Raw genomic sequence first — 56,066 nt, 5'->3', positions numbered from 1 at the left:
GCTTTACCTGGTCACCGGTTCGCTGGCCGTGACCGCGGTCGGAGCGGTCGTAGCGCTCGTCCTGGTGGCCATGCAAGTGCGCCAAGGAAGCTAACCGAGTGAGCCGCAACCGGTCAGTGCTCGTGTGAGCGCCGTGCAGTTCGAGATCGTCCTGGCCTTGAGGGTGGCGCCGGCTGACTCGATCAGCTGCCGGGCCCGTTCGGAGCAGGGACTGCCCGGGCGCGGGGTGCGGTCGCGGGATGGCGGCCGCACTCACTCCGTCAGGCCAGTTGCTGCCGCACCGCCGAAGCGAACCGCATCGCCGCGCTCGGGTCCGTGTGGCGGAAGCCCAGGGTCGGCTCCGTCAGCTCCAGCTCCAGCAGCAACGGCTTGCCGTCCGCCCCGCGCACCACGTCCACCCGCGCGTACAGCAGCTCGGCCCGCAGGATCCCCAGCAAAGCCGATGCCGCGTCCAGGACGTCCTCCGCCAAGGCCACCGCGTCGGAGGGCGGCTCGGCCTTGGCCAGCGTTTCGGCGAGGTACAGCCCGGCGGAGTCCATTGTGGATCCCAGCATCGCGCCCTTCGCGAACGTGTGCGAGTACAGCCCGCCCAGGTACACCAGCGCCAGCTCGCCCTCGGCGTCCACACTGGACTGGTAAGGCTGGATCAGTGCCGTGTGGCCTTCCGCATGCAAGGCGGCCACGTGCGAAGTAGCGTCCGCCCCGGCCGCGAACCGGGCCACGCCCCGGGAACCCGCGCCCACCGACGGCTTCACCACGAAGTCCGCCGAAGGGAACCGGGCCGCGTCGCCGGGCGAGACCAGCGAGGTGGGCACCACCGCCAGACCCGCGTCGAGCAGCTCCACCAGGTACGACTTGTCCGAATTCCACCGGACCACCTCGGCCGGGTTGAACAGCGCGGGTACCGACTCGCACCAGTCCAGGAACTCCGCCCGGCGATCCGGGTAGTCCCAGGTCGCGCGCAGGATCACTGCGTCCGCCGCGGAAAAGTCGAACCCCGAGTCCCACGGCGCCCACGACACCGAAAACCCCAGTGCCGACAAAGCCGGCACCACGGCGTCGTCGTCGCCGTCACCCGAAGGGAGCTCCGCGCAGCTGACCAGGACCGCGGCGGGGCTCACCGGCCCGCCATCTTGCGGCGGTGCTCCGGGCCGATCTTCGTCTGGTTGACCGTCTCCGCGTCCCACGTCGCCGCTTCGAGGTCCTCGACGGCCTCGATCAGGGCCTCGCCGGTCGCCACCGAAGGCACCACGACGTCACCCAGGGCGCCGTCGGCCCCGACGAGCACGACGCGGGCGCCCGCCCGGCCGATGTTCTCCACCACCGCGCGGGACGGCTTGCCGTGCGCCTTCACGAACTTGCGCGCCGCTCCAAGCTGCGCGCCGGACGGCGGAACGACCTTCTCTTCCGAATCCGAATCAGCCACGCCCGAACCATAGCCAACAACCCGCCGGAACGCGGAACAGCGTGGCCTCGGCCATAGTTGCACCCGGGAGAACCCGACCCGAGGAGGACCCATGCCCACCGCAGTGCAGGTGACGAAGACCGGTGGCCCGGAAGTGCTCGAACCGGCCGAAGTGGACGTCCGCGCCCCGCAGGCCGGCGAACTGCTGGTCGACGTCGCCGCGGCCGGCGTCAACTACATCGACACCTACCAGCGGCAGGGCCTCTACCCGATGGAGCTGCCGGTCGTGCTCGGCCTCGAAGGCGCCGGCACGGTCGTGGAGGCGGGGGCGGAGACCGGCTTCGCGCCCGGTGACCGCGTCGCCTGGCAGGGGTCGATCGGCAGCTACGCGGACCGCAAGCTCGTCCCGGCGTCGGTCGCGGTGCGAGTCCCCGAAGGCGTCTCCCTGGAGACCGCGGCCGCGACCATGCTGCAGGGCATCACCGCGCACTACCTGGTCGCCTCCACCTTCGAGGTCAAGCCGGGGCACGCCGTGCTGGTGCACGCGGCCGCCGGCGGTGTCGGCCTGCTTCTCGTGCAGCTGGCGAAGGCGCGCGGAGCCCGCGTCATCGGCACTGTGTCGACCGAGGAGAAGGAGAAGCTCGCCCGCGAAGCCGGTGCCGACGAGGTGATCCGCTACGACCGCGAAGACTTCGCGAAGATCACCCGCGAACTGACCGGCGGCGAGGGTGCCGACGTCGTCTACGACGGCGTCGGCAAGGACACCGTCGACGGCAGCCTGGCCAGCCTGAAGGTCCGCGGTCTGCTCGCGCTGTTCGGCGCCTCCAGCGGCCCGGTGCCGCCGCTGGACCCGCAACGCCTCAACTCCGGCGGCTCGCTGTACCTGACCCGCCCGACGTCCGTGCACTACACGCGCACGCGCGAGGAGATCGACTGGCGGTCGAAGGAGCTGTTCGACGCCATCCTCGCCGGTCAGCTGAACGTCCGCATCGGCGGCAAGTACCCCCTGGCCGACGCCCGCAAGGCTCACGAGGACCTGCAGGCCCGCCGCACCACCGGCAAGCTCCTGCTCATCCCCTGACAGCCGGAGGCCGCCGCGGGGGTTCCCCGCGGCGGCCTTCACCCACGTCAGGCGGCGGAAACGGAAACCGCGTCGGTGACGAACACGAGCGTCTCGTTCGGCTTGATGCCGGTGCCGCCCTCGCCGTAGGCCAGGTCCGGCGGGATGATCAGCAGCCGGCGGCCGCCCTGCTTGATGCCCACCAGGCCCTGGTCCCAGCCCGGGATGACCTTGCCGGCGCCGAGGGCGAGGGCGAACGGCTTCTGGCCGAACGAGCTGTCGAGCACCTGCTTGTCCGACCACGTCACCAGGTGGTAGTTCATTTGGAGCTGCTGCCCGGCCTTCGCGCCCTCGCCGGTGCCCTCGGACAGGTCCTTGGTGATCAGCTTCTTCGGCGGGTCGCAGTCGTCCGGGATGGTGATTTCCGGCTTTTCGCCGAACTTCCCCGTCGTCTTGATGTCGTCGGCGGTGCACTCGCGGCCCTTGCTCTGGGTCGCCGGCGCGGCGCTGGACGGCGGTGCGGCCGGCCCCGGCGGGGCCGCCGTCTCGGCCTTGGGGGCCTGGCCGCACGCGGCCAGCGACAGCGCCGCCGCGGCGACGACCACGATCTTCCCGATGTTCTGCATGCCGGGCACCCTAGCCAAGCACGGAGAGTGCCGGCACCTCGTCACCGGTGGAAACCACGCCGAGCCGCCGGGTCGCCCGCGTCAGGGCCACGTACAGGTCGTTGAGCCCCCGCGGCGAACCCGCGACGACCTCGTCCGGTGCGACCAGCACCACGGAGTCGAACTCCAGGCCCTTCGAGCGCTCCACCGTCAGCACGCTCAGCCGTTCGTCGTGCGAGCCGAGCAGTGCGGAGACCGCGGAAAACCGGCTCGCGGGCACCAGGACCGCCACCGTGCCACCATCCACTTCGGACAGCTCACGCGCCACCAGCTCCGGCAGCGAAGCACGGAGGTCGGCCGAGCGCACCGACCAGGGCGGGACACCGGTCTCCCGCACCGAAGACGGCACCGACAGGCCGGGAGAAACCTCCGCGAGCACCCGCGCCGCGACCGCCATGATCTCGGCGGGCGTGCGGTAGTTCACGGTCAGCTCTTCGAGGCGCCACCGATCCTCCACGTATGGCGAGAGCACCTCGCCCCACGACCGCGCGCCGCCGGCCGCGCCGGTCTGGGCCACGTCCCCGACCAGCGTCATCGAGCGGTTCGGCGACCGCCGCATCAGCAGCCGCCAGTCCATCGCCGACAGCTCCTGGGCCTCGTCGACGATCACGTGCCCGAACGTCCAGGTCCGGTCCTGCGCGGCCCGCTGGGCGGCGGTCAGCTCGCTGCGCGCCTGCTGGCGTTCGGCGAACAGCTCGGCGTCGAGGACGTCGGAGACGCGCAGCAGCTCCTCGTCGATGATCTCCTCGTCCTGTTCGAGGATGTCGAGCACGCCCTCGGCGTACGCGCGCTGCTCGCGCTCACGGCGTTTGCGCTCGACGCGGGCCTCGGTGTCGTCGACGCCGATCAGCTCGGCCAGCTCGTCGAGCAGCGGCACGTCGGCCGGCGTCCACTTCGCGTCGCGGCCGCTCTCCAGCAACCCGCGGTCCTCCTCCGTCAGCAGCTTCCCGGCCGCGCGGGAGAGGCGTTCGCGGTCGGCGAACAGGTCGTCGAGGACGCCTTCCGGGGTCAGTACCGGCCAGAGTTCGTCGAGGGCCGCGGCGACGTTTTCGTCCGCGGCCAGCTCGGCGCGGATGTCCGCCAGGTCCTGGCCGTCGAGGAGGTCGTCCCCCAGCTTCCGCGCGGCCTGGCGGGTCAGCGCGTCGAGGACGTCGGAGACGAACAGGCGCCGGGCCGGGTTGTGCGGCCGCCGCGAGCGGCGGGCCCGGGTGCGGGCGTCGGTGCACGTCTTGCGGTCGAGCTTGAGGACGTCGTGCTCGTACTCGATCTCCAGCACCGGCTCGGGCACGCGCTGGCGGTCGCGGACGGCGTTGGCGAGCACCTCGGCCAGCACGAGCCGCCCCTTGACCTCGGTCGTTTCGCGCGGCTCGGCACCGTCGGCGGTCAGGCCCGGGTAGAGCTGGCCGATGGTGGCGAGGAGCACGCCGGTCTCGCCCAGCGACGGCAGCACCTGGCCGATGTAGCGCAGGAACGTGCTGTTCGGGCCCACGACGAGCACGCCGCGGGTGGTGAGCTGCTGGCGGTGCGTGTAGAGCAGGTAGGCCGCGCGGTGCAGCGCGACGGCGGTCTTGCCGGTGCCCGGGCCGCCCTGGACGACCATGACGCCGCCCAGCGGGGCGCGGATGATGCGGTCCTGCTCGGCCTGGATGGTCGCGACGATGTCGCTCATCTCGCCCGTGCGGCGTTGCTCCAGCGCGGCCAGCAGCGCGGCTTCGCCGGCCAGCCCGAGGTCCTGGCCCTGGTCGGCGGCGGTGAGGTCGAGGATCTCGTCGTCGAGGCCGGTGACCTTGCGGCTCAGCGAGCGCAGGTGCCGTCGCCGGCGCACCCCTTCGGGTGACGCGGCGGTGGCCAGGTAGAACGGCCGTGCGACGGGCGCGCGCCAGTCGACGAGCAGCGGCCGGTAGTCGTCGTCCTCGTCGAACAGCCCGAGCCTGCCGATGTAGGTCGTCTCTTCGGCGCTCTCGGGGACGAAGTCGAGCCGCCCGAAGGCCAGCCCCTGCTCGACGGAACCGAGCTGGGCGAGCCGGTCGGTGTAGAGGGTCGTGGCGACGTCGCGCTCGGTGCGGGCCTGCGGGGTGCCGCCGGTCTGCCGCAGCGTCTCGTCGAGACGGCGCTGGGCTTCGAGGCGCTCGGCGTCGAGCTTCGTGTAGAGGGTGGTGACGTACGCCTGCTCGCGGGCGAGCTCGGCGGAGAAGTCGTCCGGGGAGACGGACAAGAGCATCCTGCTTTCGCCTCAAGGAAAAGGGCCGGACAAGTCTAACGGCGACCGCCGCGGGATCATTCCGCGCCGAGAGCGCAGTACGGGGACACCTCGGCGGGCGGGACGACCGCGGGCACCTCCCGCTCCCCCGGTTCGCACGACACGCTCGCCGGGGACAGCTGCTCGCCACCGGTGATCCGGCCGACGGCGTCGCGGAAGATCGCCGCGGCTCCGCGGCTGGTCAGCGCCCAGCAGTTCGCCGAACGGTAACGCACCCCACCGGGTACGACGGTGGCGGTCACGGGGGTGTAGCCGCCCAGGCTCTCCGGCACGAGCCAGCTGACCGGGCCGAGCGTGGGCCGGTCGAGGACGACCCCGATCCGCTGTCCCGGCGTGAGCAGCGGCACCTCGACGGTCCGGGAGCCGGCCGTCACGGGGATGCGGTAGGCGGCCAGGGTGCTGGTGTTCTCCAGCACGGCGGCGCCCGGTCCCTGTTCGGCGACGCGGACGGCGCCGCCGTCGGGGGCCGGCCCCGGCAGGGCCGTGATCCGGGCCGGGATGGCGCAGCCGCCGGTGAGCAGGCTCTCGTCGAGGGCCGGCAGCTTCCCGCGGCCGAGGAGGACCAGCAGGCCGAGGACGACGACCGCGGCGACCGCGGTCCCGATCCGTCTCAGAACGGCAGGCCGAGGGTCGGCAGGCCGATCGCCGAGTCGACGGCCAGTGCCACGAACACGATCATCAGGTACGTGTTCGACCGGTGGAACAGCGCCATCGGCTTGGTCTCTTCACCCCGCCGCACCGCCGCCTGCAGGCTGTGCGCGTAGAAGAGGAACCAGCCGCCCGCCAGGATGGCGAACGTGCCGTACAGCCAGGACGTCACCGGGAGCAGCAGCAGCGTCCACGCCACCATCACCCACGAGTAGATGACGATCTGGCGGGCGACGTGCTGGGCGGTGGCGACCACCGGCAGCATCGGGACACCCGCGCGCTCGTAGTCGTCGCGGTACTTCATACCCAGCGCCCACGTGTGCGGCGGGGTCCAGAAGAAGATCACGCCGAACATCACGAACGCCGGCCACTGCACCGTGCCGGTGACGGCGGCCCAGCCGATCACGACCGGCATGCAGCCCGCCGCGCCGCCCCAGACCACGTTCTGTGACGTGCGCCGCTTGAGGCCGAGCGTGTAGACGAAGATGTAGAAGAGGATCGTCGCGATCGCCAGGATCGCCGAGAGCAGGTTCACCGTGAGGTAGAGCACGACGGCCGAGGCGACGCCCATCACGAGACCGAAGATCAGCGCGCCCCGGCGGGGTACCGAGTCCTTCACCAGGGGGCGGCGCTTGGTGCGGTTCATCACCTTGTCGATGTCCGCGTCGATCACGCAGTTGAGCGCGTTCGCGCTGCCCGCGGCCATCGTCCCGCCGACCAGCGTGGCCAGGACCAGCCACGGCGAGGGGATCTGACGGCCGGCGAGGAACATCGCCGGGATGGTGGTCACCAGCAGGAGCTCGATCACCCGCGGCTTCGCCAGCGCGGCGTAGGCGCCGACGAGTCGACGCAGGCTTCGCCGGTCACCCTGCGGTCGTTCACCGGTCGGGTGCACGGCGCTGGTGTCGTCACTGCGTCCGTGCGCAGCGTTCACCAACGACATTTCACTCCCTGCGTCAGGTTCGGGCGGGCAAGTCCGGGTAGGCAGTGGTGGTGCCGCGCAAACCTGCCGAACTGAACCCTCGAACGATGTTAGACGTGGTGAATCCCGTGGGTGATCGCGGGTCCTCGACCGGCCCAAGCACTAGGCTGGCCGCCACGGACCGCGATTGCCCCTGCGCATGGCCGCGAGCAGGAATATCGTCCCTTCGGGATCGATTGAGATAAGTAAGCGCGCGCATGGGTAACCGGAACGAGGAAGACCAGCCGCAACCATCATGACCGGGAGTTGGAGTTCAGTGTCCGAAACCGCCACTACCAGCGAGAACAACCCACTCCTCCGGCGCAACACGCCCGCCGACTGGACCGACACCGACACCCGCGCCGTGGACACCGTCCGGGTGCTCGCCGCGGACGCGGTCGAAAACTGTGGCAGCGGCCACCCCGGCACCGCGATGAGCCTGGCGCCGCTGGCCTACACGCTGTTCCAGCGCACCATGCGGCACGACCCGAACGACCAGCACTGGCCGGCCCGCGACCGCTTCATCCTGTCGGCGGGTCACTCCAGCCTGACCCTCTACATCCAGCTGTTCCTCGCCGGCTACGGCCTCGAGCTCGAGGACCTCAAGCAGCTGCGCAAGTGGGGCTCGAAGACCCCCGGCCACCCCGAGTACCGCCACACCGACGGTGTCGAGACCACGACCGGCCCGCTGGGGCAGGGCCTGGCGAACGGCGTGGGCATGGCGATGGCCGCCCGCCGCGAGCGCGGCCTGCTCGACCCGGACGCGGCGCCCGGCGAGAGCATCTTCGACCACCACATCTACGTGATCGCCTCCGACGGCGACATCGAAGAAGGCGTCACCTCGGAGGCCTCGTCCATCGCGGGCCGCCAGGAGCTCGGGAACCTGATCGTCTTCTACGACGACAACAAGATCTCGATCGAGGACGACACCAACATCGCGCTGTCCGAGGACACCGTGAAGCGCTACGAGGCCTACGGGTGGCACACCCAGGTCGTCGAGGGCGGCGAGGACGTCGTCGCGATCGAGGAGGCCATCGAGGCCGCCAAGGCCGAGACGCAGCGGCCGTCGTTCATCGCGCTGCGGACCGTGATCGGCTACCCGGCGCCCAAGAAGATGGGCACCGGCAAGGCGCACGGCGCCGCGCTGGGCGGCGAAGAGGTCGCCGCGGTGAAGAAGATCCTCGGCTTCGACCCGGAGCAGTCGTTCCAGGTCGAGGACGACGTGCTCAAGCACACCCGCCAGGCCGCCGAGCGCGGCCGGGTGGCGCACGCCGAATGGACCGAGAAGTACGACGCGTGGGCCCAGGCCAACCCGGAGCGCAAGAAGCTGGGCGACCGGATGGCCACCCGCACCCTGCCCGAGGGCTTCGCCGACAACCTGCCGAAGTGGGAGCCGGACGCCAAGGGCATCGCCACCCGCAAGGCCTCCGGTGAGGTGCTGAACGCCCTCGCCGAGCCGCTGCCGGAGCTGTGGGGCGGGTCGGCCGACCTGGCCGAGAGCAACAACACGACGATGAAGGGCGCCGACTCGTTCGGGCCCGAGAAGGCCGCCACGGACATGTGGCAGGCCACGCCCTACGGCCGGACGCTGCACTTCGGCGTCCGCGAGCACGCCATGGGCTCGATCCTCAACGGGATCGCGCTGCACGGCGGCACCCGTCCGTACGGCGCGACGTTCCTCATCTTCTCCGACTACATGCGCCCGCCGGTCCGGCTGGCCGCGCTGATGAAGGCGCCGGTCACCTACGTGTGGACGCACGACTCGATCGGTCTCGGCGAGGACGGCCCGACGCACCAGCCGATCGAGCAGCTCTCCGCGCTGCGCGCGATCCCGGGTCTCAACGTCGTCCGCCCGGCGGACGCCAACGAGACCGCGTACGCGTGGAAGGCCGTCCTGGAGGACATCCACCACCCGTCCGGCCTGGCGCTGACCCGCCAGAACGTGCCGGTGCTCGAGGGCACCAGCGCCGAAGGCGTCGCGAAGGGCGGGTACGTCCTGGCCGACGTGGATGACGCTGTCGGCACCCCGGACGTGATCCTGATGGCCACCGGCTCCGAGGTGCAGCTCGCCGTCGAGGCGAAGAAGACCCTCGAGGCCGACGGCGTCAAGGCGCGCGTCGTCTCGATGCCGTGCGTCGAGTGGTTCGACGCGCAGGACGCGGCCTACCGCGAATCCGTCATCCCGGCCGCCGTGAAGGCCCGCGTGTCCGTCGAAGCGGGCGTCGCGCAGTCGTGGCACCGCTTCACCGGTGACGCCGGGGTGAACGTTTCGATCGAGCACTTCGGCGCCTCCGCCGATGCCGCCACACTGTTCCGTGAGTTCGGGTTCACCGCGGAAGCAGTCGTCGAGGCCGCCCGTCGCTCGATCCAGAACACCAAGAATTCCTGAAGGGGATGACAGTAATGAGCAACGACAAGCTCGCGGCACTGTCCGAGGCCGGTGTATCGATCTGGCTGGACGACCTCTCGCGTGAACGCCTGAACACCGGCAACCTGGCGGACCTGATCCGCGACAAGCACGTCGTCGGCGTGACGACGAACCCGACGATCTTCGCGAACGCGATGTCGAAGGGTGACGCCTACGACGAGCGCACCCGGGAGCTCGCGGCCCAGGGCGCCGACGTCGAGGCGACGATCCGGGACCTGACGACGACCGACGTGCGCAACGCCGCAGACCTGTTCCGCGACGTCTACACCGCCACGAACGGCGTCGACGGCCGGGTCTCGATCGAGGTCGACCCGCGCCTGGCCAAGGACTCCGACAAGACGGTGGTCGAGGCGCAGGACCTGTGGAAGACCGTGGACCGGCCGAACGTGCTGATCAAGATCCCGGCCACGGAAGAGGGCCTGCCGGCGATCACGAAGACCCTGGCCGAGGGCATCAGCGTCAACGTCACGCTGATCTTCTCCGTCGAGCGCTACAAGAAGGTCATCGAGGCCTACTTCGCGGGCCTGGAGCAGGCGAAGGCCAACGGCCACGACCTGCGCGGCATCCACTCCGTCGCGTCGTTCTTCGTCTCCCGCGTGGACACCGAGATCGACAAGCGGCTCGAAGCGATCGGCACCGACGAGGCCAAGGCGCTTCGCGGCAAGGCCGCCGTCGCCAACGCCCGCCTCGCCTACGTGGCCTTCGAGGAGCTGTTCGCTTCGGACCGCTGGAAGGCCCTCGCGGCCGACGGCGCGAACGCGCAGCGGCCCCTGTGGGCCTCGACCGGCGTGAAGAACCCGGACTACTCCCCCACGCTCTACGTCGACGACCTCGTGGTGAAGAACACCGTCAACACGATGCCGGAGAAGACCCTCGACGCCGTCGCCGAGCACGCCGATCTCCAGGGCGACCGGGTCAGCGGCCACGGCAAGGACGCGCAGGAGGTCTTCGACAAGCTCGAGGCCGTCGGCATCGACATCACCGACGTGTTCCTGGTGCTGGAGAACGAAGGCGTCGAGAAGTTCGAGAAGTCCTGGACGGAACTGCTCGAGACCGTCAAGGGCCAGCTCGAGAGCGCGAAGGGCTGAAGCACGACATGACGACAGGGGAAAAGACCGGCGTCGAGATCGTGGACGCCACACTGGCGGAGCGTGCTGCGCCCCTGGTCGAGCGGCTGGTCACCGACCAGGCCGCGTCGAAGCTGGCGGCGCAGGACGCCACGCTCTGGGGGCCGGACGCCGAATCCGAGGCGTCGATCCGGCTGTCGTGGACGACGCTGCACAAGTCGTCCCGGCCGCTGATCGGCGAGATCGAGGCGCTGCGGACCGAACTGCGCTCCGAAGGTGTCGACCGGGTGGTGCTCGCCGGCATGGGCGGCTCGTCGCTCGCACCGGAGGTCATCACCGGCACCGACGACGTCGCGCTGACCGTGCTCGACACCACCGACCCGGGCCAGGTCGCCGACGCACTCGCCGGTGACCTCGAGCGCACCGTGATCGTGGTGTCGTCGAAGTCGGGCGGCACCGTCGAGACGGACAGCCACCGGCGGATCTTCGCGAAGGCGTTCACCGACGCGGGAATCGATGCGGCACGGCGGATCGTGGTCGTCACCGACCCGGGCTCGCCGTTCCAGGAGCTGTCCGAAAAGGAGGGTTACCGCAAGGTCTTCCTCGCCGACCCGCACGTCGGCGGCCGCTACTCGGCGCTGACCGCGTTCGGGCTCGTCCCGGCCGGCCTCGCCGGCGCGGACGTCGCCCGCCTGCTCGACCAGGCCGCCTCGGTGGCCGAGGAGCTGGCCGCGGACTCGGCCGACAACCCGGGGGTCAAGCTGGCCGCCGCGTGGGCCGCCGCGCACGAAGCGGGCGCGGAGAAGGTCGTGCTGGCCGACTCCGGTTCCGGCATCAAGGGCTTCCCGGACTGGGCCGAGCAGCTGATCGCCGAGTCCACCGGCAAGCAGGGCACCGGGTTGCTGCCGGTCGCCGTCGAAAGCACCGAGGCGCCCGGCTTCGCCGACGCGAAGTCGGACGCCACGGCGGTCGCCGTCGGCCCGGCGAAGGGCGCGGCGAAGATCGCCGTCACCGGCTCGCTCGGCGCGCAGCTCCTGCTCTGGGAGTTCGCGACGGCGCTGGCCGGCCGGCTGCTCGGGATCAACCCGTTCGACCAGCCCGACGTCGAGACGGCGAAGAAGGCGGCGCGTGCGCTGCTGGACGACCCGGAGAAGCTGAAGGGCGGCGAGACGGCGTCCAATGTGGACGGTCCGGTCGAGATCTTCGGCAGCGACGGCGTGTCCACCGACGGCAGCCTGACCGACGTGCTCCGCGCGCTCTTCGCTTCGACGCCGGACGCGGGCTACATCGCGGTGCAGGCCTACCTCGACCGCCTCGACGACGCGTCGACCGCGTTGCTACGCCCCGAGATCGCCAAGCGCACCGGGAAGCAGACGACGTTCGGCTGGGGACCGCGGTTCCTGCACTCCACCGGCCAGTACCACAAGGGCGGCCACCAGAACGGCGTGTTCCTGCAGCTCACCGGCGCCGTCGAGCAGGACCTCGACGTGCCGGACCGGCCGTACACGCTGGGTCAGCTGCAGCACGCCCAGGCCCTCGGCGACGGGCAGGTGCTCGCCGAGCACGGCCGCCCGGTGCTGCGCCTGCACCTGACCGACCGGGCCGCCGGGCTCGCGGCCGTCGTCCGCGCGGTACAGGAGGCCGGCGCATGACCTGGAGCAACCCCCTTCGCGATCCGCGGGACAAGCGGCTCCCGCGGATCGCCGGGCCGTCCAGCCTGGTGATCTTCGGCGTCACCGGCGACCTGGCCCGCAAGAAGCTGATGCCCGCCATCTACGACCTGGCCAACCGCGGCCTGCTGCCCGCGGGCTTCTCGCTCGTCGGGTTCGCCCGCCGCGACTGGGAGCACCAGGACTTCGGCGAGCTCGTGCACGACTCGGTCAAGGAGCACGCGCGGACGCCGTTCAAGGAGTCGGTGTGGAACCGGCTCGCCGAAGGCATCCGGTTCGTCCAGGGCACCTTCGACGACGACGACGCCTTCGACCGGCTCGCGCAGACGGTCCGCGACCTCGACCACGAACGCGGCACCGGCGGCAACACCGCGTTCTACCTGTCGATCCCGCCCGGCGCGTTCCCGGTGGTGACCAAGCAGCTGGCCCGCTCCGGGCTGGCGAACGCCGACGAGAACACCTGGCGGCGCGTCGTCATCGAGAAGCCCTTCGGGCACGACCTGAAGAGCGCCGAAGAGCTCAACGCGATCGTCAACGACGTCTTCCCCGAGGAGTCGGTGTTCCGCATCGACCACTACCTCGGCAAGGAGACGGTGCAGAACATCCTGGCGCTGCGCTTCGCGAACCAGCTGTTCGAGCCGATCTGGAACGCCAACTACGTCGACCACGTGCAGATCACCATGGCCGAGGACATCGGCCTCGGCGGCCGCGCGGGGTACTACGACGGCATCGGCGCCGCCCGGGACGTCATCCAGAACCACCTGCTGCAGCTGCTGGCCTTCACCGCGATGGAGGAGCCGCTGTCGTTCGACCCGCGAGCCCTGCGCGCGGAGAAGATCAAGGTGCTCTCGGGCACCAAGCCGCTCGGCCCGCTGAGCAAGACCACCGCGCGCGGCCAGTACGCGGGCGGCTGGCAGGGCGGCACGAAGGTGCCCGGCCTGCTGCAGGAAGAGGGCTTCGCGAAGGACTCGAAGACCGAGACCTACGCCGCGGTGACCCTGGAGGTGCAGAGCCGCCGCTGGGCCGGGGTGCCGTTCTACCTGCGCACCGGCAAGCGGCTCGGCCGCCGCGTCACCGAGATCGCGATCGTGTTCAAGCGGGCGCCGCACCTGCCGTTCGACTCGACGTCGACCGAGGAGCTGGGGCAGAACGCCCTGGTCATCCGGGTCCAGCCGGACGAGGGCATCACGCTGCGGTTCGGCTCGAAGGTGCCGGGGACCACGATGGAGGTCCGCGACGTCACGATGGACTTCGGCTACGGGCACGCGTTCACCGAGTCCTCCCCCGAGGCCTACGAACGCCTGATCCTCGACGTCCTGCTGGGCGAGCCGTCGCTGTTCCCGGTGAACGAAGAGGTCGAGCTCTCCTGGAAGATCCTCGACCCGATCCTCGAGCACTGGGCCAAGGAAGGCGCGCCGGAGCAGTACGCGCCGGGTACGTGGGGGCCGCCGTCCGCCGACGAAATGCTGGAGCGCACCGGCCGGAAATGGAGGCGCCCGTGATCATCGACCTGCCGTCCACCACGACTTCGGCACTCAACAAGAAGCTGGTGGAGATCCGCGAACAGGGCGGCCAAGTCGCGCTCGGGCGGGTCTTGACGCTGGTGATCGTGGCCGACGACGACGCCAACCTCGAAGAGGCCATCGAAGCGGCCAACGGCGCGAGCCGCGAGCACCCGTCGCGGGTGATCGTGGTCGCCAAGGGCGCCCGCACCGCGGCGCCGCGGATCGACGGCCAGATCCGGGTCGGCGGCGACGCCGGCGCGAGCGAGGTCATCGTGCTGCGGCTCTACGGCCCGCTGGCCGCCCAGGGCCAGAGCGCGGTCGTGCCGCTGCTGCTGCCGGACGCCCCGATCGTCTGCTGGTGGCCCGGTGCCGGCCCGAAGGACCCGGACAAGGATCCGCTCGGTGAGCTGGCCCAGCGCCGGATCACCGACTCGGCCGCGGAGAAGAACCCGGTCAAGGCGCTGACCACGCGGGCGAAGGCGTACACCGAGGGCGACACCGACCTGGCCTGGACGCGGCTGACGCACTGGCGCGCCCAGCTCGTCTCGGCGCTGGACCTGCCGCCGTACGAGAAGATCACCGGTGCGACCGTGACCGGCGAGGCCGACTCGCCGTCGACCGAGCTGCTCGCCGCGTGGCTGGCCGAGTACCTGAAGGTGCCGGTCAAGCGGGTCAAGACCTCGGGCGCGGCCGGGATCATCTCGGTGACGCTCGATCGCCGTTCGGGCGCGGTGGAGCTGCACCGGCCGGACGGGCGCGTCGGCACGCTGACCCAGCCGGGCCAGCCGACCCGGCGGATCGCCCTGCAGCGGCGCAGCACCCAGGACTGCCTGATCGAGGAGCTCCGCCGGCTCGACCCGGACGAGGTCTACGAGGCTTCGCTGCACGGCCTCGCCAAGATCACGTCCGGCACGAACGGCAAGCCGGCCGCGCCGCCCAAGGCGGACGTCACCTCGCCGGCGGCGGCCGCGGCCGCCTCGGCTCCGGCGGGCAAGGCCGCCTCGGCTCCCGAGGGCAAGGCCGAGGGCAAGAAGAGCGCCTCATGAGCAAGACCGAGGTCGTCGTCTACGCGAACCAGGACCTCCTGGCGGCCGCCGCGGCCGCCCGGCTGGTCACGCGGCTGGTGGACGTCCAGGCGGCCAAGGGCTCGGCGTCGCTGGTGCTGACCGGCGGCGGCACGGGCATCGCGGTGCTGGCGGAGCTGCAGGCGTCCTCGGCCCGCGACGCGATCGACTGGTCCCGCCTGGACATCTACTGGGGTGACGAGCGGTTCGTCCCGGCCGATTCGGACGAGCGGAACGAGAAGCAGGCCCGCGAGGCCCTGCTCGACCACGTCCCGCTGGACCCGAAGCGGATCCACGCGATGGCCCCTTCGGACGGCGAGTTCGGCGACGACGTGGACAGCGCTGCCGCGGCGTACGCGGACGCCCTGGCGGCGAACGCGGGCCCGGAGGACCACGGCGACGTGCCGTCGTTCGACATCATGCTGCTGGGTCTCGGGGGTGAGGGGCACACCGCGTCGGTGTTCCCGGAGTCCCCGGCGGTGTACGAAACCGAACGGTCGGTGGTGGCGGTGCGCAACTGCCCCAAGCCCCCGCCGACCCGGATTTCCCTGACGCTGCCGGCGATCCGCCGGGCCCGCGACGTGTGGCTGATGACGGCGGGCGAGGCCAAGGCCGACGCCGTGGCGCTCGCGCTGGCGGGTGCGGGCGAGGTGCAGCTGCCGGTGGCCGGGGCTCGCGGGCATCGCCGGACGCTGTGGCTGCTCGACCGCACGGCGGCGGGCAAGCTGACGAAGGTTTACCAGCCGCCGACGGCTTGAGCGTTCTCTTCGAATGAAGGCCCCCTGCCGCGGCAGGGGGCCTTCATTCGTTCACGCGTCCCCGTGCCCCCGGACGGGCAGGGCGGTCACTCCGTCCGCCAGCCGCGTTCCAGCCGGGCGAAGATCTCCTCCGCCGCCCGGCGCGGGTGCTTGGCGGCCAGGATCAGCTCGCGTGCGGCCAGCGCGAACCTCGCCAGCGCCGCGCACGCCACGTCGTCCTCCGGTGCGCCGCTCTCTTCGGCGATCGCCCGGGCGAGTGTCGTCTCGTGGCGCATCCACATCCGCCTGGCGTAGTCGCGCAGCACCGGTTCACTTTCGATCAGCCGCACGAACTCGTCGCTCGGCGCGCCGTGGGACACCATCCGCAGGAGGTGCTCGCGCAGGGCGTCCACGATCGTGTGCCCCGGCGGCCGCCCGTGCACCGCGCCGACCAGGCCCGCCTCGACGTCTTCGTCCTGGTCGAAGACGAGGGCTTCCTTGCTGGGGAAGTACTTGAACAACGTCGTCACCGAGACGTCCGCGGCGTCCGCGACCTCCTTCACGCCGACCTTGGCGTAGCCGCGTTCGAGGAACAGCTCGAGCGCGGCGTCGGCGAGGGCTTTGCGCGTCTGGGCCTTCTTGCGCTCACGACGTCCGATCACTTCGGTCATGAGCAGAAGTCTAACTCACTCCAAAAGTTTAGTGATTGCATCTTTTGAGTCATTGTGTTTTCGTAGTGACATGACTTCTTCCCGTATCGCGATCGCCGGCGCCGGGCTCGGCGGACTGGCCTGCGCCCGCGTCCTGCAGCTGCACGGCCTCGACGTCACCGTCTTCGAGCAGGAACCCGCCGCCGACGCGCGGCCACAGGGCGGCACGCTCGACATGCACGCCGACACCGGCCAGATCGCGCTCCGCACGGCCGGCCTCCACGACAAGTTCCGCGAGCTCGCCCGGCCCGAAGGCCAGCAGATGCGCGCGCTCGACCCGCACAGCGCCGACGCCGTCGTCGACGAGATCCCCGCCGAAGGCGACGACTCCCGGCCCGAAATCGACCGTGGCCAGCTCCGCGGCATCCTGCTGGACTCCCTCTCCCCCGGCACCGTCCGCTGGGGGCGGCCGGTGGCGGAGGTCACCACGACCGGGGACGGCGCCCGGCTCGGGTTCGCCGACGGCGCCGTCGAGGAGTTCGCCCTGGTCGTCGGCGCCGACGGCGCGTGGTCCCGCGTCCGCCGCGCCCTCACCGGGTTGGCGCCGGAGTACAGCGGGGTCACGTTCGTCGAACTCGGCTTCGACGACGCCGACCGCCGTCACCCCGTACTGGCGGAGCTGACCGGCCAGGGCTCGATGATGACGAAGACCGGCGGCCGGGTGCTCTTCGCCCAGCGCACCAGCAACGGTCACATCCGCTGCTACGCGGCTTTCTACGCGCCCGAACCCGTGCGGCCCGGCCCCGCCGACCTGCTCGAGCGCTACGCAGGCTGGCACCCGGACCTGCTCCGGTTCCTGCGCGAGCACGACGGCGAGTTCGCGTACCGGCCGCTGTACGTCCTGCCCGTGCCGCACGCCTGGACGACGACGCCTGGGCTCACGCTGCTCGGCGACGCCGCGCACCTGATGCCACCCCTCGGGGTCGGCGCGAACCTCGCCCTGCTGGACGGCACCGAGCTGGCGACCGCACTGGCCACGGCGCCGAGCGTCGGGGACGCGGTCCGCGCGTACGAGGCGGGGATGCTCCCGCGGTCGATCGAGACCGCGAAGGCCTGCGCTTCGGGCCTGCACGACCTGCTGAGCGACGACCTCCGGTCCATGGCGGCCTGAGAACTACCGACGGGTGACCACACGTGGGTACCATGATTCCCACGATGTGGTCATCTTGGTGCACGCTGGGAAACAGCACTCGCACGCTGAGTAGCACCTATCACCGATCGACCCCCGAATGGCCTAGCCGATTGCGGAATCCGGACGCCGGAGCATCGACTCCGGGTGAAACTAACCGTCTCCGTACGCGACCTCGTTAGCATCCGCACATTTCTCTGCCGCTGCGCGTCCCGATCGGGCCCTGAGCGCCTCTCACCACCAAGTCCACAAGACGAATGGGGTCGCCAGCGATGAGTACAGAGGGACTCTCGATTCCAGGCATCTCGATCGCCGGCTCGGGGCCATCGGCCGCCGAGCGGGTCCGCAAGCGCGGGCTGAGCCTGTTCGGCTCGGTTCCCCGCCCCGCTGTGGTCACGTTCGCCATCGAGGCGGCCGCGGTCATCCTGGCCGTGCTCGACGTCTGGCTGGTCATTCCGGAGAAGGCCCAGCCGTACTCGATCTACCTGTCCGGCGCCGCCTGCCTCGCGGTGGTGTTCCGCCGGAAGTTCCCGTTCCTCGCCGTGCTCGTCGCGGTCCCCGGCTTCCTGGCCGGCTGGGCCCAGCTCGCGTCGATGATCACGCTCGGCATGCTCGCCACCCGCCGCCAGCTGCACTGGCAGACCTGGGTCGGCGCCGCGCTGGTGTGGATGTGCCGGTTCGTGCAGTGGCCGCTGGAGGACTTCGCCGAGCTGAGCTGGCGTGAGCACATCCTCGACGGCATCTACGGCGTCCTGGTCGCCGGCATGCCGATCGCGATCGGCCTGCTCATCGGCGCGCGGACCGAGGTTTCGAACAAGCTCGCCGAGCTGGCCACGAGCCGCGACCGCGAGCGCCGTTTCCACGCCGACGCCGTCCGCGCCGAGGAACGCGCCCGGCTGGCCCGCGAGATGCACGACGTCGTCTCGCACCAGATCACGCTGATCGCCATGCAGGCCGGCGCGCTGCAGGCCCAGACCACCGACGACCGGGCGATGGAGACCGCACAGGTCATCCGCATGTTGTCCAAGCGGACGCTCGAGGAGCTGCGTTCGCTGGTCAGCGTGCTGCGAGCCGGATCGGACGACGACGGCCCGCGGCCGGGCATCAACGAGCTCGACCGGCTGATCCGCACCTCCGACGTCCCGGTGCACCTGACCGTGGAGCACCTGCCGGAGGCACTGCCCAACCAGGTCTCGGCGGCGGCCTACCGGACGGTGCAGGAGTGCCTGACCAACGTCCACAAGCACGCCCCGGGCGCGACGGCGACCATCCGCATCCAGGGTGAGCACGGCGCGCTCAAGATCGAGGTCCGCAACGAGCGGGCGAACCGGCCGACGGAAGGCCTGCCTTCGGGCGGCCACGGCCTCACGGGCCTCGCCGAGCGCGCCCGCCTGCTGGGCGGAAGCTTCGAGACATCGGGAACGGAGGACGGCGGCTTCCGCGTGCGGGCCCGGTATCCGCTGGACCGCTGACCTCCGGCCCCCGGTATCCAGTTTAGTGGCGGGTACCGACGTTTCCGGATCGGACGACGCCGCGAGCGGTGGGTTCAGGGCCGTTTCGGTCCGGAATCCGCCGCTCGCGGCTCTTCCGCTCCTCGAACTGTCGGTGGCCGCCGGTAGCGTGGAATCGGGGGCTGCTCGCGTGGCCGCACGGCCTGCTCGCGTGGCTGGCCGGGGCCTGCTCGCCTGGCTTGAGGAGCTGCTCGCGTGGCCGGAAGGCCTGCTCGCGTGATCAGGAGGGGCTGCCCGCGTGCCTGAAGGGCTGCTTACCCGCCCGAGGAGCTACCAGCGGTGGATCGGGGCAGAAACTCGCGTGTCCCAGCGGGCATCGCGCCGATGCGCGGCTGAGCGAGCTTGAGCTCGGCAGCTCACCGCCGATGCCTGGTTGAGCGCGCGAAAAGCCACCTCGAGGGGGTCCGCTGCCCTCGGGGTGGCTTTTCGGTGGAACGAACGCTTAGATGATTTCCCGGCGCTTGCGCAGGCGGGCGAGCGCCTCCGCCAGGATGGCCTCGCCGTCGGCGTCGCTGCGCCGCTCCTTCACGTAGGCCAGGTGCGTCTTGTACGGCTCGGTCCGCGGCGCGGCCGGTGGGTTCTTTTCGTCCTGTCCGCCGGGGAGCCCGCAGCGGGGGCAGTCCCATTCGTCCGGGATTTCCGCGTCCATCGAGAACGACGGCTTGGCCTCGTGCCCGTTGGCACACCAGTAGGAGATGCGACGCCTCGGCGCTGACTCGCCCCGTTCCGATTCGCCCGTAGGACCAGCACCCACCCGGGTGCCCCGAATCGCGTTACCGCCAACCATGAATCCTCACACCTAGGAATCGGCGGCGCGCCCCCCAATAGGCACGCCGAATCGCTGCGCCCCGCCGCCGTGACCCGGTCGCGGCCGACGACGGAACGCCGGACGCCTCACACCTTGAGCAGCAGACCCAGGCCCACGATGCTGATCAGCCAAACCGCGCCCAGCCCCAGGGTGATGCGGTCGAGGTTCTTCTCGGCCACGCTCGACCCGGCCAGGCTCGACTGCATCCCACCGCCGAACAGCGACGACAGGCCACCGCCCCGGCCCCGGTGCAGCAGCACCGCGACCACCAGGAAGACGCTGGTGACGATCAACAGGATTTGCAGGAACAGCTTCATGTCATCCCTTGGGCTCTAGGAGAATGCAGGGGTACGGCATGGTCGTTTCCGACCACCACCGTACCCCTGGACTCGTCCACTGCTGTGTGACGGACCGGATACACAGGCTACCCGGTCGTGGCCTCGATCAGGGCAGCGGCCCGCCCGCGGCGAGTGCGCAGAGTTTCGTGAACTCCTCACCGTCGAGGCTCGCTCCGCCGACCAGGGCACCGTCGATGTTGTCGCAGGCCACCAGTTCGCCGATGTTGCCCGACTTCACCGATCCCCCGTAGAGCACCCGGACGGACGAAGCGACCTCGTCGCCGTACTTCTCCTGGAGGGTGGCGCGGATGGCCTTGCAGACCTCTTCGGCGTCCGACGACGACGCGACCTTGCCGGTGCCGATCGCCCAGACCGGCTCGTACGCGACGACCACGCCGGAGACCTGCTCGGCCTTGAGGCCCTTCAGGCCGTCGATCAGCTGCGTCGTGGTGTGGTGGATGTGCTCGCCGGCCTCGCGGACCTCGAGCTTCTCCCCGATGCAGAGGATCGGCGTGATGCCGTGCTTGAGCGCGGCCTTGACCTTCTTGTTGACCAGCTCGTCGGTCTCGGCGTGGTACTCGCGCCGCTCCGAGTGGCCGACGGTGACGAACTTGCAGCCCAGCTTGGCCAGCATCAGGCCCGAGATGTCCCCGGTGTAGGCGCCCGCATCCTGCGGTGCGATGTCCTGCGCGCCGTAGGTGAGCGACAGCTTGTCGCCGTCGACCAGGGTCTGCACGCTGCGGATGTCGGTGAACGGCGGCAGCACCGCCACGTCGACCTTCGCGTAGTACTTCTCCGGCAGCGCGAAGGCGATCTTCTGCACCAGCGCGATCGCCTCGAGGTGGTTCTGGTTCATCTTCCAGTTGCCGGCGATGAACGGCTTGCGTGCCACTAGTTCTTCTCCTCCAGAGCGGTCACGCCCGGCAGTTCCTTGCCTTCGAGGTACTCCAGCGAGGCACCGCCGCCGGTGGAGATGTGCGAGAAGCCGTCTTCGGGCAGGCCCAGCTGCCGCACCGCGGCCGCCGAGTCACCGCCGCCGACCACGGTGAACGCGTCGCTCTTCACGAGCGCCTCCGCGACGGCACGGGTGCCGCCGGAGAAGGCCTCGAACTCGAACACGCCCATCGGGCCGTTCCAGAACACGGTCTTGGCGTCGGCCAGCTTGCCGGCGAACAGCTCGCGCGTCTCCGGGCCGATGTCCAGGCCCTCACGGTCGGCCGGGATCGCGGTGGCGGCGACGACCTCGTGCTCGGCGTCGGCCGAGAACCCGGTCGCGGCGAGGACGTCGACCGGCAGCACCAGTTCGACACCGCGCTTCTCCGCCTCGGCGAGGAAGCCCTTCACCTGGTCGAGCTGGTCGGCCTGCAGCAGCGAGTTGCCGACCTCGTGGCCCTGGGCCTTGAGGAAGGTGTACGCCATGCCGCCGCCGATGAGCAGCCGGTCGACCTTGGTCAGCAGGTTCGCGATGACGCCGAGCTTGTCGGACACCTTCGCGCCGCCGAGCACGACCACGTACGGCCGCTGGACGTCGTCGGTGAGCTTCTTCAGCACGTCCAGTTCGGCCAGCACCAGGCCGCCCGCGTACGCCGGGAGCACCGAAGCGACCTCGTAGACCGAGGCCTGCTTGCGGTGGACGACGCCGAAGCCGTCGGAGACGAACGCGCCGCCCGGGACGAGCGCGCCCAGCTCGGCGGCCAGCTCGGAGCGGTCCACGGCGTCCTTGCTGGTCTCGCGGGCGTCGAAGCGCACGTTCTCCAGCAAAATGACACGACCGCCGGCCAGGCCGCCGGTCAGCGCCTTGGCGGACTCGCCGACCAGGTCACCGGCCAGCGCGACCTCGGCGCCGAGCAGCTCGGAAAGCCGCTTCGCGACGGGCGCGAGGGTGTACTTCGGGTCCGGCTCGCCCTTGGGGCGGCCGAGGTGCGCGGTGACGACGACCTTGGCGCCCGCGTCGGCGAGCTTTTTGATCGTCGGCAGGGCCGCGCGGACCCGGCCGTCGTCGGTGATGCGATCCCCGTCGAGCGGGACGTTCAGGTCGGAACGCACGAGTACGTACCGGCCCTGAACGCCCTCGCCCAGCAGGTCTTCGAGGTTCTTGACGCTCATCGGATTCAGGAGAGCTTCGAACCGACGAGCTTGACCAGGTCGGCGAGGCGGTTGGAGTAGCCCCACTCGTTGTCGTACCAGCCGACGACCTTGACCTGGTTGCCGATGACCTTGGTCAGCGGCGCGTCGTAGATGCAGGACGCCGGGTCGGTGACGATGTCCGAGGAGACGATCGGGTCCTCGTTGTAGCGCAGGTAGCCCGACAGCGCACCTTCGGCGGCGGCCTTGTACGCGGCGTTGACCTCTTCGAGGGTCGCGGCCTTGGTCAGGGTGACCGTGAGGTCGGTGGCCGAGCCTGTCGGCACCGGGACGCGCAGCGCGTAACCGTCCAGCTTGCCCTGCAGCTCCGGCAGGACCAGGCCGATGGCCTTCGCGGCGCCGGTCGAGGTCGGCACGATGTTCAGCGCGGCGGCGCGCGAGCGGCGCAGGTCCTTGTGCGGCGCGTCCTGCAGGTTCTGGTCCTGCGTGTACGCGTGGATCGTGGTCATCAGGCCCTGCTCGATGCCGAACGCGTCCTGCAGGACCTTGGCCAGCGGGCCGAGGCAGTTGGTGGTGCAGGAGGCGTTCGAGATGATGTTCTGCGAGCCGTCGTACTTGTCGTCGTTGACGCCGAGGACGACGGTCAGGTCCTCGCCCTTGGCGGGCGCGGAGATGATGACCTTCTTGGCACCGCCGGCGATGTGCGCCTTGGCGGCGTCGGCGTTGGTGAAGAAGCCGGTCGACTCGACGACGACGTCCACGCCCAGGTCGCCCCAGGGCAGGTTGGCCGGGTCGCGCTCGGCGAGGGCCTTGATGGTCTTGCCGTCGACGACGATGCCCTCGTCGCTGACGCTGACCGCACCCGGGAACCGGCCCAGGATGGAGTCGTACTTCAGCAGGTGGGCCATCGTGGCGACGTCGCCGAGGTCGTTGAAGGCGACGACCTCGATGTCGTGACCGCTGGCCTGCACGGCGCGGAAGAAGTTGCGGCCGATGCGGCCGAAGCCGTTGACACCTACGCGAACGGTCACTGCTGCCACTCCTCTGAGGATCGGCCGGAGTCCCGGCCGTGACTTGCGGGCTCGGCGCCACCCTAGCGTGCGGGCATGCGCGTCCCTGACTGCCCTGACGAGACTTCCACCACTTGGCGAACGGGTCAAGAATCGATTAAGAAACCGGGGCGCTCCGCAGGGTCGCGAGGGGTGGACGGCCCGGGTGGGCGACGCGGGGTCCGGGACCGGTTCCGGCTGGGAGTGCCGGGTGCGGCGGCCGGACCGGCGGTGGGGGCGGCGGGATCTTGAAGGATTCAGCCGCCGGGGTGCCGCGGGGCTTCGGCGGCCGGTTCCGGGGACGGCGCCGGCCGGCTTCGGCGCGGGCGTGAGGTCGATGACTCGACCGATCCAGCGACGGCGGGACCGGGCCGCGGCGGGCGATGAGGTGAACGAGCCGACCGGACCGGCGCGCCTTCCGCGGGCCGCGGACTCGAGTAGCCGGGCGCCCGTGCGCAGAGCCGGGCGCGCGCCCGGGCATCTGGGCCGCCCGCACGCAAGGCCAAGCGCCACCCCGGCATCGGAACCGCCCCCTGCATAGGGCGGGGTTTCCGCTCTCTTCAACCTCCTCAGCCGGCCAGCTCGCGTTCCAGCGGGGTGCGGAACCGGGGCGTCACCCGCACATCGCCGAACCAGCCGGCGCACCGGGCCGCTTCCGCCTCCGCCAGCGCGCGCGTCTCTGTGCCCACCTCCTCCAGCAGGCGGTACGCGATCTCCCCCGAAGGCCGCTGGGCCCAGCCACCGATCACCCGGCCGTCCGCCCAGATCGTCGGGCCGATGTTGCCGCTGCGGTCGAACAGGGCCGCTCGGTGGGCGCCGAGGAACCAGTCGCGGTCCTGCCAGCCCATCGGTGTCGGGTCCAGGGCCGGGAGGAACACCACCCACGGAGGGGGTGCCGGCACCGGGTCGAGGTCGTCCGCCAGTGCCACTCCGGGCTCGCCGTCGAGGTCGACCGGGACCGTCTCCAGCGCCGCCAGCGCCTTCTTCGCCTGGCCGGCCGACCAGCCCGTCCACCACCGGAGGTCGGATGCCGGGGCCGGACCGTACGCGCGCAGCCACCTCCGCGCCAGCTCCGCCCGGGCCTCCTCCGCGTCCCACGGACGCAACCCGCCCGGCACCCACTCGTCGAGGAGGTGCCAGACGTACTGGGTGCTGAGCCAGCTGCCGCGGGGACGGCCGCGGGCGATCCGGCCGCCCGCCGCCAGCAGGAACAGCACGCGGCTCGTCACGTTGCCGATCGCCTCGTACGGCTTGCCCGCCGCCATCAGCAGCTGCTGGCGCAAGCGGGGTTCGTCCTCGGTCAGCTGCTGCGCTGTCGCCGAGCCGCGGGTGCGCAGGGCCGCCTCGGCCGACGCCTCGACGTCGGCCAGCCACTTCCCCGGCTCCGGCACGTTCTCCGGGTGCCCCTGCCGGCCGAGGTGCTGTTCGAGCAGTTTCCGCTGCTTGACGACGATGTCCGCGGCGCAGCCGGCCTGCACCAGCGCCGCCGTGTCCAGGTCCGTCACGAACACCGTGCGCCGCATCCCGAGGAGCCGCACCAACGTCCGGTCTTCGTAGAGCGCCCGCTCCACCGACGACACCGCCGGACCGGCCAGCCGCGCGGACGCCGAGAGGTGGACGGTCGCCGGGTCGGTGGCGTGCAGCGCGACGACCCCGGCGACGGCGTCGGCCACCGAGGCCGCGGGCGCGGCGAGGTGGTGGCGGACGGCGAGGCGGGCCCGGCGCTGCTCGATACTGATCTTCGGAGGCACCCGCTGTTCCTACCACCTGCCACCGACAAAACCGCCTGGTCGCCGGGCCGGCCAGGCGCTAGCCTCGCGAAATGGTCTCCGGTGCGCACTTGGCGGCCTTCGCCGCGCTGACGTTCCTCATGGTCGTGGTCCCCGGGCCGAGCGTGCTGTTCACGATCAGCCGCGCGCTCACCGTCGGGCGGCGCGACGCGCTGCTCACCGTCGTGGGCAACTCCGTGGGCGTGTACACGCAGGTCGTCGCGGTCGCCTTCGGTCTCGGCGCGCTGGTGACGACGTCGGCCGCGGTGTTCACCGCGATCAAGGTCGCCGGCGCGGTTTACCTGGTGTACCTGGGGATCCAAGCCGTGCGCCACCGCCGGAAGCTGTCCGACGCGATGGCCGCGAAGGTGCGCGCCACACCGGGCCGGGTGCCGACCGTGCTGCGCGACGGCTTCGTCGTCGGCTTCGCGAACCCGAAGTCGATCGTGTTCCTGGCCGCGCTGCTGCCCCAGTTCGTCGACCCCGCTGCCGGGTCCGTGCCCGCCCAGATGCTGGTGCTCGGCCTCTGCCTGCCCGCGATCGCGCTGGCCACCGACAGCGCGTGGGCGCTGGTCGCCGGCACCGCCCGCGCGTGGTTCGCCCGCTCGCCGCGGCGGCTGGAGCTGGTCGGCGGCACCGGCGGCCTGGTCATGATCGGCCTCGGCACGACGCTGGCGTTCACGGGCCGGGGTGACTGAGCACCAGGTCGAGCAACCCCGGGAAGGCCGCGTCGAATTCGGGACGCCGCAAGCGGTTCAGCCGCCGCGCGCCTTCGTCGCGCTGCTCGATCAGGCCCGCCGCGCGCAGCACGGTGAAGTGGTGGCTGCGGGTCGCCTTCGCCACCGGGAGGTCGAACGTGCCGCACGCCTTCGTCCACTCCGGCACGGCCGCCAGCTCGCGGAGGATGCTGCGGCGCACCGGATCCGCGAGCGCCGCGAGGGCGTCCTGCAGGGTGACCTCGCCCGGCGGCACGTGGGTCAGCCCGCGGGCTCGCGCACTGTTCGATGACTGTCGTACACTCATCTGGTCGACCTCCATCGAACACTCTAGAAGGAGCAGCCATGGCCCGGCACCTCGACACCGCCTTCGGCCCCGACGCGCGCAACCGCCTCGACGAGGCCACGAAGCCCGGCCGGGAGGGCGCCCTGGCCGCGCTCGAATCCTTCTACTACGCCTTCAACCAGCGCGATCTCGCGGCGTTCCGCCAGGTCTGGACGAGCGATCCCCTGGCCCAGCTGAACAACCCGCTCGGCGGCATCCTGCGCGGCGGCGAGGCGATCACCGCGTTGTACGAGCGCGTCTTCCACGGCCCGGCCCGCGTCACCGTGACGCTGAGCGACATCGTCGAGTACGCCGGCGACGGCCACGCGGTGTTCGCCGGCCGCGAGACCGGCGAATACCGCGTGACCGAAACCGTTCCCCTGAGCATCCGCACGACGCGGTTCTTCGCCTACGAAGCGGGTCATTGGGTGCAGGTCCACCACCACGGCAGCATCGACGACGCCGAAGCCCTCGCCGCCTACCAGGCCGCGCTCCGCGGTTAGGCCAGCGCGCCGGCCAGCTCCGGCCACCACTCCCGCGGCAGGCTGTCGAGGGAAACGACCACCTGGTCGGCGCCCGCGGCCCGGAACTCCCGCAACCGCGCCACCACGGCGTCGAAGTCACCCCAGACGGTGAGGCCGTCGACCAGCCGGTCCGACAGGTCCGCGATGTCCGCGTCGGTGAACCCCATGCGGCGGAAGTTGGCCACGTACCCCGGAACCCCGGCCAGGAACTTCAGCGAGCCGCCCCGCACCACCTCGCGCACCTTGGCCTGATCGGTCTCCGCCACCACGCTCAGCAGCACGGCCAGCCGCGGCCCGGCGCCCAGGATCTCCCGCGCCGACGCGACGTAGTCGGTCGTCACGAGGTACGGGTACGCACCCGAAGCGCGGTCCCGGGCCAGCTCCAGCATCCGCGGCCCCAGCGCCGAAAGGATCCGCGCGGACGGCGGCACGACGTCCTCGATCTCGTCGAGGTAGTCGTGCATCGTGGCCAGCGGCCGCGCGCCGTGCGCCCCGCCCAGGCCGACCACGAACCGCCCGGCCGGCAGCTCCGAGTACGCGGCGGCCACCTCGGCCGACGGCACCCGGTCGACCGAGAGGATTCCGCTGGCCACCTGGATCCGGGACGTCCCGCGGACGACCTCGGCGATGCGCGGCAGGTTGTTCCCCTGGCCACCGGCCAGCCAGAGCGTGGCGTAGCCCAGCTCCTCCAGTTCGGTGGCGGTCGCCACGGCGGCGTCGGTGTCCAGTGCGGTGTGAGTGGCCCCCAGCGGCCCCAGGTTCGTCATGCGCGCGGCAACCGCGAAGCCGGCCGCGTTGTTCCCCTCAGGCCGATTGTTCGTCCACAGCGGAATCGGCGGGGTCTTCGGGGGCTCGCGTGAACATCCGCGTCGCCGAAAGCCGCGCCACGCCGTCCGGCTCGCCCAGGTCCTCGAGGGAGTTCCGGATCGTCGCGTCCACGGACAGGTACTTCCGGCCCGCCCGCAGGTCGGCGTCGTTGCGCAGCCGCACGATGAGCGGGAACTCCGCCAGCGCGCCCGCGTCGAAGAGGCCCGTCGTGTAGATGAGCTGCACGCCCAGTGCCTCGGCCACCGCCCGCTGCAGCTCCAGCAGGTACCCGGCCGACGCGCGGCCGATCGGGTTGTCGAGGAACAGCACGCCCGAGTGCCGGTTGCGGGCCTTCCCGCGGTTGTTGGCCCGCAGCGCGGCGAGGGTGCAGTAGAGGATGATCGCCGCGGTCAGCTGCTGACCACCGGAGAACACGTCGCGGATCTCCGAGACGCGCTGGCGTTCGGTCCGCAGCACCGAGTCCGGCTTCAGCATGTCGACCCGGAACCCCTTGGGCGCCGCCGCCCGGACCCCGCGCAGCACCAGGGACAGCCCGTCGCGCTTGACGTCGCGGCCGTCGGCGGTCTTGCCCACGGCGGCCTCGTCGACGACCTCGCCGAGCTTCTCGGCGAGCGCGTTGTCCTCCAGCTCGGCGAAGCGGATGCGCAGGAACTCCTGCCCGGACCAGTCGCCGAGACCGTCCGGCAGCCGGGAGACGCGCTGCGCCGACCGCAGCGTCCGCAGCGCGCCGTCGACCATGCCCTGCAGGCGGGTGATGATGCCACCGCGGTGCCGGTCGATCTGGGCGAGGTCGTCGGTCAGCGAGCGCAGCCGCGGCCGCAGCGCCTCCGCCCACTCGGCGGCGTGCGCGGGCAGCTGGTCGCGCTTGACCGAGATGACCTGCTGCCGCACCGGCGTGCTCAGCTTCTCGAACCGCTTTTCGGTCGCGTACTGCGCGAGCTGGTCCGCGGCCGCGCGCACCCGCCGGTCGCCCGCGTCGGCGGCTTCCTGGGCTTCGGTGAAGGTCGCGTTCAGCCGCGCGTGCTGGGCCCGTGCGGTGTCGGCGTCGCCGTCGTAGGCGGCGGCCGCGTGGCCGGTCACCAGGTGGGCCATCGATTCGGCGAGGAGCGCGAACCCCGACGCCGAAGTGCGGGCCGACTCCAGCGTCGCTTCCGCCGCGGCTCGGCGGTCCTGCAGCTCTTCCCACTTCCGCGCGGCCGCCGACGCCTCCAGCCCGGCCGCGTCGATCAGCTCCAGGCCGTGCTCGATGTCCTGCGGTTTCTCCCCGTTGACGCCGTTCTGCAGCGGCAGCGCGTCCAGTTCGGCGCGCCGCGTCGAGACGAGCCCGATCGCCTCGGTGCGCTCGTCCTCCAGGCTGTCGACGACCCGGCGGGCGCGCGCCAACGCGGCCGCGCGGGCCGACGCGTCGGAGCCGTCGGGCGTCTCGAGGAGTTCCGCCGCCCGGGCGCACACGGCCGCGTCGAGGGACTCGACGGCCGACCCCGCGGCCGCTTCGGCGGACTCGGCCTGCTCCAGCTCGGCCCGCAGGTCGCTGCCGACCTCGACCTTGGCGTACGACTCGGACGCCGACAGGTAGGTCCGGCGCAGCGCGTCGACCGGCTCGGACGGCACCGGGCCTTCGGCCGCCTCGGCCGCGCCGGGCACTTCGGCCAGTTCGGCGCGCGCGGTGGTCGCGGTCCGGCGGTGGCCGTCGGCGGTGCGCTGCTCCTCCCCCGCCTGCTCCCGCAGCCGCGCCGCGTGCCCCGCCGCGTCGGCGGCCTGCAGGTCGGCGCGCTCGGCGATCTCGGTCGCGCGCTCGGCGTCCTCGGTCCACTCCGCGATCCGGGCGCTGCGGGTGCCCAGCTCGCCGAGCCGCCGGGCCTTCTCCTCGGCCTCCGCGGCGGCCACCCGCAGCTCCGGGACGCGCTCGCGCAGCGACGCGGCTTTCTCGCTCAACCGCGCGAAGTCCGCGTCGGCCTGCGCCAGCGCCGTGCGGGCGGTCTCCCGCGCGGTGCGGGCCGCCTGGGCCAGCTCGGCCAGGGTCGCGATGGCGCCGGGCGGGTAGTCCTCGCGCCACGTCGTGAGCTTCCACGTCAAGGCGCCGTCGGCGGACAGCTTGGCGGACAACGCTTCCAGCCGCCGCTGCCGCTCGGTGTGCCGCCGCGCCACGGCTTCGCGCTCGGCGTCGGCGGCTTCTTCGTCGTACATCGCGGGGTTCGGCGGCACGAAGAACTCGACACCGGGCGCGGACGGCGCCTCGGCCTGCAGTGCATCGGTCGTGCCGACGGCGATGATCGCGCTCGGCAGCAACCGCCGCTTCGTGAGGACTTCGCGGGCGCGATCGGCGTGCGCGGCGTCGTTCAGCAGGACCCCGGACACCAGCTGCGGCAGGCTGTCCAGCACCTCGACCCGCCGGTCGATGTCCAGTTTGGACAGATAGCGCCAGCCGGACCACGCGGTGATCCCGGCCTCCTCCAGCACGTCGAGGGCGGCCTGGACGTCTTCCGGGGGCGGCAGCAGCCCGCCCGACCCCAGCGCGGCCAGGGCCCGCTCGTCGGCGGACTCCTCCATCCGCAGCGCGGTCTGCTCCTTCTCGACGGCCGCGCTCGCTTCGCGCAACCGCTCCAGCAGCACCGGAAGGTCGCTTTCGAGCGCGACGTCGTCGGCGCCGAGCAGCTCCACCAGCCGGCTTTCGGCGGCGAGCGCGTCGGTCCGGCGGTGGGCCCGGTCGAGGTCCTCGGTGGCGCGTTCCAGCCGGTCCTGGGTGGTGCCGGCGAGCTGGTGCGCCTCGTTCACGGCCCGTTGCGCGGCCTGGAGGTCCGTCGCGACCCGGTCGAGCTCCTGCTCCCGCCGCGTGAGTTCGGCGGCGGCCGCTTCGGCGGCGCCGCGAGCGGCCCGCGAAGCGTCGGCGACGTCGGTGCCCGAAGGCAGCAACCCCGCGCGTACGGCGTTCTGGACCTCTTCGCGCAGCTCGGTGATCCGCGCGGTCAGCCCCCGCGCTTCGGCCCGGCGGGCGGCCGCGAGATTGGCGGCCTCGTCGCGTTCGGTCTGCGCCTTCTCGGCTTCGGCACGCAACGCGCCCGCGTGCGCCTCGGCCTTGTCGGCCTGCCGCTGGGCGTCCTGCGCCAGGGAGTGCAATCCGCGAGCCAGCGCGGCGGCCGCGGCGTTGCGCGCCTGGAGCGCCGGACGCGCCTTCTCCTCCCGGCCGCCGACGAGCTCGCGCAGGTCCTTCGCCTTGCGCGCCGCGTTCAGCTGGTTGAGCACGGTCGCCGTCTCGCGCCAGGCCTCGGCCTCGGTCTTCGCGTCGGCCAGCTCGGCGTCGACGCGCCTGCGGACCTCCTGGGCCTCGTCCAGCCGCAGCACCGCGACGAGCCGGCGCAGCTCCGTGACGGCCGCGGCGAGCCGCCGGTGGTCGCCCTCGGCGAGCTTCTCGGCGGTCTTCACCTCGGCGACGTGGTCTTCGAGCCCGGACAGCCGCGCGTTCTCCAGCTCGTGGCGGGCGGCCACGCGCCCGGCCAGCCCGGCCATGTCAGCTTTCGCTGATTCAGCGATCTTCCGCGACTCCGCGGCGACGCCTTCTTCGGCGGCCAGCGGGCCCAGCAGCTCCAGGGCGCCGGCCACGAAGTCGCGCTCGGAAAGGAGATCGCCGCGCTGGGCGAGGTTGTGCGCGTAGGTCGCTACGACTTCGGCGAGGTCCTTCGGTTCGTCTTCGGAGATGACCGCGCGCAGCAGGAAGTCGACGAACGCGTCGTCGGTGCCGAAGGCGAACGCGTCCGCCGCCTCGCCTTCGCCGGCGTTCATCGCGCGCTGGTAGCGGAACAGCTCGGTGTCGAGGCCGAGGCCGTCGAGCCGGCCGGTCCACTCGTGGTGCCGGCGGGTCCAGGACAGTTCCAGCTCCGGTTCGGCCAGTTGCGCCGCGGTGAGCTTGTCGTGGAAGCCGGACATGGTGAGCAGCCGGCCGTCCTGGGTCATCGGCAAGGAATCGAGCCCCAGCGCCGGCGTCGGGCGGAAGCAGTACCAGGAGTCGACCAGGTTCTCGGAGTCGGCGGAGACGACGTGCCCGCGCCATTCGGAGACCTTGCCGGTGATGATCCGGTGCCCGCTCTCGACGTGCAGCCACTCCAGGACGACGTGCGAAACGTCCTTGGCCGCGACGAACTTCTCGAGCACCTTCGTGCTGGTGGTGCCGACGACCTGGCGGCGACCGGGCAGCATCACCGAGAAGATCAGCTTGATCAGCACGGACTTGCCGCCGCCGTTCTCGAGGAACAGCACGCTCGCCGGCGACGGGCGGCGCAGCTCGGCCGGCCCGGTCGCGTGGATGCCGGCGCTGAACAGCGCGTCCTGCTGGGGCGCGGTGATCTTGGCGCCGACGCCGCTGAAGTCGAGCACCACGTCCTGGTAGCGGGCACCCGCCGGACCCACCGAGTGCAGGCGGACCCGCGAAAGCTCGTACATCGATTCCCCTCTTTACAGCGTGTCCGACGCCGCGGCGCGCAGCGTGCCCCCGGCGTTCGCGACCGTGACGACGTCGAGCGCCAGGAGGTCGTCGAAGGCGGCGTCGGCGGCGAGTTCGCGGACCTGGATCTGGTAGCGCGGCGTGGTGCGGTAGGTCCCGCCCTGCTCGTCGCTCACCGGGACCAGGAACCCCTGGTCGGCGAGGAACCGCAGGGCGCGGCTGACCATGCCGCGGGTGGTGTCGGCGGCGAGGCGGCCGTCCTTGGTGGCGGCCGCGGCCGGACGCCGGGTGTACGCGCGCCAGGCCTGTTCCAGCTCGGGCGCGTCGGCCAGGGGGTCGTTGTTCGCCTCGGCCTGGGCGGCACGCTCGTCGAGCATCCGGGCCGCTTCGCGGACCATCGCGTCGACCTGCTCGACGCTGACGCGGCCGATGTAGGTGTCGTTGGCGAGGTCGTCCGGGCGCGGGTAGCCGAGCGCGGCGGTGGCGAGGTGGATGAGGCCGTGCAGCACCTTTTCCGTCTCGCGGCGCTCGCGGATCTTGGCCTGCCGGGCGTAGGAGTCCATCTTGATCTCGAAGACGGACTCGTCGGTGGCCGCGAGCACGGCGCCGGCCTGCTGGTTGACCTCGAGCACCATCAGCCCGAGCCCGGCGGCGACGGCGTGGGTCAGCGCCTTGAAGGCGTTGTCCTCGCCGTAGCGCCGGACGAGGTCGCCGTACACGACGTCACGCGCGGGCAGCTGCTTCGGCCGCATGCCGAAGGCGACCAGCCGGGCCGCGGCCTCGGCGTCCACGCTGCTGTGGGACAGCGCCATCAGGCGACCTCCTCGCTTTCTTCCTCGTCGGCGCGCTCGACGGCGGCCGTGGACAGCAGCAGGTCGGCGCCACCGAACTCCGGGTCGTCGAGCAGCGTGCCGTCGTCGACGGCGAGCAGCACCGAACGGTCGCCCTGCCGCCGCGCCGCGCCGACCCCGGGACTGTAGGCGTGGACCGCCCGCAGCGCGACCAGGGCCGCGAGGCCGGGCTGACGGCAGCGGCGGGCTTCTTCCAGCACGCCGGACAGCCGCCGCGGCACCTCCGGCAGGTCGAGCAGCTCGTCGGCGCGCCGCCAGACGTCGTCGCCGAACTTGTCGGTGACGTCGGCGGGCATGAGCTCCGGTTCCGGGATCTCGCCGACCAGCTGGTCACGCTCGGGCGCGGGCCGCAGCAGCAGCGAGACCAGCGAGGACAGCGACGGCACCACCGGGGCGGAGATGCCGGCGACGGCGTGGAAGAAGTGCTCGGCCGGCGCGACGGCGTCGGCCAGCGGCAGCCCGAGCGTCGGGACGAGGAGCTGGCCGAAGAGGTCGAGCGTGGCGCGCTGGGGCGGCCCCGAGAACTGCTGGCGGTCCTGTTCGGCGCGGAACACCGCGCCCGCGTCGGCGAGCCGGGACTGCAGGCGGGTGTGGCGGCGGATGCAGTCGCCGACGATGTCGACGAGCTCGGCGGCGCGGCGCTTGCGGTCGAGGTCCTCGGTGTCGTCGCGGGCGATGGTGATGTTCTTGAGGATGGCGTTCTCGGCGCGGAACCGGGTCTCGATGTGGCTCAGCGCGCTGTCCAGCAGCTCCGGGACCTCACGCTCCCAGTCGACCGAGCGGACGTCGCGGCGGGTCGCGTCGAGCTTCGCGCGCAGCGTTTCGCCGTACTGGACGGTCCGGTAGCGGGCCTGCTCGGCGGCCAGCTTCGCGTCGGCCAGCCGGCCCCGCGCGATCAGGTTCTCGAGCTTGACCTCGGCGGCGATCTGGGCCGACTCGACGTCGGTGTCGAGGGCACCGACCAGGACGTTGATCGCCTCGTCGGTGGCGCGCAGGTACACCTCGCCGTCGCGCGCGGCGAGCTCGACGAGCAGCTTGAAGTCGAACTGCCGCCGCTGGTAGCCGCCGGGTCCCATCGAGCCGTAGACGCGCCGGAACCCGCGGTCGGTGGTGCCCACGTTGATCAGGTTGTCGAGGACCCACTTCGCGACGCGGACGTGTTCCTCGGGCATCCGCGACGGCGCCTGCTGCGCGATGAACGGCAGCAGCCGGTCGATGACCTCGTCGTGGCCGGCGCCGGTGTCGAAGTCCATGGCGATGGTGACCTGGTCGATCGTGTGCAGCGCGATCTCGGCCATCTGGTAGACCGTGGCGTCGGCCCAGTCGAGCTTCGCCTTGCGCGCGTCCAGGTCGTGCAGCGGCGCGGTGCAGGCCAGCGCCTTGAGGCGGCGGGTCAGCCCCTCGTCGGCCAGTCCCATCGCCGCCCTGTCATCGTCTCGCACAGCAGGCCAGGCTAGTCGGCCACCCTCTGCGCACGCGCGGGTGACGGGCTAACGTCCCTCCCATGCGTGAGATGAGCCGTGCGGAGTGGTGGCAGTTCGCGTCCGAGGGCACCCGAACGGGCAAGCTCGGCCTGGTCCGGGCGAACGGTGCCGCGATCGTCACCCCGATCTGGTTCCTGCTCGACGAGACCGCCGACGGCGACGAGCTGGTCTTCACCACCGGCACCGAGACCCTCAAGGGCAAGGCCATCCGCCGCGACCCGCGGATCTCCCTGGTCGTCGACGACCAGGAGCCGCCGTACTCGTACGTGCAGTTCACCGCCGAAGCGCGGCTGACCCACGACCACGACGAGATGCTCGAGTGGGCGACGAGGCTGGGCGGCCGGTACATGGGCGCCGAGCGCGCCGAGGAGTACGGCAAGCGCAACGCCGTCCCCGAAGAATCGCTCGTCCGGGCGAAGATCACCAAGGTGATCGCGCGGGCGCACATCGCCGGCTGACCCCGTTTCGCTGGTAATCTGCCCCCGGGGGTGGGGGAATGCCTTCAGGGGACAGACGCGACGCCGTCCGGGCGATCGTGAGCGCCGGGCAACGGGAACTGGTGGCCGAGCTCGAACGGCTCGACGGCGGGGCGCGCTTCGGCCGGTCCGGCCGCACGCGGCTGCTGGAGAACGGTGACGTCTTCGAACGCGCGGTCGTCAGCGCGGCTTTTTCGGACGAGGTCTTCGCGGCCGGGCTGTCGGTCGTGCTCCACCCGCGCAACCCGTACGTCCCCGCCTTCCAGGCGCACTTCCGGTACCGCGAGTCGGCGGACACGTGGTGGTTCGGCGGCAGCGTGGACCTCCTCCCGTGCTACGGCTTCGCCTCGGACGCGACGCACTTCCACCGGGCGTTGAAGACCTACTGCGACACGCTCGACCCGGCGTTCCACGCGCAGGCGAAGCGGGCCTGCGACGACCACTTCCGGCTCCCGCACCGCGACGAGGCGCGCGGGATCGGCGGCATCGCCTTCGACCACCTGCACCTGCCCGGCCCGGACGGCTGGCGGCGCGCGGCCGCCTTCACCGCGGCGGGCATCGCCACGATCGCACCGGCGTACTTCCCGATCGTGCAGCGGCGGAAGGACCTGCCCCACGGCGAGCGCGAGCGGCAGTGGCAGCTCTACCGCCGGGGCCGGTACGTGGAGTTCACGCTCGTCCACGACGCGGCGACCGCCGTGCAGGCCGACGCCGAAGCGATCCTCATGGCGCTGCCGCCGCTGGCGCGGTGGGAGTCCGAGTTCAGTCCCGAGCCGGGCAGCGCGGAGGCCGGACTGGCTTCCTTCCTCCACCCGCGCGACTGGGCGGCCGAAACCCCGGTGACGGCGGGCTGACTCGAGCGGCCGTACCGCCGTCCGGGCGCGGGCGCCCCGCTGAGCGGGAAAGCATTTTCACGGTGGGTGAGCCATCCTGTCCGGTATTGACAGGCCCCGCCGGGAAGGTGTGAGATCTGTCCTCTAGATAGGAAAGTTTCCTAACTATTTGCGCCGGTGGTCCGCCGACCATTCCGCCCCCGGTCTCCCCCTGTCCCCGACCCACGCAGGAGGCTCCCAGTGGCACCCCGTCCACCGTGGCGCGCGGTCTTCGCCGGTACCGCCGTCGCGGCGCTCGGCCTCACCGCGGTCAGCCCGGTAACCGCTTTCGCCGCGACCACCGACTACGAAGCCGAAAACGCCACGATTTCGCAGGGCGCGGTCGAGTCCAACCACGCCGGCTACTCCGGCACCGGGTTCGTCAACTTCGACAACGTCACCGGCAGCTACGTCGAATACTCCGTGAACGCCGCGCAGGCGGGCACGCACACGCTGACCTTCCGCTACGCCAACGGAACCACCGCCGACCGGCCGGTGAAGCTGACCGTCGACGGCGGCGACAAGGGCACCGTCGACTTCCCCGCCACCGGCGCGTGGACGACGTGGAAGACCGTCACCGCGACCGTTTCACTGACCGCCGGGGTCAACAAGGTCCGCACCACCGCGACCACCGCCGACGGCGGCCCGAACGCCGACAAGCTCACCGACACCTTCACCGCGCCGGTCGACAGCGAACCGCCGTCCCCGCCGTCGAACCTCAAGGCGAGCACCATCCTGCCGACCGCGGCCACCTTCACCTGGACGGCCGCGACGGACAACGTCGGCGTCGTCCGCTACGAGATCAACCGCGGCGGCAACACCCTCAAGACCGTCGGCGGGACCACCACGAGCGCGACGGTCGACAACCTGACCCCGAACACGGCGTACGACATCTCGGTCGGTGCGTTCGACGCCGCCGGCAACCCGTCGCAGCAGAGCAACGTGGTCACCTTCACCACGCCGCCGAGCGACGACACCACCCCGCCCGGCGTGCCGGGCAACCTGCGCACCACCGGCGTCACCGCGAACAGCGTCTCCCTGGCGTGGAACGCTTCCACGGACAACAGTGGCACCATCGCGGGCTACGACGTCTTCCAGGGCACCGCGAAGGTGGCCACGACGACATCGCTCGGCACCACGATCACCGGGCTGACCCCGAATACCTCGTACAGCTTCACGGTCAAGGCGCGCGACCCCGACGGGAACAGCTCCGCGGCGAGCAACGCGGTCACCGCCAAGACGAGCGCTCCGGGCGGCGCGGGGGGCATCCCGGAGTACGACAAGGACATCGCGAAGGTCGACCTCGGCTGGTCGGTGGCCTTCCTGCCCGACGGCAACGCGCTGGTGACCGAGCGGGACCGGTTCGAGATCGTGCTGGTGACGCCGTCCGGCCGGAAGACCACGCTGGGCAAGGTGCCCGGCGCGGTGACCACGAACGGCGAAGGCGGCCTCCTCGGCCTGGCGATCTCGCCGAACTGGACGTCCGACCACGCGATCTACCTCTACCACACCGCTTCCGGCGACAACCGGATCGTGAAGATGACCTACGACGGCACCACGCTGTCGTCGACGTCGACGCCGGTGCTCACCGGGATCGCGAAGAACCGCTACCACAACGGCGGCCGGATCAGGTTCGGCCCGGACGGCAAGCTGTACGCCACCGTGGGCGACGCCAAGAACAGCGACAACGCGCAGAACAAGAGCTCGCTCAACGGGAAGATCCTGCGGCTGAACCCCGACGGCTCGGCACCGTCCGACAACCCGTTCTACGCCACCGGCGGCAACGCCCGGTACGTCTGGAGCTACGGCCACCGCAACCCGCAGGGCCTGGCCTGGGACTCCCGTGGGCAGCTGTGGGCGGCGGAGTTCGGCGAGAGCAGCCTGGACGAGCTCAACCTGATCCAGAAGGGCGGCAACTTCGGCTGGCCGAGCTGCGAAGGCACGCAGGGCAGCTGCAGCGGCTTCATCGCGCCCAAGAAGACCTGGCCGACGTCGCAGGCCGGGCCGAGCGGGCTGGAGATCGTCAACGACTGGATCTACATCGCCGGCGTCACCGGTGAGCAGCTGTTCGCCACGCAGATCAACGCCGCGGGCACCGGCATCGGCACGGTGTCGGCGCTGTTCTCCGGCCGCTGGGGCCGGCTGCGCTCGGTCACGAAGACCCCGGACGGCGGCCTGTGGCTGACGTCGACGAACAACGACAAGAACGGCGGCACGCCGTCGGTGCTGGACAACGTGATCGTCCGGCTGAAGTTCCCGGGCGGCTCGACGCCCTAGAAGCCGCGGCGGGGGTGACCGGAGCGGCGCCGGTCACCCCCGCCGCCCTACTGCGCGCCGGCCACCCGGCGCAGGTGGGCGTCGACGTCGAAGCCGTGCTCCTCCAGCCGCCGGCGGGCCAGCAGGAGCTCGTCGGGGGTGAACAGCTCGGCGTACTCCTCGCGGAGCATGGTCGCCTCGGAGCTGCGGCCGAGCTGGTTCTTCTCCCAGAGCATGGTGAATCCGCCGGCGGTGCCCGCCCCGCGCAGCAGCAGGCGGGCCGCCTCGACACCGCCGTGCTCGCGCACCATGCGCTCGAACTGGGCCGGCCGGTAGCCGTAGTCCTTGGCCAGGACCTGGCAACCGTCGAGCAGGTCCTCGGTGAATCGCGCGGCGAGCCGCGGATCGGCCGGGACGGATGCGGCTGGCTCGGGCATGGTGTACCTCTCGACGCGACGGCTTCCCAGATTAATCGCGAACCGCACCGGTTTCGCTACGCCATCCGAGCAAGAAATTCGCGACGAGCACTCTCCGTGTCGACAACACCGGACAAAAGCGGCAAAGGTGGCGCACTTCGCGGCCGCTCGCGCCGAGCTCACCAGCCGAACAGGCCGCCCATGATCCGGGCACAGCGCGCCGTCATCGCTTCGGCGTCTTCCTCCGGGCGGTCGATCCACCAGCTGATCAGCGAGTCGACCACCCCGGTCCACACCTGCGCAACCGCCTCGATGTCGGCCGGGTCGGCCAGGCCGCGGGAGGTCAGCAGCTGGGTCGCGCCGAGCACGGCGAACGTGTCCAGGCGGCGTCGGTAGTCCGCGGCCGAGGCGGCGATGTCGCCCCTCTCCGGCACCGTCGCGTCGCGCAGGAGGCGCCACGCGTAGCGGTCGTGGTCGAACGTCGTGAAGATCGCCGAGAGCACCTTCAGCGGCATCTGGTCGGGCTCGCCGCCGGCCGCCATGGTCGTCGCGACGCCCTCGGTGAGCCGGTCGCCCGCGCGGTGCAGGCAGGCCAGGTAGAGCCCGTCCTTCGAGCCGAAGTACTGGTACAGCAACGGCTTGGTCACCCCGACCCGGCGCGCGATCTCGACCATCGACGCGCCCGTGTAGCCGGCCCGGCCGAACTCTTCGGTGCCGGCCACGACGAGCTGGGCCTCGCGCTCTTCGCGAGGCATCCCCTTGGTCCCGACCGGCCTTGACTCCGTCACGCCGGAGAGCCTACCGTGCGTAAAGTGACCCCAGGGTAAGTTACCGGTAGGTCAGATCCGAGGAGGCGACGTGGCCGAATTCCTGGCGCACCTGCGCGACCCCGTGCTGTTCGCGATTCCGGTGTTCCTGCTCTTCGTGACCATCGAAATCGTGGCGGTGCACGTGCTCGGCCACGACGACAACGTGCTCGGCTACAGCGTCGCCGACACCCGCACCAGCATGCTGATGGGCACGGTCGCGGTCGGCGTCAACGCGCTGTTCCGGCTGGTGATGCTGGGTGTGTTCGCGGCGCTGTCCGAGCTGGCACCGGTGCGGCTCGACCCGCGCGACTGGTGGACGTGGGTGCTCATGCTGCTCGGCCAGGAACTGGTGTTCTACGCCTACCACCGGGCCAGCCACCGCGTGCGGCTGCTCTGGGCCGGGCACCAGGTGCACCATTCGAGCGAGCACTACAACTTCTCGACGGCGCTGCGCCAGAAGTGGACCCCGTACTTCCAGCTGCCGTTCTGGTCGGTGCTGGCGCTGGGCGGGATCCCGCCGTGGATGATCCTGACCGGGCTGTCGATCGACCTCGTCTACCAGTTCTTCGTCCACACGGAGAAGGTCGGCAAGCTGCCGCGCTGGTTCGAGTACGTCTTCAACACCCCGTCGCACCACCGCGTCCACCACGGCAGCGACGCGGAGTACCTGGACGCCAACTACGGCGGCATCCTCATCGTCTGGGACCGGCTGTTCGGCAGTTTCGTGCCCGAAGGCAAGCGGCCGACCTACGGGCTGACGAAGAACCTCGGGACGGACAACCTGCTGCAGGTCGGCTTCCACGAGTACGGCTCGATCCTGCGCGACCTCCGTGCGGCGCAGACGTGGCGCGAGCGCGCGGGGTACGTGTTCGGGCCACCCGGCTGGCAGCCCGGACACGTACCCGCCTGAGCTACGCCGTTTCCTGCAGTGCGTTCGCCGGCCGGATCGCCACCGGCAGGCTGTCCAGCGGCGGGCGCTGCGGGGAGGTCAGATCGGTCAGCACCAGTTCGCGCTCGACGCCGTCCGCCGACGTGCCCCGCTGGAACTGGGCGAGCAGCGTCGCGGGCGGCACCGCCGTGACCAGGCGGTCGTAGCGCTCCAGGCGGTCGAAGAGCGTCAGCATGATCTGCCCGGCCATCCGGCCCAGCGCCTGCGTGCTCTGGTGCCGGTGGACGCGGTGGCCGAGGTCGACCTGGGCCAGCGCGTCCAGGCCGCGCAGCTCCACCAGGTCGATCAGGTGCCCGATCTCGACGCCGTAGTTGACGACGAAGGGAATGCTCTCCAGCACCTCGCGGCGGCCCGCGTACTCGCCGGCCAGCGGCTGGACGAAACCGGACAGCTCGGGCCAGAACATGTTGAGCAGCGGCCGCGCGACGAGCTCGGTGACCCGGCCGCCGCCTTCCGGCTCGCTGCCCGCCGCGCCGTTCAGCGGGCGGTGGTAGAAGCCCTTGACGTAGGCCACCGACGGATCGGTGAGCAGCGGGCCCAGCAGCCCGGTGACGTAGTCGGTGGTGAAGTCGTAGAGGTCGCCGTCGACGAAGACGACGAGGTCGCCGGTCGTCGCCGCGACGCCCTTCCACAGCGCCTCGCCCTTGCCCTGCAGCCCGTCGAGGGCCGGGAAGACGGCGTCCTGGGCGACGACGTCCGCTCCCGCCGCCGCGGCGACCTCCGCGGTGGCGTCGGTGGAGTGGCTGTCGACGACGAGGATCTCGTCGACCAGTTCGTGGCGTTCCTGCAGCTCCTCGCGGATGGCGGTGACGATCGCGCCGACGGTCGCTTCCTCGTTGCGGGCCGGGATGACGACCGAGACCGTGGTGCCGCGCTTGGCCGCGACCAGCTCTTCGGTGGTCCAGTCCTCCGCTTTGCTGCTGCGGCGGGCGAGCCAGGTGCCGACCTCGGGCGTCACCTGCAGCCGCGCGTGGTTCGTGCGCATGTGCATTTCCCCTTCCCTCGCTCATCTCCGAGGTTCCGGGGTACGCATTTCCGCGACCTGTTCGGAGTGCTACCGGGGTGTTACGAGATGGCTGCCGCGGCACCGATCCCGTTAACCTCGCGGGCCGAAAACCAGCTGACCGGCGCGGGCCGCGCCCTTTAGGCTCGTGATCGATGAGCCAGTACTCCAGCATCGACGGCCAGGACGCCGGAATGATCGAGGCGAAGCGGCCGTTCCGCTGGGACCTCGTCCGGCCGGACCACCTGGGCTCCCTGCTCGACGGCATCCCCGAACCGGACCTGTGGTTCCTCGACGAGCTGACCGACTGCGCCGCGAAGGTGCTCGCGCGGTCCGGGAACGGCGAGCTGTACTTCGTCGGCCGGTCCGCGGACTCCGTGTTCGACCTCCTCGGCGGCGCCCTCCCCGACCCGCGCCGGCTGCACTCGCTGCCGTTGTCGACCGGGTCGATGGACAGCTGGCTCGACGGCAGGCTCCGCCCGGCCGAAGCCACGCAGCTGCGGGCGAACCTGGCCGCGCACGGATTGAGTCCCGCCGCGCTCGCCCGCGGTTCCCGGCCCGTCGTGTTCGTCGACGTGGTGTCCTCGGGCCGGTCCTTCGGGCAGCTGATCGGCATCCTGCGCGACTGGGCCGACGACGAACGCGCGGACCGAGCGGCCGTCGTGCGCCGGATCCGGATCCTCGGCCTGCCGCGCCGCACGCACACCAGCCCGAACACCCGCCGGTGGCAGCAGCACGCGAAGTGGACGCGCGAGCTGCCCGCCGGGGCGATCCGGAACGTCTCGCTCGAGAGTGCCGTGTTCAGCTACTTCGCCGATCACCAGCAGAAGCTGACCCGCTCGTTCGGCCGGGACCTCTGGTCCGCCGAAGACGTCCGGGAGCCCGCCCACGACCACCGAACCCGCCGGGCGCTGGCCGAGGCGGTGGCGATCGTCGCGGCCGGGCGCTCGCCGACGGTGCGGAAGAGGCTCGCCCGGACCATGACCCGCGAACCCGCCATCGCCGAGCCCTGGCTGCGGGACCTCGTCAGCCTTCTTCTTCCTCGAGCATCTCGGGGGTGACCGCGGACTCCGTGTCCGGGATGTTCAGGTCCTTGGCCCGCTTGTCCGCCATCGCCAGCAGGCGGCGGATGCGCCCCGCCACCGCGTCCTTCGTCATCTGCGGCTCCGACAGCTGGCCCAGTTCCTCCAGGGACGCCTGCCGGTTGGACAGCCGGAGCCGGCCCGCCGCCAGGAGGTGGTCCGGGGCCGTCTCGCCGAGGATCTCCAGCGCGCGCTCCACCCGGGCCGCCGCCGCCACCGCCGCGCGGGCCGAGCGGCGGAGGTTGGCGTCGTCGAAGTTGGCCAGGCGGTTGGCCGTCGCCCGGACCTCGCGGCGCATGCGGCGTTCCTCCCACTGCAGCACGCTCGCGTGGGCCCCCAGGCGGGTCAGCAGCGCGCCGATCGCGTCGCCGTCACGGACCACCACCCGGTCGGCGCCGCGGACCTCGCGGGACTTCGCCTGGATGCCCATCCGCCGCGCCGCGCCGACGAGCGCCAGCGCCGCCTCCGGGCCCGGGCAGGTCACCTCGAGCGACGACGAGCGGCCCGGTTCCGTCAGCGACCCGTGCGCCAGGAACGCGCCCCGCCACGCCGCTTCCGCGTCGGCCACGCCACCGGACACCACGGCCGCGGGCAGCCCGCGCACCGGGCGGCCGCGCTGGTCGATCAGCCCGGTCTGCCGGGCCAGTCCCTCACCGTCCTTGACCACGCGCACGACGTACCGGGTGCCCTTGCGCAGCCCGCCGCTGGCGGTGATGACGTGGACGTCCGAATGGTGCCCGTAGAGCTCGTGGATCTCCTTGCGCAGCCGTCGCGCGACCGAGCCCGTGTCGAGCTCCGCCTCCACGACCACCCGGCCGGCCACGATGTGCAGGCCGCCGGCGAAGCGAAGCAGCGACGCGACCTCCGCCCGGCGCGGCCCGATCTTCGTGATCTCCAGCCGGCTCAGTTCGTCTTTCACCGAAGCGGTCATCGCCATTACTGCCCCTCCCTGCCTTTCGCTCCTCCCCCGTGCTCCCCGCCCCTGCCGAGACCGAGAGCCTCCCGCATGGTCCGCGCGAGCGCATCAGGATCATGCCGTCCCGGTACTCCGGGGTCGGCGACCGCCCCCAGGTGGGCCCGGCCGCCCAGCCGTTCGGCCGCGCGGCGGAGATTCGCCGGGTCGGGCACGGAATCGCGGTCCGCGATCACCGCGTCGACCCGCAGATCGGGCGCGTGTTCGAAGAGTACGTCGAGGTGCCGCTCCGGCGAGAATCCCGCGGTTTCCCCCGGCTGGGGGACAAGGTTGAGGATGATCGCCTTCGTCGCGGCCGTCCGCACGAGCGCGTCGTGCAGCCCGGGCACCAGCAGGTGGGGCAGGACACTGGTGAACCAGGAGCCGGGGCCGAGGAACACGACGTCGGCGTTCAGCACCGCTTCGACCGCTTCTTCGCACGCCAGTGGCGGCCGCCCGGCCCGGCCCGGCGAGCGCAGGCTGACCCGCCGCACCTGCCCGGGGGTCGAGGCCACCGCGACCTGGCCGCGGATCGTGCGCAGTGCCGTGGGGTCCTCGCTGTCGAGGCCGCTGACCTCGCCCAGGATCTCCAGCGGCTCCGGCGACATCGGCAGCACGCGGCCCGAGACGCCCATCAGCCGGCAGGCCTCGTCGAGCGCGGCGACCGGGTCGCCGAGCACCTCGAAGAGCCCGGCCAGCAGCAGGTTCCCCACCGCGTGCCCGGCCAGCGCGCCGTCGCCGCCGAAGCGGTGCTGGAAGACCTCGGCCCACAGCGTGCCGCCGTCCTCGGCGGCGAAGGCGGCGAACGCCTGCCGCAGGTCGCCCGGCGGCAGCAGCCCGAGTTCACGCCGCAGCCGCCCGGACGATCCGCCGTCGTCGGCCACGGTCACGACCGCGGTGACGTCGGGGGTGACCCGCCGCACCGCGGACAGTGTGGCGTGCAGTCCGTGGCCGCCCCCGAGGGCGACCACGCGCACGTTATTCACGACCAAGGTCGCGGTGCACCACCTTCACGGCCATCCCGTCCTCTTTGGACAGACGCTGGGCGAGCTCGACCGACAGCGCCACGCTGCGGTGCTTGCCGCCGGTGCAGCCCACGGCCAGGGTCAGGTACCGCTTGCCCTCGCGCTTGTAGCCGGCGCCGATCAGCCGCAGCAGCTGGTGGTAGCGGTCGAGGAACTCCTCGGCCCCCTCCTGCGAGAGGACGTAGTTGCGGACCTCGCCGTCGAGCCCGGTGTGCTCGCGCAGCTCCGGGATCCAGAACGGGTTCGGCAGGAACCGGACGTCCATCACCAGGTCGGCGTCCATCGGCAGGCCGTACTTGTAGCCGAAGGACAGCACGGTGACCCGGGTCTGGGTGCTCGCCTCGGAGCCGAACGCGTCCTCGATCTTGGCGCGCAGGTCGTGCACCGACAGCGACGACGTGTCGAGCACCAGGTCGGCCTCTTCGCGCAGCGGCTCCAGCAGCGTCCGCTCCGCCGTGATGCCGTCGGCGAGCCGGCCGTCACCCTGCATCGGGTGGCCCCGGCGGACGGCCTCGAAGCGCCGCACCAGCACGGCGTCGGTCGCCTCCAGGAACAGCACGCGCGGCTTGTAGCCCCGGGCGTCCAGGTCCTTGATGACCGAGGCGAGGTCGTCGGTGAACGCGCGCGACCGCACGTCCATCACCACCGCCACCTTCGTGATCGCGCCGCGGGCCTGCGCACCCAGCTCGACCATGGTGGCGATCAGCTCCGGGGGCAGGTTGTCGACGACGAACCAGCCCAGGTCCTCCAGGCACTTGGCCGCCGTGCTGCGGCCCGCCCCGGACAGACCGGACACGACGGCGACCTCCATGCCGGAGCCGCGGATCTCCTCTTGCGCACTCACTGTGTTTCCCTACTCCCCTGCTCCTGTGCCGTTGCTCGCGCCGGACTCCCCGGCCAGCGCGGCGACCACGGCCTCCGCGGTGCGCCTGCCGAAGCCGGGCACCGCCTCGATCTCTTCGATCCTGGCCTGCTTGAGCTTCTTCACCGAGCCGAAATGCTTGATCAGCGCGGTGCGGCGAGCCTGCCCCAGCCCGGGCACACTGTCCAATTCGGACGTCACCAGCCGCTTGGAGCGCTTCTCGCGGTGGTAGGCGATGGCGAAGCGGTGGGCCTCGTCACGCAGCCGCTGCAGCAGGTACAGCCCCTCCGACGTCCGCGGCAGGATCACCGGATCGGGGTCGGCGGGCAGCCAGACCTCTTCCAGCCGCTTGGCCAGCCCGATCACGGAGATGTCGGTGATACCGAGCTCGGCCAGCACGTCCGCGGCCGCCGTGGCCTGCGGGCCCGCGCCGTCGACGACCAGCAGGTTCGGCGGGTAGGCGAACTTCTTCGGCCGCCCGGTTTCGGGGTCGAGGCCCGGTTTCGACGAGTCCTCCGCGCCTTCGGCGGTTTCCTTGAGGTAGCGGTAGAACCGCCGCCGCACGACTTCGGCGATCGAGGCGACGTCACCCTCCGTGGCCGCCTCCCGCAGCGCGAAGCGCCGGTACTCGGACTTGCGCGCGAGCCCGTCCTCAAACACCACCAGCGACGCGACGACGTCGCTGCCCTGGATGTGGCTGATGTCGATGCACTCGATCCGCAGCGGCGCGGTGTCGAGGGCGAGGAACTCCTGCAGCTCGGTGAGCGCCGCCGAGCGCGCCGTGAGGTCGCCGGCGCGACGCAGCTTGTGCTGGGTGAACGCCTCCCCCGCGTTGCGCTGCACGGTCTCGGCCAGCGCCTTCTTGTCGCCGCGCTGCGGCACCCGCAGCTGGACCCGCGACCCGCGCAGCCCGGTGAGCCACTCCGCGACCGCGTCGGCGTCCGCGGGCAGCTCCGGGACCAGCACCTCGCGCGGGACCACCGGCCCCGCGTCGACGTCGTCGCGGGCGTCCAGCTCGGCCTCGTCGCCGTAGAACTGGGTGAGGAAGTGGTCGACCAGCGCCGGGACGTCCATCTCCTCGGCCTTGTCGATCACCCAGCCGCGCTGGCCGCGGACCCGGCCGCCCCGCACGTGGAAGACCTGGACCGCGGCCTCGAGATCGTCGTGGGCGAACGCCACGACGTCGGCGTCCGTGCCGTCGCCGAGCACCACGGCCTGCTTCTCCATGGCGCGGCGCAGCGCGCCGAGGTCGTCGCGCAGCCGGGCGGCGCGCTCGAACTCGAGCTCCTGGGACGCGGCGGCCATCTCGGCTTCGAGGCGCCTGATCATGACGTCGGTCTTGCCGGCCAGGAAGTCGCAGAAGTCCTCGACGATGTCGCGATGCTCGTCGGAGGAGACGCGGCCCACGCACGGCGCGGAGCACTTGTCGATGTAGCCGAGCAGGCAGGGCCGGCCGATCTGGCCGTGGCGCCGGAACACCCCGGCCGAGCAGGTGCGGGCCGGGAAGACGCGCAGCAGCAGGTCGAGCGTCTCGCGGATGGCCCACGCGTGCGCGTACGGGCCGAAGTACCGGACGCCCTTCTTGCGCGCGCCGCGGTAGACGTGCAGGCGCGGGAACTCCTCGTTCAGCGTCACCGCGAGCATCGGGTAGCTCTTGTCGTCGCGGTAGCGGACGTTGAACCGCGGGTCGAACTCCTTGATCCAGTTGTACTCGAGCTGGAGCGCCTCGACCTCGGTGGCGACGACCGTCCACTCCACGCTCGCGGCCGTGGTGACCATCTGGCGCGTGCGCGGGTGCAGGCCGGAGAGGTCGGCGAAGTAGGAGTTCAGCCTGCTGCGGAGGCTTTTCGCCTTGCCGACGTAGATGACCCGCTTGGCCGCGTCACGGAATTTGTACACGCCAGGGGCATCCGGGATGCTCCCCGGCGAGGGACGGTAGGTGGTCGGGTCAGCCACGCCCCCAGCCTATTTGCCACCACCGACAGTTCTCGCACGCCCCCGTCCGGCGGTGGTTCCGGCGGTCCCGGTGCCCGATCCGCCGGAAGTCGGGTTCTTCGCCCGGTTCCGACTTCGGTAGGTGTCCGCGCGGGTGGCGCGGTGGTTACTTTCCGACCGGCCGATCCGGTCCCCCTGCCGAAAGGATCACCGCCGTGCGTTCTCTCCGTCTCCTCGGTGCCGCTTCCGCGACCGCCGTCGCGCTGACCCTCGCCGGCGGCGCGGTCGCCGCCGCGGGCGTCCAGCCCGGCATCGTCGGCGGCACCACCGCCCCGGCCGTCTCCTGGGGCGCCCAGGTGTACGTCAACACGCCCGGGCGTGACTACCAGGGCTTCAACTGCTCGGGCACGGTCATCGCCGCGCGGTGGGTGCTCACCGCCGTGCACTGCCTCGACCAGGACGGCTCGGGCATGTACGTCCGGGTCGGCAGCAACACGCTGCTCTCGGGCACGAAGATCGCCGTCGACAACGAGTACGAGTCCCCGAACGGCGACATCGCGCTGCTGCACCTTGCGTCGGCGACGAGCACGGCGCCGATCTCGCTGGGCAGCTCGGACCCGGCCACGGGCAGCACCAACCAGATCTACGGCTGGGGCCGCACCACCCCGACCGGCCCGCCGTCGACGGCGCTGAAGACGGCGAACGTCCAGGTGACCGGCCGGTCCACGGACGCCTACGGCGGCCGCGCGATCCAGAGCGTCGGCGTCAACGGCTCGGCGTGGAAGGGCGACTCGGGCGGCCCCCAGGTGTCGGGTGACGTGCAGGTCGGCGTCGCGTCGACGGTCCAGAACCAGAGCGGGAGCAGCACCCGCGGCACGAACAACTACGCGAGCGTGGCGGCCAGCCGGTCCTGGATCCGGACGACCGCGGGCGTGTGATCTTCGCCGGGGCGGCGCTTCGGCGCCGCCCCGGTTCTGTCGGTGGGGTGTGGGATGCTCGCGGGCATGCGGATCGCCACCTGGAACGTGAACTCCATCGTCCCCCGCCTGCCGCGTGTGCTGGGTTTCCTGGAGGAGACGGCGCCGGACGTCCTGTGCCTGCAGGAGCTGAAGAACACGACCGAGGCGTTCCCCGCCGCCGAGATCGAGGCGCTGGGGTACGAGGTGGCGGCGTACGGGCTCGGGCGCTGGAACGGCGTCGGCATCGTGTCGCGGGTGGGGCTGTCGGACGTCGTGCGCGGGCTGCCGGGCGAACCGCAGTTCGACGGGGCTTCGGAAGCCCGCGCGATCGGGGCCACGTGCGGCGGTGTGCGGGTGTGGTCGGTGTACGTGCCCAACGGGCGCGAGCCGGACAACCCGCACTACGCGTACAAGCTGGAGTGGCTGTCGTCGCTGCACTCGCTGGTTTCGTCGGAGCTTTCTTCCGGGCCGTTCGCGGTGCTGGGCGACTTCAACGTGGCGCCCACGGACGCGGACGTCTGGGACATCACGCTGTTCGCGGAGTCGACGCACGTGACGAAGCCGGAGCGCGACGCCCTGGCCCGGCTGCGGGACCTCGGGTTGTCGGACGTCTTCCCGCGGCCGCTGAAGTACGACCACCCGTTCACGTACTGGGACTACCGGGCCGGCAACTTCCCGAACAACAAGGGCATGCGCATCGACCTGGTGTACGGCAACGAGGCTTTCACCTCAGCCGTCACGGATTCCTATGTGGACCGCAACGCCCGCAAGGGCAAGGGCCCCTCGGACCACGCACCGATCGTGGTCGACCTGGACCTCTGACACCAGTTCCCGAGCGTCAGCCGCCGGTGTGCTCTACCGCCGCAGGTCGTGAGTGGTAAATAGGGTTCTAACCCTCATTACCACTCACGACGGTGTGGTGACCCCGGGCGTCAGTGCCCCTGAGTGGCCGCGCGGTGCAGCTTCCGCAGCGCGCGCACCGCTTCCACCGCCCGGTCCCGGTCCACGGCCTGCACGGCCATCACCGCGTGGTACTCGTCGTCCGGCAGCTCCAGCCGCGCCCACGAAGCACCGTCCGGGAAACTCACCGACAGCACCTCGCTCCATGCGAAACGGCGAGTGATCAGCACGTTCCGGACCTCGATGCCCTCGGCATCCGCCCGGACCCGCGCGATCGCGAACAGCATCACGCCGCACGCCAGCAGGATGCCGATGCCGACCATCGCCGCCTGGTCGGAGCGCTGGAAGCGCACCCCCGTGTCGCCGCTGCGCAGCAGGACGGCCACCACCACGAACACCGCCAGCAGCGCCACCGCCAGCACGCCGCACATGATCATCGCCCGCCGCGGGCGGACGACCAGCGTCGCAGAAGTACTCACGCTCACACGAATCCCCGCTCGGTCCACGGCTGGCGCAGGCTCCGCAGCACGTGCGCGGAGTCCAGGGCCGCCACCGTCGCCTCGTAGCCCTTGTCCTCCTTCGAACCCGGCCGGCCCGACCGGTCGACGGCCTGCTCGTGCGTGTCGCACGTCAGGACGCCGTTGCCGACCGGGGTGCTCTCGTCGAGCGCGACCCGGGTCAGGCCCGCCGTCACCGCGTCGCACACGTACTCGAAGTGCGGGGTGCCGCCGCGGATGACCACGCCCAGCGCGACCACCGCGTCGTGGTTGCGGGCCAGTGCCTGCACCACCACCGGGAGCTCGACCGCGCCCGCGACGTGGACGACCGTCGGCTCCTCCTCGAGCTCGGCTTCGCGCGCCGCGACCAGCGCCCGCTCCAGCAGGACGTCGGTGATGTCGGCGTTCCAGCGGGTGGCGACGATGCCGAGCTTAAGCGACTTGCAGTCGGAGAGGTCCAGCTTGACGTCGGGACGGCCGTCGCCGCTCACAGGGTTCCTCCATCGACGTGCTCGGGGGCCGCGCCGACCTGTTCGTAGTGCTCCAGCTGAGCCAGGTCGTGACCCATCCGGTCGCGCTTGGTCCGCAGGTAGCGCAGGTTCTCCGGGTTCGGGGAGATCGGCAGCGGCACACGGCCGGTGACCCGCAGGCCGTAGCCCTCGAGGCCGATCCGCTTGGCCGGGTTGTTCGACAGCAGCCGCATGGTGCGGACGCCGAGGTCGCAGAGGATCTGCGCGCCGGTGCCGTAGTCGCGGGCGTCGGCGGGCACCCCCAGTGCCAGGTTCGCGTCGACGGTGTCCGCGCCGTCGTCCTGCAGCTGGTAGGCCTGCAGCTTGTGGAGCAGGCCGATGCCGCGGCCTTCGTGCCCGCGGATGTAGAGCACGACACCGCGCCCCTCGGCGGCCACCGCCTCCAGTGCCGCCTCCAGCTGCGGGCCGCAGTCGCAGCGCAGCGAGCCGAAGACGTCGCCGGTCAGGCACTCGGAGTGCACGCGGACCAGGATGTCCTGGCCGTCGCCGATTTCGCCGTAGACGAAGGCGACGTGCTCGATACCGTCGAGGAGCGAGTCGTAGCCGACCGCGCGGAACGTGCCAGCGGCCAGCGGGATGCGCGCGTCGGCGACCCGCTCGACCTGCTTCTCGGTGCGCCGGCGGTAGGCGATCAGGTCGGCGATGGTGATGATCGCCAGGTTGTGGTCGGCGGCGAACACCTCGAGCTCGTCGCGGCGCGCCATGTCGCCTTCGTCCTTCTGCGACACGATTTCGCACAGCACGCCGGCCGGGGCGAGCCCGGCCATCCGGGCCAGGTCGACCGACGCCTCGGTGTGCCCGGGACGGCGCAGCACGCCGCCCTCTTTCGCGCGCAGCGGCACGACGTGCCCGGGACGGCGGAAGTCCTTCGCGGCGGAGCCCGGGTCGGCGAGCAGCCGGATCGTGTGCGCGCGGTCGGCGGCGGAGATGCCGGTGCTGATGCCCTCGGCGGCGTCGACCGTGACGCTGTACGCGGTGCCCCGCGCGTCCTGGTTGGTGTGGTACATCGGCGGCAGGTCCAGCCGGTCGGCCTCGGCCTCGGTCAACGCCACGCAGACGTACCCCGAGGTGTAGCGGACCATGAAGGCCAGCAGCTCCGGCGTCGCCTTCTCGGCGGCGAAGATGAGGTCGCCCTCGTTTTCGCGGTCCTCGTCGTCGACCACGACGACCGCGCGGCCGGCGGCGATGTCCGCGATCGCCCGCTCGATGGCGTCGGCGTCGAACACCGCCCCGGTGCCGCAGGGTGTCCAGCCCGCTCCGGGCTCGTTCGCAGGCTCACTCATGACCGCTCCTCCGTGCCGCCGTCCCGATTGTGCACCTGGTCGCGGATGTGCGCCTCGGCCAGCTTTTCCACGTACTTCGCGACCACGTCGACCTCGAGGTTGACCAGGTCGCCGGGCGCCCGGCGGCCGAGGGTCGTCGCTTCGAGAGTGGTCGGGATCAGGGCCACCGAGAACTGCTCGGCGCCGATCGCCGCGACCGTCAGCGAGACGCCGTCGACCGCGATCGAGCCCTTCTCGACGACGTACCGGGACAGGTGCGCCGGCAGCGCGAACGTCGTGACGCCGTTTTCGTCGCGGCCGAGGAACACCCCGGTCCCGTCGACGTGGCCCTGCATGATGTGCCCGCCGAGCCGCCCGCCCGCCGGGGTGGCGCGTTCGAGGTTGACCCGGTCGCCGGCGGCGACCTTGGCCAGGCTCGACCGCCGCAGCGTCTCGTCGACGACGTCGACGGTGAACTCACCGCCCGCCACCTCGACGACGGTCAGGCACACCCCGCTGACCGCGATCGAGTCGCCGGGCCCGGCGTCGCTGGTGACCAGCGGGCCGCGGACGCGCAGCCGGGCCGCGTTGGTCAGCTGCTCGACCGCGGTGACTTCGCCGATCTCCTCGACTATGCCGGTGAACACGTGCGCTGCCTCCTCGTGAGCCGTGAGCCGGTCCTCCCATCCAACACCCGCCGCGGCCCGGTGGCTTCTCCGGTGCCGCTCCCGCGTCAGCCGGCCCGGTGGCGGGCCGCCTGCTCGCGCAGCGCGGCGACCGCCTTGCCCGGGTCTCCGGCGCCGTAGACGGCGGAGCCGGCGACGAAGCAGTCGACCCCCGCCTCGGCGGCCTGCTCGATGGTCTCGGCGTTGATCCCGCCGTCGATCTCGACGACCAGCTTCAGGTGGCCGGTGTCGACCAGCCGCCGCGCGGTGCGGACCTTCTCCAGGACGTCCGCGATGAACGACTGGCCGCCGAAGCCCGGCTCGACCGACATGACCAGCAGCGTGTCGTAGTGCTTGAGCACGTCGAGCCACGGCTCCAGCGCGGTGCCCGGCTTGAGGGAGAGGCCGGCCTTCGCGCCCGCGGCCCGCAGGTTCTTCGCCAGCGCCACCGGGTCCTTCGCGGCCTCGGCGTGCACGGTGACGTTGTAGGCGCCCGCCTCGGCGTACCCGATCGCCCAGCGGTCCGGGTCGTCGATCATCAGGTGGCAGTCGATCGGCAGGTCGGTGCTGTCGATCAGGGCCTTGGCCACGGGCAGGCCGAGGGTCAGGTTGGGCACGAAGTGCGCGTCCATGACGTCTACGTGGACCCAGTCGGCGCGGGTCTCCCCGCCGGCGGCGACGGCGGCGATCTCCTCGCCGAGCCGGGCGAAGTCCGCCGCGAGGATGCTGGGTGCGATCAAAGGTCGGTCGGCCACGTCCCGAGTGTAGGAGGCCGCAGCTAACGCTCGCTAACCGGTTGTGACCAGGATCTGGCTCCGGAGAGGGAGGTCACGCGGCACCGGCGCCCCCTAACCTCGGCGGCATGTCCGGTTTCGCGAGATCCCTGCTGCGCCCCGACGGCTACCGCAGCGTGCCCTACGCCCTGCTCGGGATGGCGCTGGCCCTGCCCGCGATGCCGTTCGCCCTCGTCGCCGCGCTGTTCCCCGGCACTCCCCGGCTGCTGTTCGCCCTCGCGCTGGTGCCGGTCGCGACGGTGCTGGCGGTGGCCGGGCTGAGCGGGCCCATGCGGCGCTTCGGCGTCGCTGTCGCCAACGCGGTGCTCGGCACCGATCTGCCGTCGCCCGGCCGGGCGCGGCCCGCCTGGCCGGACCGGCTGCGCTCGGCCGCCTGGCTGGTCCTGCACGCCGGGCTGAGCGGGCTGCTGCTCGTGATCGGCGGAGTCCTGCTGCTCGGCGTGCTCACCCCGGTGCTGTGGCTCACCGGCGACGGGAGCCGGTTCTCCTTCTTCGGCGCGACCGCTGTCGCCGGCGCGTGGACGGTGCCGGTCGCGCTCGGCATGCTGGCGCTCGCGCTGCTGGTCGCCGCGGCCGCCACCGCCGTGTTCCGGGCCGGCGCGACGGCGCTGCTGAGTCCTTCGGCGACCGAACGCGCCGCGCTGGCCGAACGCCGGGCCGCGGTACTGGCGCAGCGCAACCGCCTGGCTCGCGAGCTGCACGACTCCATCGGGCACACCCTCACGACGTCGACCATCCAGGCGGCGGCCGCGGCCGAGCTGGTCGAGGCGGATCCGGCCCAGGTCCGCCGCGCACTCGGCACCATCGAAGAAGCCTCCCGCAGCGCGCTCGAAGACCTCGACCACGTCCTGGGCCTGCTCCGCGAGGAACCGGCCACGAAGGCACCGTCCCGCACGCTGGCCGAAGTGGACGTCCTCGCCGTACGCGCCCGGGAAGCGGGGCTCGACGTCCGGCTGACCGTCACCGGTCCGATCGCCGCGCTGCCCGCCACGCTGTCGCGCGAGGGCTACCGGATCGTCCAGGAAGGGCTGACCAACGCGCTGCGCCACGCGGGCCCCGGCCCGGTGGACGTCCGGGTCGAGGCCGCGCCCGGTCACCTCGGTATCGCGGTCGTCAACGCGCTGCCCGGCGACGGGCCGCGGACCGGGCGGCGCGGGCTGGCCGGGCTCGCCGAACGCGTCGAGGCCCTGCGCGGCGAGCTCGACGCCGGCCCGGACGGGCCGCAGTGGCGGCTGCGCGCGACCATCCCGCTGGGGACGCGCGCGTGACGCCGTCGGTGCTGCTCGCCGACGACGAGCCGCTGGTCCGCACCGGCTTGCGGGCGCTGCTGGAGCAGCAGGGCCTGCCGGTGGTCGGCGAGGCGGCCGACGGCGGCGAGGTCCTGGCAGCGGTGCGGCGGACCCGGCCGGACGTCGTGCTGATGGACGTCCGGATGCCCGGCACGGACGGCATCGAAGCCACCCGCCAGGTGCTCACGGCGCTCGCCGAGCCGCCGAAGATCCTGGTCGTCACGACGTTCGACAACGACGACTACGTGCACGAGGCGTTGCTGGCCGGGGCCAGCGGGTTCCTGCTGAAGCGGGCGCGCAAGGAGGAGATCGCGCACGCCGTGCGGACGGTCGCCGCCGGCGAGTCGCTGCTGTTCCCGGAGGCGATCCGGCGGCTGGTGCACGGCAGGGCCCCCGGCGGCAGGCACGCGCGCGCGGCGAAGACGCTCACCCGCCGCGAAGCCGAGGTGCTGCGCCTCGTCGCCACCGGACTGTCCAACCAGGACATCGCGGCGGCGCTGGTGATCAGCCTGGAGACGGTGAAGACCCACGTGGGCAACATCTTCGCGAAGCTCGGCGCCGGGAACCGCAGTCAGGCCGTGGTCATCGCGTACGAAGCCGGAGTCGTCAAACCGGGACACCTCGCCGGTCAATAACCGACGTGCGCCCGGTCACCGGCGTGAAGTCATGAGTTCGGCCAGCGGCCACGTTCCGGTCACCGTCAGTCCCTCCACGGCACACGTGCGAGAGGACTAATAGCCCGTGTCCGATATCCGGGCCGTAACCCCCGAAGTTCCCGAACGAGGAGAAACATGGCTTCGCTGTTCGCCGGCCGCCGCCGGTGGCTGGTCGCGGGCGCGCTCGGCGCCGCGCTGATCGCCGCCGCCCCGGTCGCCCTGGCCACCAACGGCTCCGACACGGCCGACGCGCGCTCGTCGGCCGGCACCGGTGACCGCACCGCCGACGTCCGTGCCGCGATCCAGGGCGGGCACGCCCGCAACGTCATCCTGTTCCTCGGCGACGGCATGGGCCAGTCGGAGATCACCGCCGCCCGCAACTACGAGCGCGGTGCCGCGGGCCGGCTCGCCATGGACGAGCTGCCGCTGACCGGTGACTACACGACCTACGCGGTCGAGCAGAACAACCCGGGCAAGCCGAACTACGTGACCGACTCGGCCGCGTCCGGCACCGGCTGGGCCACCGGCACCAAGACCTACAACGGCGCCATCTCGGTCGACGCCTACGGCAACGACGTCCCGACGATCCTGGAGATCGCCAAGCGCAACGGCCTGCGCACCGGCGACGTCACCACCGCCGAGGTCCAGGACGCGACCCCGGCCGTGCTCGGCGCGCACGTCGTCAACCGCGACTGCAAGGGCCCGGTCGAGACGACCGCCAAGTGCGCGAAGAACGCCAAGGAGAACGGCGGCCTCGGCTCGATCGCCGAGCAGCTGGTGCAGACCCGCCCCGACGTCCTGCTGGGCGGCGGCGCGAAGTACTTCAACCAGCAGGTGACGGCCGGCAAGTTCAAGGGCAAGACCGTGCTGGACCAGGCCAAGGCGGCCGGCTACTCGGTCGTCGACACCGCGGCGGACCTGGCCGCGGCGAAGAAGGGCAAGCCGGTCCTCGGCCTGTTCGCCGACGGCAACATGCCGGTGAACTGGTCCGGCCCGGCGGCCGTGCACGGCGGCACCGCGCCGTCCCGCTGCACGCCGAACGCGAAGGTGCCCGCCACCCAGCCGAAGCTGGCCGACCAGACCCGCAAGGCGCTGGAGCTGCTCGACGACCGCCGCAGCGACAAGGGCTTCTTCCTGCAGGTCGAGGGCGCCAGCATCGACAAGCAGGACCACGCGGCCGACCCGTGCGGCCAGATCGGCGAGACGATCGACTTCGACGCGGCGATCGCGGCGGGCACGGCGTTCGCCCGCAGCCACCCGGACACGCTGGTGCTGGTGACCGCGGACCACGGCCACAGCAGCCAGATCGTCGAGCCCACCGTCACACCCGGCCTGACGGCGACGCTGATCACCAACGAGGGCGCGAACATGACGCTGGCCTACGGCACCGCGGAAGCGGGCGGCTCGCAGTCGCACACGGGCACGCAGGTGCGCATCGCGGGCCTCGGCCCGCAGGCGGCCAACATCGTCGGCCTCACCAACCAGACCGACCTGTTCGGCACCCTGAAGCGCGCCCTGAAGCTGCGCTGAGTGGTGGGGCAGACCCCCGGGTTTTTCCGGTGGTCTCCCCGATATCCCCTGGTGTCCGGTCCCCCTAGCGTGGGAAACACCGAGACACCAGGGGGTTTTCTCATGCGGAAGTCATTGCGGGCCGTCACCGCCGGCACGCTCGTCGTGCTGCTCGCCACCACCACGGCGGCACCGGCACTGGCGGCATCGGCACCGGCGGCGGCGAGCCCGGTCCAGGCGAGCCTGGACGTGCTGACCGCCCAGGACGGCGTACCGGGGGCGGTGGCGGTCGTCCAGGACGGCAGGCGGACCCAGGTCACCCGCAGCGGCACG

52 protein-coding genes (1 of these 52 running past the window's edge) are annotated in these 56,066 nt (G+C 71.7%); 22 read left to right on the top strand and 30 right to left on the bottom strand.

What is annotated here, in order from left to right; translation table 11 throughout:
- Positions 1–260 precede the first annotated feature (260 nt).
- Both AB0F15_RS09180 and AB0F15_RS09175 read right to left on the bottom strand, forming a co-directional pair.
- The gene (locus tag AB0F15_RS09180) at positions 261–1,121 is read right to left on the bottom strand and encodes a hypothetical protein (RefSeq protein WP_360267580.1); all 861 of its coding nucleotides are present in this window, start codon (positions 1,119–1,121) and stop codon (positions 261–263) included.
- Positions 1,118–1,426, bottom strand: a complete 309-nt coding sequence (locus AB0F15_RS09175; RefSeq protein ID WP_360267577.1) for a hypothetical protein — start codon at positions 1,424–1,426, stop codon at positions 1,118–1,120. Before AB0F15_RS09175 ends, AB0F15_RS09180 begins: the two co-directional genes overlap by 4 nt.
- A 91-nt stretch (positions 1,427–1,517) precedes the next feature.
- On the opposite strand from AB0F15_RS09175, the gene AB0F15_RS09170 reads away from it, so the two are divergent.
- On the top strand, positions 1,518–2,486 hold the full coding sequence (locus AB0F15_RS09170; RefSeq protein WP_360267574.1) for a quinone oxidoreductase: 969 nt from the start codon (positions 1,518–1,520) through the stop codon (positions 2,484–2,486).
- Between the two features lie 47 nt (positions 2,487–2,533).
- On the opposite strand, the gene AB0F15_RS09165 is transcribed toward AB0F15_RS09170, so the two are convergent.
- The 4 genes from AB0F15_RS09165 to AB0F15_RS09150 form a co-directional block, all read right to left on the bottom strand.
- Positions 2,534–3,091, bottom strand: coding sequence for an FKBP-type peptidyl-prolyl cis-trans isomerase (locus tag AB0F15_RS09165; RefSeq protein ID WP_360267571.1), 558 nt, complete (start codon positions 3,089–3,091; stop codon positions 2,534–2,536).
- 10 nt (positions 3,092–3,101) lie between these two features.
- Positions 3,102–5,351 (bottom strand): AAA family ATPase, encoded by a 2,250-nt coding sequence (locus tag AB0F15_RS09160; RefSeq protein WP_360267568.1) that lies wholly within the window; start codon positions 5,349–5,351, stop codon positions 3,102–3,104.
- Between the two features lie 56 nt (positions 5,352–5,407).
- Complete coding sequence (locus AB0F15_RS09155; RefSeq protein WP_360267565.1) at positions 5,408–5,806, bottom strand: hypothetical protein; 399 nt, start codon at positions 5,804–5,806, stop codon at positions 5,408–5,410.
- A 194-nt stretch (positions 5,807–6,000) separates the two neighbouring features.
- Positions 6,001–6,981: a heme o synthase gene (locus AB0F15_RS09150; protein WP_360267562.1), complete on the bottom strand. Its 981-nt coding sequence runs from the start codon at positions 6,979–6,981 to the stop codon at positions 6,001–6,003.
- A 295-nt stretch (positions 6,982–7,276) separates the two neighbouring features.
- On the opposite strand from AB0F15_RS09150, the gene tkt reads away from it, so the two are divergent.
- The 6 genes from tkt to pgl are packed head-to-tail and all read left to right on the top strand — an operon-like array spanning position 7,277 to position 15,491.
- Positions 7,277–9,388, top strand: coding sequence for a transketolase (tkt, locus tag AB0F15_RS09145; protein ID WP_360267559.1), 2,112 nt, complete (start codon positions 7,277–7,279; stop codon positions 9,386–9,388).
- 14 nt (positions 9,389–9,402) lie between these two features.
- Positions 9,403–10,515, top strand: coding sequence for a transaldolase (tal, locus tag AB0F15_RS09140; protein WP_360267555.1), 1,113 nt, complete (start codon positions 9,403–9,405; stop codon positions 10,513–10,515).
- Between the two features lie 8 nt (positions 10,516–10,523).
- Positions 10,524–12,146 (top strand): glucose-6-phosphate isomerase, encoded by a 1,623-nt coding sequence (locus AB0F15_RS09135; RefSeq protein WP_360267552.1) that lies wholly within the window; start codon positions 10,524–10,526, stop codon positions 12,144–12,146.
- Positions 12,143–13,666, top strand: coding sequence for a glucose-6-phosphate dehydrogenase (gene zwf / locus AB0F15_RS09130; RefSeq protein WP_360267549.1), 1,524 nt, complete (start codon positions 12,143–12,145; stop codon positions 13,664–13,666). Before AB0F15_RS09135 ends, zwf begins: the two co-directional genes overlap by 4 nt.
- Complete coding sequence (gene opcA / locus AB0F15_RS09125) at positions 13,663–14,715, top strand: glucose-6-phosphate dehydrogenase assembly protein OpcA (RefSeq protein ID WP_360267546.1); 1,053 nt, start codon at positions 13,663–13,665, stop codon at positions 14,713–14,715. The genes zwf and opcA overlap by 4 nt, the downstream gene beginning before the upstream one ends.
- The gene (gene pgl / locus AB0F15_RS09120) at positions 14,712–15,491 is read left to right on the top strand and encodes a 6-phosphogluconolactonase (protein ID WP_360267544.1); all 780 of its coding nucleotides are present in this window, start codon (positions 14,712–14,714) and stop codon (positions 15,489–15,491) included. Before opcA ends, pgl begins: the two co-directional genes overlap by 4 nt.
- A gap of 86 nt (positions 15,492–15,577) precedes the next feature.
- Here pgl and AB0F15_RS09115 read toward each other — a convergent pair whose 3' ends face one another.
- The gene (locus AB0F15_RS09115) at positions 15,578–16,141 is read right to left on the bottom strand and encodes a helix-turn-helix domain-containing protein (protein ID WP_360267541.1); all 564 of its coding nucleotides are present in this window, start codon (positions 16,139–16,141) and stop codon (positions 15,578–15,580) included.
- Between the two features lie 70 nt (positions 16,142–16,211).
- Between AB0F15_RS09115 and AB0F15_RS09110 the strand changes: the two genes are divergently transcribed.
- Positions 16,212–17,291, top strand: coding sequence for an NAD(P)/FAD-dependent oxidoreductase (locus AB0F15_RS09110; protein ID WP_360267538.1), 1,080 nt, complete (start codon positions 16,212–16,214; stop codon positions 17,289–17,291).
- A gap of 290 nt (positions 17,292–17,581) precedes the next feature.
- Positions 17,582–18,781, top strand: coding sequence for a histidine kinase (locus tag AB0F15_RS09105; protein ID WP_360267535.1), 1,200 nt, complete (start codon positions 17,582–17,584; stop codon positions 18,779–18,781).
- Positions 18,782–19,262: 481 nt separating this feature from the next.
- On the opposite strand, the gene AB0F15_RS09100 is transcribed toward AB0F15_RS09105, so the two are convergent.
- From AB0F15_RS09100 to AB0F15_RS09075, 6 genes are all read right to left on the bottom strand, one after another.
- Positions 19,263–19,607, bottom strand: coding sequence for an RNA polymerase-binding protein RbpA (locus tag AB0F15_RS09100; protein ID WP_360267533.1), 345 nt, complete (start codon positions 19,605–19,607; stop codon positions 19,263–19,265).
- 107 nt (positions 19,608–19,714) lie between these two features.
- Entirely contained in the window at positions 19,715–19,945 is a 231-nt protein-coding gene (gene secG / locus AB0F15_RS09095) for a preprotein translocase subunit SecG (protein WP_013224669.1), read from the bottom strand.
- Positions 19,946–20,072: 127 nt separating this feature from the next.
- Positions 20,073–20,858 carry a triose-phosphate isomerase gene (gene tpiA / locus AB0F15_RS09090; RefSeq protein ID WP_360267530.1) on the bottom strand — a complete coding sequence of 262 codons (786 nt, stop codon included), beginning with the start codon at positions 20,856–20,858 and terminating at the stop codon, positions 20,073–20,075.
- Positions 20,858–22,072: a phosphoglycerate kinase gene (locus AB0F15_RS09085; protein WP_360267527.1), complete on the bottom strand. Its 1,215-nt coding sequence runs from the start codon at positions 22,070–22,072 to the stop codon at positions 20,858–20,860. Before AB0F15_RS09085 ends, tpiA begins: the two co-directional genes overlap by 1 nt.
- Positions 22,073–22,077: 5 nt before the next feature.
- Positions 22,078–23,082, bottom strand: a complete 1,005-nt coding sequence (gene gap / locus AB0F15_RS09080; RefSeq protein WP_360267525.1) for a type I glyceraldehyde-3-phosphate dehydrogenase — start codon at positions 23,080–23,082, stop codon at positions 22,078–22,080.
- A 587-nt stretch (positions 23,083–23,669) separates the two neighbouring features.
- Complete coding sequence (locus AB0F15_RS09075; protein ID WP_360267522.1) at positions 23,670–24,851, bottom strand: winged helix DNA-binding domain-containing protein; 1,182 nt, start codon at positions 24,849–24,851, stop codon at positions 23,670–23,672.
- Positions 24,852–24,922: 71 nt separating this feature from the next.
- Here AB0F15_RS09075 and AB0F15_RS09070 point away from each other — a divergent pair, with 71 nt between their 5' ends.
- Positions 24,923–25,567 carry a LysE family translocator gene (locus AB0F15_RS09070; protein WP_360267520.1) on the top strand — a complete coding sequence of 215 codons (645 nt, stop codon included), beginning with the start codon at positions 24,923–24,925 and terminating at the stop codon, positions 25,565–25,567.
- On the opposite strand, the gene AB0F15_RS09065 is transcribed toward AB0F15_RS09070, so the two are convergent.
- A complete protein-coding gene (locus tag AB0F15_RS09065; RefSeq protein ID WP_360267517.1) occupies positions 25,548–25,892 on the bottom strand; it encodes a helix-turn-helix transcriptional regulator in 345 nt (114 codons plus the stop codon). The genes AB0F15_RS09070 and AB0F15_RS09065 overlap by 20 nt on opposite strands.
- Positions 25,893–25,930: 38 nt before the next feature.
- Between AB0F15_RS09065 and AB0F15_RS09060 the strand changes: the two genes are divergently transcribed.
- Complete coding sequence (locus tag AB0F15_RS09060; protein WP_360267514.1) at positions 25,931–26,413, top strand: nuclear transport factor 2 family protein; 483 nt, start codon at positions 25,931–25,933, stop codon at positions 26,411–26,413.
- Here the strand turns inward: AB0F15_RS09060 and AB0F15_RS09055 are convergent.
- The 4 genes from AB0F15_RS09055 to AB0F15_RS09040 are packed head-to-tail and all read right to left on the bottom strand — an operon-like array spanning position 26,410 to position 33,969.
- Positions 26,410–27,201 (bottom strand): TIGR03620 family F420-dependent LLM class oxidoreductase, encoded by a 792-nt coding sequence (locus AB0F15_RS09055; RefSeq protein ID WP_360267511.1) that lies wholly within the window; start codon positions 27,199–27,201, stop codon positions 26,410–26,412. The genes AB0F15_RS09060 and AB0F15_RS09055 overlap by 4 nt on opposite strands.
- A 37-nt stretch (positions 27,202–27,238) precedes the next feature.
- On the bottom strand, positions 27,239–31,699 hold the full coding sequence (locus AB0F15_RS09050) for a hypothetical protein (protein ID WP_360267508.1): 4,461 nt from the start codon (positions 31,697–31,699) through the stop codon (positions 27,239–27,241).
- Positions 31,700–31,711: 12 nt separating this feature from the next.
- Positions 31,712–32,512, bottom strand: coding sequence for a hypothetical protein (locus AB0F15_RS09045; RefSeq protein ID WP_360267505.1), 801 nt, complete (start codon positions 32,510–32,512; stop codon positions 31,712–31,714).
- Positions 32,512–33,969, bottom strand: coding sequence for a hypothetical protein (locus AB0F15_RS09040; protein ID WP_360267904.1), 1,458 nt, complete (start codon positions 33,967–33,969; stop codon positions 32,512–32,514). Before AB0F15_RS09040 ends, AB0F15_RS09045 begins: the two co-directional genes overlap by 1 nt.
- 86 nt (positions 33,970–34,055) lie before the next feature.
- Between AB0F15_RS09040 and AB0F15_RS09035 the strand changes: the two genes are divergently transcribed.
- From AB0F15_RS09035 to AB0F15_RS09025, 3 genes are all read left to right on the top strand, one after another.
- Positions 34,056–34,493, top strand: coding sequence for a PPOX class F420-dependent oxidoreductase (locus AB0F15_RS09035; protein ID WP_360267503.1), 438 nt, complete (start codon positions 34,056–34,058; stop codon positions 34,491–34,493).
- Between the two features lie 38 nt (positions 34,494–34,531).
- Entirely contained in the window at positions 34,532–35,365 is an 834-nt protein-coding gene (locus AB0F15_RS09030; RefSeq protein ID WP_360267500.1) for a coproporphyrinogen III oxidase, read from the top strand.
- Between the two features lie 219 nt (positions 35,366–35,584).
- Entirely contained in the window at positions 35,585–37,660 is a 2,076-nt protein-coding gene (locus AB0F15_RS09025; RefSeq protein ID WP_360267498.1) for a PQQ-dependent sugar dehydrogenase, read from the top strand.
- 47 nt (positions 37,661–37,707) lie between these two features.
- Here the strand turns inward: AB0F15_RS09025 and AB0F15_RS09020 are convergent, their stop codons facing one another.
- Both AB0F15_RS09020 and AB0F15_RS09015 read right to left on the bottom strand, forming a co-directional pair.
- Positions 37,708–38,076, bottom strand: a complete 369-nt coding sequence (locus AB0F15_RS09020; RefSeq protein ID WP_360267495.1) for a hypothetical protein — start codon at positions 38,074–38,076, stop codon at positions 37,708–37,710.
- A 158-nt stretch (positions 38,077–38,234) separates the two neighbouring features.
- The gene (locus tag AB0F15_RS09015; RefSeq protein WP_360267492.1) at positions 38,235–38,843 is read right to left on the bottom strand and encodes a TetR/AcrR family transcriptional regulator; all 609 of its coding nucleotides are present in this window, start codon (positions 38,841–38,843) and stop codon (positions 38,235–38,237) included.
- Positions 38,844–38,913: 70 nt separating this feature from the next.
- Between AB0F15_RS09015 and AB0F15_RS09010 the strand changes: the two genes are divergently transcribed.
- The gene (locus AB0F15_RS09010; RefSeq protein ID WP_360267489.1) at positions 38,914–39,774 is read left to right on the top strand and encodes a sterol desaturase family protein; all 861 of its coding nucleotides are present in this window, start codon (positions 38,914–38,916) and stop codon (positions 39,772–39,774) included.
- Position 39,775: 1 nt separating this feature from the next.
- Here the strand turns inward: AB0F15_RS09010 and AB0F15_RS09005 are convergent, their stop codons facing one another.
- Positions 39,776–40,798: a glucosyl-3-phosphoglycerate synthase gene (locus AB0F15_RS09005; protein ID WP_360267486.1), complete on the bottom strand. Its 1,023-nt coding sequence runs from the start codon at positions 40,796–40,798 to the stop codon at positions 39,776–39,778.
- A gap of 173 nt (positions 40,799–40,971) precedes the next feature.
- On the opposite strand from AB0F15_RS09005, the gene AB0F15_RS09000 reads away from it, so the two are divergent.
- Positions 40,972–41,877, top strand: a complete 906-nt coding sequence (locus AB0F15_RS09000; protein WP_360267483.1) for a hypothetical protein — start codon at positions 40,972–40,974, stop codon at positions 41,875–41,877.
- Here AB0F15_RS09000 and whiA read toward each other — a convergent pair.
- Genes whiA through uvrC form a run of 4 tightly spaced genes read right to left on the bottom strand, consistent with a single transcriptional unit; the run spans position 41,843 to position 46,693 of the window.
- The gene (gene whiA / locus AB0F15_RS08995; protein WP_360267480.1) at positions 41,843–42,835 is read right to left on the bottom strand and encodes a DNA-binding protein WhiA; all 993 of its coding nucleotides are present in this window, start codon (positions 42,833–42,835) and stop codon (positions 41,843–41,845) included. The two genes, AB0F15_RS09000 and whiA, sit on opposite strands and share 35 nt — an antisense overlap.
- Complete coding sequence (gene yvcK / locus AB0F15_RS08990) at positions 42,835–43,827, bottom strand: uridine diphosphate-N-acetylglucosamine-binding protein YvcK (RefSeq protein ID WP_360267901.1); 993 nt, start codon at positions 43,825–43,827, stop codon at positions 42,835–42,837. Before yvcK ends, whiA begins: the two co-directional genes overlap by 1 nt.
- 1 nt (position 43,828) lies before the next feature.
- On the bottom strand, positions 43,829–44,686 hold the full coding sequence (gene rapZ / locus AB0F15_RS08985) for an RNase adapter RapZ (protein WP_003101350.1): 858 nt from the start codon (positions 44,684–44,686) through the stop codon (positions 43,829–43,831).
- 42 nt (positions 44,687–44,728) lie between these two features.
- The gene (gene uvrC / locus AB0F15_RS08980; RefSeq protein WP_360267477.1) at positions 44,729–46,693 is read right to left on the bottom strand and encodes an excinuclease ABC subunit UvrC; all 1,965 of its coding nucleotides are present in this window, start codon (positions 46,691–46,693) and stop codon (positions 44,729–44,731) included.
- Positions 46,694–46,887: 194 nt separating this feature from the next.
- Here uvrC and AB0F15_RS08975 point away from each other — a divergent pair, with 194 nt between their 5' ends.
- Positions 46,888–47,610: a trypsin-like serine protease gene (locus AB0F15_RS08975; protein WP_360267475.1), complete on the top strand. Its 723-nt coding sequence runs from the start codon at positions 46,888–46,890 to the stop codon at positions 47,608–47,610.
- Positions 47,611–47,676: 66 nt separating this feature from the next.
- A complete protein-coding gene (locus AB0F15_RS08970) occupies positions 47,677–48,453 on the top strand; it encodes an exodeoxyribonuclease III (RefSeq protein ID WP_360267473.1) in 777 nt (258 codons plus the stop codon).
- A gap of 110 nt (positions 48,454–48,563) precedes the next feature.
- Here the strand turns inward: AB0F15_RS08970 and AB0F15_RS08965 are convergent, their stop codons facing one another.
- The 5 genes from AB0F15_RS08965 to rpe form a co-directional block, all read right to left on the bottom strand.
- Entirely contained in the window at positions 48,564–48,968 is a 405-nt protein-coding gene (locus AB0F15_RS08965; RefSeq protein ID WP_360267897.1) for a PH domain-containing protein, read from the bottom strand.
- Positions 48,969–49,012: 44 nt separating this feature from the next.
- Positions 49,013–49,519 carry a 6,7-dimethyl-8-ribityllumazine synthase gene (gene ribH / locus AB0F15_RS08960; RefSeq protein WP_360267471.1) on the bottom strand — a complete coding sequence of 169 codons (507 nt, stop codon included), beginning with the start codon at positions 49,517–49,519 and terminating at the stop codon, positions 49,013–49,015.
- A complete protein-coding gene (locus tag AB0F15_RS08955) occupies positions 49,516–50,841 on the bottom strand; it encodes a bifunctional 3,4-dihydroxy-2-butanone-4-phosphate synthase/GTP cyclohydrolase II (RefSeq protein WP_360267468.1) in 1,326 nt (441 codons plus the stop codon). The genes ribH and AB0F15_RS08955 overlap by 4 nt, the downstream gene beginning before the upstream one ends.
- The gene (locus AB0F15_RS08950) at positions 50,838–51,467 is read right to left on the bottom strand and encodes a riboflavin synthase (protein WP_360267465.1); all 630 of its coding nucleotides are present in this window, start codon (positions 51,465–51,467) and stop codon (positions 50,838–50,840) included. The genes AB0F15_RS08955 and AB0F15_RS08950 overlap by 4 nt, the downstream gene beginning before the upstream one ends.
- A gap of 86 nt (positions 51,468–51,553) precedes the next feature.
- Complete coding sequence (gene rpe, locus AB0F15_RS08945) at positions 51,554–52,225, bottom strand: ribulose-phosphate 3-epimerase (RefSeq protein WP_360267894.1); 672 nt, start codon at positions 52,223–52,225, stop codon at positions 51,554–51,556.
- A 122-nt stretch (positions 52,226–52,347) separates the two neighbouring features.
- Here rpe and AB0F15_RS08940 point away from each other — a divergent pair, with 122 nt between their 5' ends.
- The 4 genes from AB0F15_RS08940 to AB0F15_RS08925 form a co-directional block, all read left to right on the top strand.
- Positions 52,348–53,547, top strand: a complete 1,200-nt coding sequence (locus tag AB0F15_RS08940; protein WP_360267462.1) for a histidine kinase — start codon at positions 52,348–52,350, stop codon at positions 53,545–53,547.
- A complete protein-coding gene (locus tag AB0F15_RS08935; RefSeq protein ID WP_360267459.1) occupies positions 53,544–54,203 on the top strand; it encodes a response regulator transcription factor in 660 nt (219 codons plus the stop codon). The genes AB0F15_RS08940 and AB0F15_RS08935 overlap by 4 nt, the downstream gene beginning before the upstream one ends.
- A 156-nt stretch (positions 54,204–54,359) precedes the next feature.
- On the top strand, positions 54,360–55,754 hold the full coding sequence (phoA, locus tag AB0F15_RS08930) for an alkaline phosphatase (RefSeq protein WP_360267456.1): 1,395 nt from the start codon (positions 54,360–54,362) through the stop codon (positions 55,752–55,754).
- Between the two features lie 102 nt (positions 55,755–55,856).
- Positions 55,857–56,066 carry the start of a serine hydrolase domain-containing protein gene (locus tag AB0F15_RS08925; RefSeq protein WP_360267453.1) on the top strand. The gene runs 906 nt beyond the window's last position, so 210 of the gene's 1,116 nt are visible here — the first part of the coding sequence; the start codon lies at positions 55,857–55,859; its stop codon lies off the right edge, out of view.

This window comes from Amycolatopsis sp. NPDC026612, assembly GCF_040638285.1.
In the GTDB taxonomy this organism is placed as follows: domain Bacteria; phylum Actinomycetota; class Actinomycetes; order Mycobacteriales; family Pseudonocardiaceae; genus Amycolatopsis.
The sequence above is the reverse complement of the archived record's forward strand: the minus strand, read 5'-3'. Positions and strand labels throughout refer to the sequence as shown.

What these genes read in the sequence shown, in the direction of transcription:
- AB0F15_RS09160 (WP_360267568.1), bottom strand. Translation starts at nt 5,351, where the DNA reads ATGCTCTTGTCCGTCTCCCCGGACGACTTCTCCGCCGAGCTCGCCCGC.
- AB0F15_RS09070 (WP_360267520.1), top strand. Translation starts at nt 24,923, where the DNA reads ATGGTCTCCGGTGCGCACTTGGCGGCCTTCGCCGCGCTGACGTTCCTC.
- AB0F15_RS09055 (WP_360267511.1), bottom strand. Translation starts at nt 27,201, where the DNA reads ATGACGAACCTGGGGCCGCTGGGGGCCACTCACACCGCACTGGACACC.
- AB0F15_RS09165 (WP_360267571.1), bottom strand. Translation starts at nt 3,091, where the DNA reads ATGCAGAACATCGGGAAGATCGTGGTCGTCGCCGCGGCGGCGCTGTCG.
- whiA (WP_360267480.1), bottom strand. Translation starts at nt 42,835, where the DNA reads ATGGCGATGACCGCTTCGGTGAAAGACGAACTGAGCCGGCTGGAGATC.
- AB0F15_RS08965 (WP_360267897.1), bottom strand. Translation starts at nt 48,968, where the DNA reads ATGATCATGTGCGGCGTGCTGGCGGTGGCGCTGCTGGCGGTGTTCGTG.
- AB0F15_RS08955 (WP_360267468.1), bottom strand. Translation starts at nt 50,841, where the DNA reads ATGAGTGAGCCTGCGAACGAGCCCGGAGCGGGCTGGACACCCTGCGGC.
- secG (WP_013224669.1), bottom strand. Translation starts at nt 19,945, where the DNA reads ATGAAGCTGTTCCTGCAAATCCTGTTGATCGTCACCAGCGTCTTCCTG.
- AB0F15_RS08970 (WP_360267473.1), top strand. Translation starts at nt 47,677, where the DNA reads ATGCGGATCGCCACCTGGAACGTGAACTCCATCGTCCCCCGCCTGCCG.
- AB0F15_RS09115 (WP_360267541.1), bottom strand. Translation starts at nt 16,141, where the DNA reads ATGACCGAAGTGATCGGACGTCGTGAGCGCAAGAAGGCCCAGACGCGC.
- rapZ (WP_003101350.1), bottom strand. Translation starts at nt 44,686, where the DNA reads ATGGAGGTCGCCGTCGTGTCCGGTCTGTCCGGGGCGGGCCGCAGCACG.
- AB0F15_RS09135 (WP_360267552.1), top strand. Translation starts at nt 10,524, where the DNA reads ATGACGACAGGGGAAAAGACCGGCGTCGAGATCGTGGACGCCACACTG.
- pgl (WP_360267544.1), top strand. Translation starts at nt 14,712, where the DNA reads ATGAGCAAGACCGAGGTCGTCGTCTACGCGAACCAGGACCTCCTGGCG.
- AB0F15_RS09035 (WP_360267503.1), top strand. Translation starts at nt 34,056, where the DNA reads ATGCGTGAGATGAGCCGTGCGGAGTGGTGGCAGTTCGCGTCCGAGGGC.
- AB0F15_RS09005 (WP_360267486.1), bottom strand. Translation starts at nt 40,798, where the DNA reads ATGCGCACGAACCACGCGCGGCTGCAGGTGACGCCCGAGGTCGGCACC.
- AB0F15_RS09110 (WP_360267538.1), top strand. Translation starts at nt 16,212, where the DNA reads ATGACTTCTTCCCGTATCGCGATCGCCGGCGCCGGGCTCGGCGGACTG.
- zwf (WP_360267549.1), top strand. Translation starts at nt 12,143, where the DNA reads ATGACCTGGAGCAACCCCCTTCGCGATCCGCGGGACAAGCGGCTCCCG.
- AB0F15_RS09045 (WP_360267505.1), bottom strand. Translation starts at nt 32,512, where the DNA reads ATGGCGCTGTCCCACAGCAGCGTGGACGCCGAGGCCGCGGCCCGGCTG.
- AB0F15_RS08940 (WP_360267462.1), top strand. Translation starts at nt 52,348, where the DNA reads ATGTCCGGTTTCGCGAGATCCCTGCTGCGCCCCGACGGCTACCGCAGC.
- AB0F15_RS09060 (WP_360267514.1), top strand. Translation starts at nt 25,931, where the DNA reads ATGGCCCGGCACCTCGACACCGCCTTCGGCCCCGACGCGCGCAACCGC.
- AB0F15_RS09065 (WP_360267517.1), bottom strand. Translation starts at nt 25,892, where the DNA reads ATGAGTGTACGACAGTCATCGAACAGTGCGCGAGCCCGCGGGCTGACC.
- AB0F15_RS09085 (WP_360267527.1), bottom strand. Translation starts at nt 22,072, where the DNA reads ATGAGCGTCAAGAACCTCGAAGACCTGCTGGGCGAGGGCGTTCAGGGC.
- AB0F15_RS09000 (WP_360267483.1), top strand. Translation starts at nt 40,972, where the DNA reads ATGAGCCAGTACTCCAGCATCGACGGCCAGGACGCCGGAATGATCGAG.
- AB0F15_RS09030 (WP_360267500.1), top strand. Translation starts at nt 34,532, where the DNA reads ATGCCTTCAGGGGACAGACGCGACGCCGTCCGGGCGATCGTGAGCGCC.
- tal (WP_360267555.1), top strand. Translation starts at nt 9,403, where the DNA reads ATGAGCAACGACAAGCTCGCGGCACTGTCCGAGGCCGGTGTATCGATC.
- AB0F15_RS09100 (WP_360267533.1), bottom strand. Translation starts at nt 19,607, where the DNA reads ATGGTTGGCGGTAACGCGATTCGGGGCACCCGGGTGGGTGCTGGTCCT.
- AB0F15_RS09020 (WP_360267495.1), bottom strand. Translation starts at nt 38,076, where the DNA reads ATGCCCGAGCCAGCCGCATCCGTCCCGGCCGATCCGCGGCTCGCCGCG.
- AB0F15_RS09105 (WP_360267535.1), top strand. Translation starts at nt 17,582, where the DNA reads ATGAGTACAGAGGGACTCTCGATTCCAGGCATCTCGATCGCCGGCTCG.
- AB0F15_RS09040 (WP_360267904.1), bottom strand. Translation starts at nt 33,969, where the DNA reads ATGGGACTGGCCGACGAGGGGCTGACCCGCCGCCTCAAGGCGCTGGCC.
- AB0F15_RS09050 (WP_360267508.1), bottom strand. Translation starts at nt 31,699, where the DNA reads ATGTACGAGCTTTCGCGGGTCCGCCTGCACTCGGTGGGTCCGGCGGGT.
- AB0F15_RS09170 (WP_360267574.1), top strand. Translation starts at nt 1,518, where the DNA reads ATGCCCACCGCAGTGCAGGTGACGAAGACCGGTGGCCCGGAAGTGCTC.
- phoA (WP_360267456.1), top strand. Translation starts at nt 54,360, where the DNA reads ATGGCTTCGCTGTTCGCCGGCCGCCGCCGGTGGCTGGTCGCGGGCGCG.
- AB0F15_RS09150 (WP_360267562.1), bottom strand. Translation starts at nt 6,981, where the DNA reads ATGTCGTTGGTGAACGCTGCGCACGGACGCAGTGACGACACCAGCGCC.